At 72.3% G+C, this 56,121-nt stretch carries 52 protein-coding genes (1 of these 52 only partly in view); 19 read left to right on the plus strand and 33 right to left on the minus strand.

Translation table 11 applies throughout. The features are described from left to right. Window positions 1-409: 409 nt before the first annotated feature. From rlmN to EDF40_RS18510, 3 genes are all read right to left on the minus strand, one after another. Window positions 410-1,642, minus strand: coding sequence for a 23S rRNA (adenine(2503)-C(2))-methyltransferase RlmN (rlmN, locus tag EDF40_RS18500; RefSeq protein WP_111086542.1), 1,233 nt, complete (start codon window positions 1,640-1,642; stop codon window positions 410-412). Window positions 1,643-1,732: 90 nt separating this feature from the next. Continuing rightward, window positions 1,733-2,683 carry a C40 family peptidase gene (locus EDF40_RS18505; protein WP_123338378.1) on the minus strand — a complete coding sequence of 317 codons (951 nt, stop codon included), beginning with the start codon at window positions 2,681-2,683 and terminating at the stop codon, window positions 1,733-1,735. A gap of 172 nt (window positions 2,684-2,855) precedes the next feature. Then, the gene (locus EDF40_RS18510; RefSeq protein WP_123338379.1) at window positions 2,856-3,590 is read right to left on the minus strand and encodes a pyridoxamine 5'-phosphate oxidase family protein; all 735 of its coding nucleotides are present in this window, start codon (window positions 3,588-3,590) and stop codon (window positions 2,856-2,858) included. A gap of 34 nt (window positions 3,591-3,624) precedes the next feature. Between EDF40_RS18510 and EDF40_RS18515 the strand changes: the two genes are divergently transcribed. After that, the gene (locus EDF40_RS18515; protein WP_185003241.1) at window positions 3,625-5,100 is read left to right on the plus strand and encodes a PLP-dependent aminotransferase family protein; all 1,476 of its coding nucleotides are present in this window, start codon (window positions 3,625-3,627) and stop codon (window positions 5,098-5,100) included. A gap of 51 nt (window positions 5,101-5,151) precedes the next feature. On the opposite strand, the gene EDF40_RS18520 is transcribed toward EDF40_RS18515, so the two are convergent. The 3 genes from EDF40_RS18520 to EDF40_RS19370 form a co-directional block, all read right to left on the minus strand. Continuing rightward, the gene (locus EDF40_RS18520) at window positions 5,152-5,667 is read right to left on the minus strand and encodes a hypothetical protein (RefSeq protein WP_123338381.1); all 516 of its coding nucleotides are present in this window, start codon (window positions 5,665-5,667) and stop codon (window positions 5,152-5,154) included. 99 nt (window positions 5,668-5,766) lie between these two features. Further along, on the minus strand, window positions 5,767-6,642 hold the full coding sequence (locus EDF40_RS18525; protein ID WP_123338382.1) for an alpha/beta fold hydrolase: 876 nt from the start codon (window positions 6,640-6,642) through the stop codon (window positions 5,767-5,769). A gap of 44 nt (window positions 6,643-6,686) precedes the next feature. After that, window positions 6,687-6,854 carry a hypothetical protein gene (locus EDF40_RS19370; RefSeq protein ID WP_159572230.1) on the minus strand — a complete coding sequence of 56 codons (168 nt, stop codon included), beginning with the start codon at window positions 6,852-6,854 and terminating at the stop codon, window positions 6,687-6,689. Between the two features lie 154 nt (window positions 6,855-7,008). Between EDF40_RS19370 and EDF40_RS18530 the strand changes: the two genes are divergently transcribed. After that, the gene (locus tag EDF40_RS18530) at window positions 7,009-7,359 is read left to right on the plus strand and encodes a GntR family transcriptional regulator (RefSeq protein ID WP_111086536.1); all 351 of its coding nucleotides are present in this window, start codon (window positions 7,009-7,011) and stop codon (window positions 7,357-7,359) included. Beyond that, window positions 7,356-8,312 (plus strand): DUF1648 domain-containing protein, encoded by a 957-nt coding sequence (locus tag EDF40_RS18535; protein ID WP_260212470.1) that lies wholly within the window; start codon window positions 7,356-7,358, stop codon window positions 8,310-8,312. The genes EDF40_RS18530 and EDF40_RS18535 overlap by 4 nt, the downstream gene beginning before the upstream one ends. Window positions 8,313-8,459: 147 nt before the next feature. Here the strand turns inward: EDF40_RS18535 and EDF40_RS18540 are convergent, their stop codons facing one another. Further along, on the minus strand, window positions 8,460-9,221 hold the full coding sequence (locus tag EDF40_RS18540; protein ID WP_123338383.1) for an SDR family NAD(P)-dependent oxidoreductase: 762 nt from the start codon (window positions 9,219-9,221) through the stop codon (window positions 8,460-8,462). A gap of 80 nt (window positions 9,222-9,301) precedes the next feature. On the opposite strand from EDF40_RS18540, the gene EDF40_RS18545 reads away from it, so the two are divergent. Continuing rightward, on the plus strand, window positions 9,302-10,810 hold the full coding sequence (locus tag EDF40_RS18545; RefSeq protein WP_123338384.1) for a hypothetical protein: 1,509 nt from the start codon (window positions 9,302-9,304) through the stop codon (window positions 10,808-10,810). Window positions 10,811-10,880: 70 nt separating this feature from the next. On the opposite strand, the gene EDF40_RS18550 is transcribed toward EDF40_RS18545, so the two are convergent. From EDF40_RS18550 to EDF40_RS18575, 6 genes are read right to left on the minus strand one after another with little or no spacing between them, the layout of a single operon-like run. After that, window positions 10,881-11,798, minus strand: coding sequence for a phosphogluconate dehydrogenase C-terminal domain-containing protein (locus EDF40_RS18550; protein WP_123338385.1), 918 nt, complete (start codon window positions 11,796-11,798; stop codon window positions 10,881-10,883). Then, on the minus strand, window positions 11,795-12,640 hold the full coding sequence (locus EDF40_RS18555; RefSeq protein ID WP_123338386.1) for a sugar phosphate isomerase/epimerase: 846 nt from the start codon (window positions 12,638-12,640) through the stop codon (window positions 11,795-11,797). Before EDF40_RS18555 ends, EDF40_RS18550 begins: the two co-directional genes overlap by 4 nt. After that, window positions 12,637-13,452: a triose-phosphate isomerase family protein gene (locus tag EDF40_RS18560; RefSeq protein WP_123338387.1), complete on the minus strand. Its 816-nt coding sequence runs from the start codon at window positions 13,450-13,452 to the stop codon at window positions 12,637-12,639. The genes EDF40_RS18555 and EDF40_RS18560 overlap by 4 nt, the downstream gene beginning before the upstream one ends. Then, window positions 13,452-13,937 carry a ribose-5-phosphate isomerase gene (locus tag EDF40_RS18565; protein ID WP_123338388.1) on the minus strand — a complete coding sequence of 162 codons (486 nt, stop codon included), beginning with the start codon at window positions 13,935-13,937 and terminating at the stop codon, window positions 13,452-13,454. The genes EDF40_RS18560 and EDF40_RS18565 overlap by 1 nt, the downstream gene beginning before the upstream one ends. Window positions 13,938-13,948: 11 nt before the next feature. Next, the gene (locus tag EDF40_RS18570; protein WP_123338389.1) at window positions 13,949-15,667 is read right to left on the minus strand and encodes a dihydroxyacetone kinase family protein; all 1,719 of its coding nucleotides are present in this window, start codon (window positions 15,665-15,667) and stop codon (window positions 13,949-13,951) included. Continuing rightward, entirely contained in the window at window positions 15,664-17,061 is a 1,398-nt protein-coding gene (locus EDF40_RS18575) for an MFS transporter (protein WP_123338390.1), read from the minus strand. Before EDF40_RS18575 ends, EDF40_RS18570 begins: the two co-directional genes overlap by 4 nt. A 180-nt stretch (window positions 17,062-17,241) precedes the next feature. Between EDF40_RS18575 and EDF40_RS18580 the strand changes: the two genes are divergently transcribed. Beyond that, a complete protein-coding gene (locus tag EDF40_RS18580) occupies window positions 17,242-17,991 on the plus strand; it encodes a FadR/GntR family transcriptional regulator (protein ID WP_123338391.1) in 750 nt (249 codons plus the stop codon). A 205-nt stretch (window positions 17,992-18,196) separates the two neighbouring features. After that, on the plus strand, window positions 18,197-18,850 hold the full coding sequence (locus EDF40_RS18585) for a bifunctional 2-polyprenyl-6-hydroxyphenol methylase/3-demethylubiquinol 3-O-methyltransferase UbiG (protein WP_123338392.1): 654 nt from the start codon (window positions 18,197-18,199) through the stop codon (window positions 18,848-18,850). 51 nt (window positions 18,851-18,901) lie between these two features. On the opposite strand, the gene EDF40_RS18590 is transcribed toward EDF40_RS18585, so the two are convergent. The 4 genes from EDF40_RS18590 to EDF40_RS18605 all read right to left on the minus strand — a co-directional run bounded on the left by EDF40_RS18590 (window position 18,902) and on the right by EDF40_RS18605 (window position 23,908). Next, window positions 18,902-19,807: a sugar phosphate isomerase/epimerase gene (locus tag EDF40_RS18590; protein WP_123338393.1), complete on the minus strand. Its 906-nt coding sequence runs from the start codon at window positions 19,805-19,807 to the stop codon at window positions 18,902-18,904. Continuing rightward, window positions 19,804-21,057, minus strand: coding sequence for a DUF993 family protein (locus EDF40_RS18595; RefSeq protein WP_123338394.1), 1,254 nt, complete (start codon window positions 21,055-21,057; stop codon window positions 19,804-19,806). The genes EDF40_RS18590 and EDF40_RS18595 overlap by 4 nt, the downstream gene beginning before the upstream one ends. After that, window positions 21,054-22,256: a Gfo/Idh/MocA family protein gene (locus EDF40_RS18600; protein WP_260212478.1), complete on the minus strand. Its 1,203-nt coding sequence runs from the start codon at window positions 22,254-22,256 to the stop codon at window positions 21,054-21,056. Before EDF40_RS18600 ends, EDF40_RS18595 begins: the two co-directional genes overlap by 4 nt. A 596-nt stretch (window positions 22,257-22,852) precedes the next feature. Beyond that, a complete protein-coding gene (locus tag EDF40_RS18605; protein ID WP_123338396.1) occupies window positions 22,853-23,908 on the minus strand; it encodes a LacI family DNA-binding transcriptional regulator in 1,056 nt (351 codons plus the stop codon). A 246-nt stretch (window positions 23,909-24,154) separates the two neighbouring features. Here EDF40_RS18605 and EDF40_RS18610 point away from each other — a divergent pair, with 246 nt between their 5' ends. The 6 genes from EDF40_RS18610 to EDF40_RS18635 all read left to right on the plus strand — a co-directional run bounded on the left by EDF40_RS18610 (window position 24,155) and on the right by EDF40_RS18635 (window position 31,605). Then, window positions 24,155-25,435: an ABC transporter substrate-binding protein gene (locus tag EDF40_RS18610; protein WP_260212471.1), complete on the plus strand. Its 1,281-nt coding sequence runs from the start codon at window positions 24,155-24,157 to the stop codon at window positions 25,433-25,435. Between the two features lie 150 nt (window positions 25,436-25,585). Next, entirely contained in the window at window positions 25,586-26,560 is a 975-nt protein-coding gene (locus tag EDF40_RS18615) for a carbohydrate ABC transporter permease (RefSeq protein WP_207895555.1), read from the plus strand. Further along, complete coding sequence (locus tag EDF40_RS18620) at window positions 26,557-27,468, plus strand: carbohydrate ABC transporter permease (protein ID WP_260212473.1); 912 nt, start codon at window positions 26,557-26,559, stop codon at window positions 27,466-27,468. Before EDF40_RS18615 ends, EDF40_RS18620 begins: the two co-directional genes overlap by 4 nt. Further along, window positions 27,468-29,150: a hypothetical protein gene (locus EDF40_RS18625; protein WP_123338398.1), complete on the plus strand. Its 1,683-nt coding sequence runs from the start codon at window positions 27,468-27,470 to the stop codon at window positions 29,148-29,150. The genes EDF40_RS18620 and EDF40_RS18625 overlap by 1 nt, the downstream gene beginning before the upstream one ends. Beyond that, window positions 29,147-31,126, plus strand: coding sequence for a DUF6807 family protein (locus EDF40_RS18630; RefSeq protein ID WP_123338399.1), 1,980 nt, complete (start codon window positions 29,147-29,149; stop codon window positions 31,124-31,126). Before EDF40_RS18625 ends, EDF40_RS18630 begins: the two co-directional genes overlap by 4 nt. Then, window positions 31,123-31,605: a tetratricopeptide repeat protein gene (locus EDF40_RS18635; protein WP_123338400.1), complete on the plus strand. Its 483-nt coding sequence runs from the start codon at window positions 31,123-31,125 to the stop codon at window positions 31,603-31,605. The genes EDF40_RS18630 and EDF40_RS18635 overlap by 4 nt, the downstream gene beginning before the upstream one ends. Before the next feature lie 685 nt (window positions 31,606-32,290). Here EDF40_RS18635 and EDF40_RS18640 read toward each other — a convergent pair. Together EDF40_RS18640 and EDF40_RS18645 are read right to left on the minus strand one after the other, a co-directional pair. Further along, window positions 32,291-33,727, minus strand: a complete 1,437-nt coding sequence (locus tag EDF40_RS18640) for a GAF domain-containing serine/threonine-protein kinase (protein WP_123338401.1) — start codon at window positions 33,725-33,727, stop codon at window positions 32,291-32,293. Window positions 33,728-33,895: 168 nt separating this feature from the next. Continuing rightward, window positions 33,896-34,612: a GntR family transcriptional regulator gene (locus tag EDF40_RS18645; RefSeq protein WP_185003243.1), complete on the minus strand. Its 717-nt coding sequence runs from the start codon at window positions 34,610-34,612 to the stop codon at window positions 33,896-33,898. Between the two features lie 193 nt (window positions 34,613-34,805). Between EDF40_RS18645 and EDF40_RS18650 the strand changes: the two genes are divergently transcribed. The 3 genes from EDF40_RS18650 to EDF40_RS18660 are packed head-to-tail and all read left to right on the plus strand — an operon-like array spanning window position 34,806 to window position 37,710. Then, entirely contained in the window at window positions 34,806-35,537 is a 732-nt protein-coding gene (locus EDF40_RS18650; RefSeq protein ID WP_123338403.1) for an HAD family hydrolase, read from the plus strand. Next, window positions 35,534-36,604: a zinc-binding dehydrogenase gene (locus EDF40_RS18655; protein WP_221180437.1), complete on the plus strand. Its 1,071-nt coding sequence runs from the start codon at window positions 35,534-35,536 to the stop codon at window positions 36,602-36,604. The genes EDF40_RS18650 and EDF40_RS18655 overlap by 4 nt, the downstream gene beginning before the upstream one ends. Continuing rightward, window positions 36,601-37,710, plus strand: a complete 1,110-nt coding sequence (locus EDF40_RS18660; RefSeq protein WP_123338404.1) for an alpha-D-ribose 1-methylphosphonate 5-triphosphate diphosphatase — start codon at window positions 36,601-36,603, stop codon at window positions 37,708-37,710. The genes EDF40_RS18655 and EDF40_RS18660 overlap by 4 nt, the downstream gene beginning before the upstream one ends. Here EDF40_RS18660 and EDF40_RS18665 read toward each other — a convergent pair. The 5 genes from EDF40_RS18665 to EDF40_RS18685 all read right to left on the minus strand — a co-directional run bounded on the left by EDF40_RS18665 (window position 37,686) and on the right by EDF40_RS18685 (window position 43,493). Beyond that, window positions 37,686-38,858, minus strand: a complete 1,173-nt coding sequence (locus EDF40_RS18665) for a TIGR03364 family FAD-dependent oxidoreductase (protein WP_123338405.1) — start codon at window positions 38,856-38,858, stop codon at window positions 37,686-37,688. The genes EDF40_RS18660 and EDF40_RS18665 overlap by 25 nt on opposite strands. After that, window positions 38,855-40,627, minus strand: coding sequence for an ABC transporter permease (locus EDF40_RS18670; RefSeq protein WP_123338406.1), 1,773 nt, complete (start codon window positions 40,625-40,627; stop codon window positions 38,855-38,857). The genes EDF40_RS18665 and EDF40_RS18670 overlap by 4 nt, the downstream gene beginning before the upstream one ends. Beyond that, entirely contained in the window at window positions 40,624-41,451 is an 828-nt protein-coding gene (gene phnC, locus EDF40_RS18675) for a phosphonate ABC transporter ATP-binding protein (RefSeq protein ID WP_123338407.1), read from the minus strand. Before phnC ends, EDF40_RS18670 begins: the two co-directional genes overlap by 4 nt. 43 nt (window positions 41,452-41,494) lie before the next feature. Then, a complete protein-coding gene (locus EDF40_RS18680; RefSeq protein WP_123338408.1) occupies window positions 41,495-42,427 on the minus strand; it encodes a phosphate/phosphite/phosphonate ABC transporter substrate-binding protein in 933 nt (310 codons plus the stop codon). A 190-nt stretch (window positions 42,428-42,617) separates the two neighbouring features. Further along, window positions 42,618-43,493, minus strand: coding sequence for an EamA family transporter (locus EDF40_RS18685; RefSeq protein ID WP_123338409.1), 876 nt, complete (start codon window positions 43,491-43,493; stop codon window positions 42,618-42,620). Between the two features lie 305 nt (window positions 43,494-43,798). Here EDF40_RS18685 and EDF40_RS18690 point away from each other — a divergent pair, with 305 nt between their 5' ends. After that, window positions 43,799-45,319 (plus strand): alkaline phosphatase family protein, encoded by a 1,521-nt coding sequence (locus EDF40_RS18690; RefSeq protein ID WP_221180438.1) that lies wholly within the window; start codon window positions 43,799-43,801, stop codon window positions 45,317-45,319. Between the two features lie 112 nt (window positions 45,320-45,431). Here the strand turns inward: EDF40_RS18690 and EDF40_RS18695 are convergent, their stop codons facing one another. Continuing rightward, complete coding sequence (locus EDF40_RS18695; RefSeq protein ID WP_123338411.1) at window positions 45,432-47,330, minus strand: family 43 glycosylhydrolase; 1,899 nt, start codon at window positions 47,328-47,330, stop codon at window positions 45,432-45,434. Window positions 47,331-47,436: 106 nt separating this feature from the next. Between EDF40_RS18695 and EDF40_RS18700 the strand changes: the two genes are divergently transcribed. Next, window positions 47,437-48,036: a dihydrofolate reductase family protein gene (locus EDF40_RS18700; protein ID WP_123338412.1), complete on the plus strand. Its 600-nt coding sequence runs from the start codon at window positions 47,437-47,439 to the stop codon at window positions 48,034-48,036. On the opposite strand, the gene EDF40_RS18705 is transcribed toward EDF40_RS18700, so the two are convergent. From EDF40_RS18705 to EDF40_RS18715, 3 genes are all read right to left on the minus strand, one after another. Continuing rightward, complete coding sequence (locus EDF40_RS18705) at window positions 48,037-48,516, minus strand: hypothetical protein (RefSeq protein ID WP_123338413.1); 480 nt, start codon at window positions 48,514-48,516, stop codon at window positions 48,037-48,039. Window positions 48,517-48,625: 109 nt separating this feature from the next. Next, the gene (locus tag EDF40_RS18710; RefSeq protein WP_123338414.1) at window positions 48,626-49,486 is read right to left on the minus strand and encodes an ABC transporter permease; all 861 of its coding nucleotides are present in this window, start codon (window positions 49,484-49,486) and stop codon (window positions 48,626-48,628) included. Next, on the minus strand, window positions 49,483-50,415 hold the full coding sequence (locus EDF40_RS18715) for an ABC transporter ATP-binding protein (RefSeq protein ID WP_123338426.1): 933 nt from the start codon (window positions 50,413-50,415) through the stop codon (window positions 49,483-49,485). The genes EDF40_RS18710 and EDF40_RS18715 overlap by 4 nt, the downstream gene beginning before the upstream one ends. A 98-nt stretch (window positions 50,416-50,513) precedes the next feature. Between EDF40_RS18715 and arr the strand changes: the two genes are divergently transcribed. Beyond that, window positions 50,514-50,924, plus strand: coding sequence for an NAD(+)--rifampin ADP-ribosyltransferase (arr, locus tag EDF40_RS18720; protein ID WP_123338415.1), 411 nt, complete (start codon window positions 50,514-50,516; stop codon window positions 50,922-50,924). A gap of 93 nt (window positions 50,925-51,017) precedes the next feature. Here the strand turns inward: arr and EDF40_RS18725 are convergent, their stop codons facing one another. From EDF40_RS18725 to EDF40_RS18735, 3 genes are all read right to left on the minus strand, one after another. After that, window positions 51,018-51,560 carry a cysteine hydrolase family protein gene (locus EDF40_RS18725; RefSeq protein WP_123338416.1) on the minus strand — a complete coding sequence of 181 codons (543 nt, stop codon included), beginning with the start codon at window positions 51,558-51,560 and terminating at the stop codon, window positions 51,018-51,020. A gap of 24 nt (window positions 51,561-51,584) precedes the next feature. Then, on the minus strand, window positions 51,585-52,361 hold the full coding sequence (locus EDF40_RS18730) for a hypothetical protein (RefSeq protein ID WP_260212476.1): 777 nt from the start codon (window positions 52,359-52,361) through the stop codon (window positions 51,585-51,587). A gap of 80 nt (window positions 52,362-52,441) precedes the next feature. Then, window positions 52,442-53,293 (minus strand): SDR family NAD(P)-dependent oxidoreductase, encoded by an 852-nt coding sequence (locus tag EDF40_RS18735; RefSeq protein ID WP_123338417.1) that lies wholly within the window; start codon window positions 53,291-53,293, stop codon window positions 52,442-52,444. A 102-nt stretch (window positions 53,294-53,395) separates the two neighbouring features. On the opposite strand from EDF40_RS18735, the gene EDF40_RS18740 reads away from it, so the two are divergent. Further along, entirely contained in the window at window positions 53,396-54,604 is a 1,209-nt protein-coding gene (locus EDF40_RS18740) for an MFS transporter (RefSeq protein WP_123338418.1), read from the plus strand. Window positions 54,605-54,643: 39 nt separating this feature from the next. On the opposite strand, the gene EDF40_RS18745 is transcribed toward EDF40_RS18740, so the two are convergent. Beyond that, window positions 54,644-55,525, minus strand: a complete 882-nt coding sequence (locus EDF40_RS18745) for a hypothetical protein (protein WP_123338419.1) — start codon at window positions 55,523-55,525, stop codon at window positions 54,644-54,646. A gap of 15 nt (window positions 55,526-55,540) precedes the next feature. Continuing rightward, window positions 55,541-56,121: the 3' portion of an AMP-binding protein gene (locus tag EDF40_RS18750; protein ID WP_123338420.1), read on the minus strand. It continues 1,180 nt past the right edge of the window; only the last 581 of its 1,761 coding nucleotides appear in the window; its start codon lies off the right edge, out of view; its stop codon occupies window positions 55,541-55,543.

The raw sequence follows: 56,121 nt of genomic DNA on the forward strand, positions 1-56,121 counted from the left end.
CAGACCCAACACCCCAAAGGGCATCAGACCGAGTTGATTCTGACTGTTGACTGTCTACTGACAATCTTCAATCCAAAAGGAATTGCATCATGACCCGGTCAGCAAGCCGACCAGGCACGAGGTCAATCAATAAATTGGCATTGACAATGTGCACGCTGTTGAGTTCTCAAGGACCAGACGCACTCCCCCACTCGACACCCGAAGATGCTCCGCCAGAGAGGCTGGTGAATCCGCTGCCCGGGGAAGAACCGTGGCGGACAAGATCCCCAGGTAAACCCAGTGACCGTCTCAGCCGTTCCGTTCTCCGCCGCCGTGGCAACGAGAGGTAACACTACACAGGCTCCGGGGGCCTCGCCAACCGTGGTTCCTCCCGGGCGTGTCGGCCCGGGAGTCCCCGTCGGCGACGGGGCTACTCCGCTGCAGCGAGCTGCCCGCAGGCCCCGTCGATCTCCTTGCCACGGGTGTCGCGCAGCGTCGTCGGGATGCCCGCGGCGTTCAGCCGGCGGACGAACTCGTCCTGCACGTGCACCTCGGACGAGGTCCACACGGAGCCCGGCGTCGGGTTGAGCGGGATCGGGTTGACGTGCACCCAGCCCTTGCCACGCTTGTTGAGCTTCTCGGCGAGCAGGTCCGCGCGCCAGGCGTGGTCGTTCATGTCCTTGATGAGCGCGTACTCGATCGAGACACGACGGCCCGTCTTGACGTAGTAGTTGTGCGCGGCGTCGATCGCCTCGTCGGCCTTCCAGCGCGAGTTCACCGGGATGAGCTCGTCGCGGAGTTCGTCGTCCGGGGCGTGCAGCGACAGCGCGAAGGTCACCGGGATGTTCTCGTCCGCCAGCTTGAGGATCGCGGGGACCAGCCCGACGGTCGAGATCGTGATGCCACGGGCGCTCATGCCGAGGCCGTTCGGCTGCGGCGCGACCATCAACCGCACGGCGTCCATCACCCGCTTGTAGTTGGCGAGCGGCTCCCCCATGCCCATGAACACGATGTTCGTCACGCGCTCGGCGTCGACGCGGTCCTTGCCGCCCTTGCGCGGATCGCCCCCGAGCTCCCCCGCGGCGATGGCTGCGTTGGCCCGGACGATCTGCTCGATGATCTCGGCGGTGGACATGTTGCGGGTCAGCCCCGCCTGGCCGGTGGCGCAGAACGGGCAGTTCATGCCGCAGCCGGCCTGCGACGAGACGCAGAGCGTGATGCGACCCGGGTACCGCATGAGCACCGACTCGACCAGGGCACCGTCGTGCAGCTTCCACAGGAACTTGATCGTGTCGCCGTTGTCCGTCGCCAGCCGCCGGGTCTCGGTCAGCAGGGGCGGCAGCATCCCGGCGACGAGCTGCTCACGCTGGGCGGCCGGCAGGTCGGTCATCTTGTCCGGGTCGGACGTGTAGTGCGTGAAGTAGTGGGTCGCGAGCTGCTTCGCACGGAAGCCCGGCAGCCCGAGTTCCTTGACGCGGGCCTCGCGCTCCTCGGCCGTCAGGTCGGCCAGGTGCACGGGCGGCTTGCCGCGCTTCGGCGACGCGAACTGCAGCAGCGGACGGCCGTCCGTGTCGGTCGCCTGCTTCCAGCCCTCGGTGCGCGGGCGCACCTGCGGACGAGCAGACTGCTGCTGTTCGAACGGGGTACGGGTGTCGGAAGCCATCAGGCCAGGATACGGGAGGCCCGTGACACGTTGGTGCCGGACCCTCCGGTGGCCGGGATGGTCACCATCCACGGCCCCGCCTGCGTCGGGTCAGCTGCCGGCGGGCAGCAGGCGCGCGAAGTGGTGCGCGGCCGAGTACATCGGCACGATGTCGACGACCTCGCCCGGGTGCGGTGCCTGCAGCACGAGTCCCTGGCCGAGGTAGAGCCCGACGTGGTCCTCGTCGTCGTACACGACCATGTCTCCGGGCAGCGCCTCGGACTCGGGGATCGTCGTCGCCGCGGCGTCCTGCGTCGGGACGTAGTGCACGAGCGGGATGCCGACCGCGGCGTACGCGACCATCGTCAGGCCGGAGCAGTCGATGCCCTCGTGGCTCGCGCCGCCCTCGACGTACGGGTCCCCCATGTACTGCAGTGCGGTCTCGACGATCGTGGCGCGGTCGCCGCCGGCGGACAACGCCGCCGACAGGGCCGACTGCGCCTGGGCCGTCGTCACCCCGAAGCGCAGGTCGAGCGTCGGGTACGACACGACCGTGGTCGTGGTGGTCATGCCGTCGGTCGTGACGACGGGGACCTTGACGTCGTGCGCCACGGTGAAGGTCTGCGCGGCCTGCGAGGTCGTCGTGCCCTGCTGCGTCTCGACCGGGGTCGCCGCGTTCGCCGGCACGGCCAGGGTCAGGCTCGAGGTCACGGCGATGGCCGGTGCGAGCAGGATCGCGGCACGCTTGGCGTTCGCGGTGCGGCGGATGTGCCGCGGGTCGACGGCCCGCTCGGCACGCAGGACGGCCTTCCGGCTCAGGACGGCCGCACCGGCGCTCGAAGCGACCGGGAGCGGACGCGGCTGCATCCGGACGGTGCGGGTCGGCTTCGGGTGCTCCACGAACGTGGCCCGGGCAGCGGCGGGACCGAGAGCCGAGCGACGACCACGGGGACGGGACGGCTGCGGCTGCGGCGACGCCGGTGCGGGTTCCACCGCGGTGTGCGGGGTCGCTCGCGAGGGCTGTCGGTCTTCGGCTGCTGCAGGCAGGGCGTGGCGTCCCATGGGTCCTTCCGGGTCGGGACCGCTGGGCGATCCGGAAAGTAACGTATTGGTCACGGGGCGGATCGAGGCTGGGCAGTCCCGGAGTGTTCCTGCGGCTCGTCACAGGAACGGGCGATCCTCGCAGGTCGCTCAGATGCGGCGGATCCGCGCCCAGGGGTCCGCGGACCCGGCCTCAGACGGACGCGACCCGCATGACGGCGGCGATCCGGGCCTCCCGGTCGGACGACAGGCGGTCGAGGCGAGCCGCCAGCGCCACGACGGACGCGTCGACCGGGGCGTCCCCCGAGATGTCCCCCGGTACCGGGACGCCAGCGCGGACCGCGAGCGGCAGCACGCCGGCCCAGACCGCGTGGTCCTCGCCGTCGTCCGCGGCCTCGCCGTTGCCCTGGAACCGGACCTTCACACTCGCGCGGTCGAGGGGCAGCTGCAGGACCTGGGTGGCGCGGACCTCCTTCGGGGTCATCTCGCGGACCTCGTCGCGGCGGCCGGGCATGAGGTGGTCGGAGACCTGCCAGAGCGCCTCGGTGCGGAGCTCGGGCGGCACGACCGTCGCGGCGCCCGCGATCATCGCGCTCCGGTAGTTCGCGGAGCTGTCGAAGGTCGAACGGGCGAACACGAGCCCGTCCAGGTGCGTGACCGTCGCTGCGACCTGCACGCCGGTGGCCCCTGCTTCGAGGAACAGGCCGCCGCCGGTTGAGCCGTGCAGCAGCAGGACCGGGCCGGCGCCGAGGTCGCCGACGCCGCACAGGAAGGGCAGCACGATCGGGTGGCCGCCGCGGACGAACCCGACGTGGGCGAGGTGGGCCTCGGCGAGGATCGCCCGGAGGACGGCGGGGTCGTCGGACTGGCGCTCGCGGATCCGCCGGACGCGCAGGTCGGGGCCGTCGGTGGGGTTCGGGGTGCTCATGCGGGCCACGCTAGGTTCGACAGTGGTCCAGTGCGTGGACCAGATCGAGGTGATCGTGGTGGACCAGTCTGGCAAAACGGCAGGGGTCGTCGAGCGCGTCCGACGGATGGTCCACGACGGCACGCTGCGCGAGGGCGATCCGCTGCCCTCGACCCGTGCGTTGGCCGCCGAGCTCGGCGTCGCACGCGGCACGGTCGTCGCCGCGTACGACCAGCTCGACGGTGAGGGCTGGATCCGGACGCGGCACGGTGCGGTGGCGCGGGTCGTCGCGTCGGCCGGCGCAGGCGGCGTGGGCGTCGGGGACTTGCGTCCGGCGACGGACCCGCGTGCGCCGGCTGCGGCGTCAGCTGAGGCATCAGCGTCAGCCGCCGCCCGGGTCATCGACTGCCGCCCCGGGGTCCCCGCCGTCACCGCGATCGCGCAGCGGGACTGGCGCGCGGCCTGGCGGGCGGCGGCCGACGCCCCACTGCGGAACGCCGTCGCGGACCCCCTCGGCACGGTGGAGCTCCGCGCGCAGGTGGTCGCACAGCTCGGCCTGAGCCGCGGGTTCGCCCCGTCGGTCGACCGGGTGCTGCTGACCGCGGGGACCTCGGAGGCGTTGTCGCTCGTCACCGAGGCGCTCCGCGTGGACCTCGGTCGCGCCCCCGTGTTCGCGGTCGAGGACCCGGGGTACCGGACCGGTCAGCGTGCGGTGCTCAGCGCAGGCGGGACCGTGATCGGCATCCCGCTCGACGACGACGGGATGGACCTCGACGCCCTGACCGCCGCATCGCCGGTCGACGTCGTGCTCGTCACGCCGACGCACCAGTACCCGCTCGGTTCGGTGATGCCGGTGGCGCGACGGCAGCGGCTGCTCGCCTGGGCTGCGGCGACCGGCACGCTCGTGGTCGAGGACGACTACGACTCGGAGTTCCGCCACCGCGGCAGCCCGGTGCCGGCACTTGCGGCACTCGACGCCGAGGGGGTGGTGCTGCACGTCGGCGGGTTCTCGAAGACGCTCGACCCACGGCTGCGCTGCTCCTACGTCGTGCTGCCCGCGACGGCTGGTGTGCTGGTCGGGGCCGGGCCCGTGGCCGGGGTCGCCGACGCGGTGCTCGCTGCCCGTCGTGCCCGCGGCGCGGTCGTCGCCGAGCCCGTGCAGGTCGCGCTCGCGCACCTGCTCCGGACCGGCTCGCTCCGCCGGCACCTCGGCCGGGTCCGGCGCGACTACACGCACCGTCGCGCCCGGATCGCGGCCCGGCTCGACGACGTCGTCGGACTGGAGGCCCGTGCGCTGACCGGCGGACTGCACGCCGTGGTCGTGTGGTCGGGTCCGGCGACCGGGCAGGAGGTCGCGGCGCGGATGGCCGGTGCCGGCGTGCTCGTCGCGACGCTCGAGGAGTACGGGATGGCTCCGGGCAGCACGCCGGCCGGGATCGTGCTGGGGTACGGGGCGGTGACGGTGCCGGAGCTGGACCGTGCGCTGGACGCGCTGATCGGTGCGGTGGAGCGGGCCGCGACCGTTGCGTGACCCTGGTGCCCGTGGTGCCCCGGTGCGCTCTGGCCGCCGGACGAGTCGCGATCAGCCGCCGGACTGAGCGGTCGCGACCACGTTCGAACCGGCCTGCTGGCACGCGGTGTTCAGGGTGCGCCCGACGAGGTCCCACTCCGCACTGTCCTCGAGCGCCGGCCCCGACGTGGGTGCCGGGTGGGCGTCGAGGTACTCGTGCGCGTAGTCGATCGCGTTGTCGAGCCGCTCGTCGCTGCTCGACAGGTGCTCGTACCCGAAGCGCTCCGCCGCGATCAGCGCCTCGTACTGCGCATCGGTCAGGGCACCGCGGGAACGACCGTCCGAGGCGTTCAGGGCGATCGTCGACAGCGCGCTGATCTGCCCGCAGACGGCCGCGGCGCTCCGGTCCTCCTCCATCGGGTCCACCGTGGCGGACGCCGCCGGTGCGTCCACCGCTGCGTCCGCCGATCGAGCACTCGACGAGGTCGGCGTCGGTGTCGACGAGGCGTCGGCGGAGCAGCCGGACAGGGCGAGGGACGCGAGCAGCGCACCGGCGACGACGGGCAGCGCGAGTCGGAGGGAAGCCATACCCGCCATCGTGGCAGCGCCGTGGTCACGCACGGGGCGTCGTGTCGAGATCGAGACCTCGTCGATACCGGATCGTGAGCAGGCGGGGCGAGCCGGTGGTCAGTGCTGCTGCAGGTGTGCGCGAACCTGTGCTTGCACGGCGGCGGCGTCGCGGTGGTCCCAGAGCGCGAAGTGCGTGCCACCCGGCACCGTGACGAGCTCGGCGCCGGGGATCGTCTCGGCAGCGCGGGCGCTGTCGTCGTGTACGACCTCGGTGTCGGCGTCGCCGTGCACCAGGAGCGTCGGGGCCCGGACGGCGCCGAGGTCGAGCGACTCGACGGCCGCGAGCTGGCGCACGTCGTTGTCCCAGCCGGCGCGTCGGGGCCCGGACGCGTTGCCGGTCCGGGCGAGGCCGAGCAGGAACGCCCGCCGCACCGGGTCGGCCAGGACGCCGGCGACGTGTTCCCGCAGGGCCCCACCACGCAGGGTGCTCACGCCGGCCACCGCAGCGCGTGCCGCGGCAGCCGGGGCGATGCGCGCAGCGGCCGACGCCAGACCGGCGCCGAACACCGTGTCGGTCACGAGTCGTTCGGCCGGTCCCGCCGACCCGGGGACCCAGCGACCGGACACCCCGGAGGCGACGGCAAGCGCCCTGGTCCGCTCCGGGTGGCGGACCGCCAGTCGGTACGCGGCCGGTGCGCCACCGGACCAGGCCAGCACACCGACCCGGTCGATGCCGAGGTCGTCGAGGACCCCGGCGAGCTGGTCGGCCTCGTCGTCGATCGTGGAGTGGTCGGCGTCGAGCCAGGTGCCGAGGTAGCCCGGTCGCGAGACCGTGACCACGCGGAAGTCCTCAGACGGCAGGAACGCCCCCATCAACTCGGCGACGTCGATCCCGCCGGGGCTGCCGTGCAGGACCAGTACGGGGACGCCGGCGTCGGAGCCTCGGGTCGAGAACTCGACGCCACGGGTGACCACTCGGGTCGAAGGGGGCATGGGCCGACGATACTGCTGGCCCCCGTGCGGCGTCGGCGGCGGGGTCAGCGGGCCTCGGGGCGCGCGGAGCCGCGGGTGCTCACGAGGTCGGCGAGGGACGGTTCGGCCTCGTCGGTGGGCACGGCCCAACCACGTCGGGCGGCCTTGCGGACGAGACGGTAGGTGGTGACCTGGACGGGCTCCACCCCGTCGGCGGATTCGTAGTTCGTCATCGTGGTTTTCTCCCTGAATCGCGAGTGGTTCGCTGCAGCCGAAAGTACCCGGACGCCGTACCCCCGGACGGGGGCCTGCGTTCCATGGCCAAAGGCCGGAGAGCGCGCCACGAGGACCCTCGACGCGGCGGTATTGTTCGCATACAATGCGAACATGTTGATCACCGTCGACCCGACCGCACGGGCCACGCTCGCCGAACAGGTCGCGTCGCAGATCCGGTACGCGATCGCACGCGGAGACCTCGCGAGCGGGGAACGCCTGCCGTCGGCGCGCGACCTCGCCGCCGCGGTCGACGTCAACATGCACACGGTGCTACGCGCCTACGCACAGCTGCAGGACGACGGACTGATCGAACTGCGGCGGGGTCGCGGAGCAACGGTCTTGCGATCGGGCAACGCGTCGTTCGACCGGCTGCGCACGCTCGTGGACGAGCTGCGCGACCAGGCCGACACGCTCGGGGTGCCGCTCGACGACCTGTTCACGATGATCAAGGGGGCACGATGACGAACCGACCGATGCACGCGAGGACTCGCCTGGCGGTGGTGGCACCCGGGACGGCGGTGTCGCTGGCCCTGGTGGTCGCGGCCCTCGTCGCCGCACCGAGCCTGCCGGACCGCATGGCCGTCCACTTCGGGGCCGACGGCACCGCGGACGGCTGGAGTTCGCCCTGGCCGGTGTTCTGGATCACGCTCGCGGTGACCGCCGGCGCCGTGGCCCTGGCGTTCGCGGCGCTGCGGATGCCCGACCGCCGGACCGCCGCCACCCTGGTGCTCGTCGCCAACCTGTTCGCCGGCAGCCTGGGCACCGCCTGGATCGTGCTCGCCGCGACGAACACCGTCGGCGACGGGACGCTGTCCGGCTGGTGGACCGTGCCGTTCCTGGCCGTCAGCGCGGTCATCGCCGCGGTGCCGGTCGTCGCGCTCGTCCGGTCGGCTCCCCCGGTGCCGGCGCACGACGTCGAACCGCTGCGCATCGGGTCGGACACACGGGTCGCGTGGCGCGCTCGCATCGGCAGTCGCTGGTTCGCGGCGCTCGGGGCCGTCGTGGTCGGACTCGGGATCGGCACGGGGCTCGCGATGGCTCCGGCCGACCTCGGTACGGCCGTCGCCTCCGGAGCGGTGTTGGTCGTCGCTGGGCTCGCCGTACTGGTGCTCGCCCGGGTCGAGCTCACCGTGGACCGGCGTGGGATGCGACTGACCTCGACGTGGACCCGCATCCCGCTCATGCGCGTCCCGCTCGAGCGGATCGAGTCCTGCGGGTTGGAGGACGTCTCGCCCGGACAGTGGGGTGGCTGGGGCTACCGGTTCTCCGGCCGTGGGGTCGCCTACGTGGTGCGGTCGGGGCCGGGCCTCGTGGCACGGCTCCGCGGTGGGCAGGCACGGATGGTGACGGTGCCGGACGCTGCGGGCGGGGCCGCGGCCCTGGGCGCGCTGCTCGCCCACCGCACGCCGGCCTGACGGGGCTGCGCCGGGCCTCCCGGTCGGGGTGCAGGTGCGTCCTGCGAAGGCGACAGATCTCGTCGGCCGCGTGCCGTCACGTCCCTGAAAGCGACAGTGTGCCGCGAACCGTTCGGGGCACATTGTCGCTTTCGCGGAACGCCGCGGTCAGAGGCTCGTCATGCCGCCGTCGACGCGGAACTCGGCGCCCGTCGCGTAGGACGACTCCGCGCTGGCGAGGTAGACCATGATGCCGGTGACGTCGTCGGGGGTTCCGGGGCGACCGAGGGGCGTGCGGGCGACGATCGCGGCCCGCGCTTCGGGGTCGCCGGAGATCGCCGAGACGAGGCCGGTCTCGGTGTAGCCCGGCACGACGGTGTTCACCCGGATGCCGTCCCGCGCGTACGCCATCGCGGTCGCGCGGACGAGCGAGTGGATACCGCCCTTGGTCGACGAGTAGGCCGCGAAGTCCGCACCCTCGCCGTTCAGCCCGGTGGGTGAGCCCGTCGCGATGATCGACCCGCCGCCGCCGGCCGCGAGCATCGCCCGGACGGCGTGCTTCACGGTCAGGAACGTGCCCGTCAGGTTCACCGCGACCGTGCGGTTCCAGGTGTCGAGCGACACGTCCGCGACCGCAGCGTCGTGGCCGAACAGCTGCACGCCGGCGTTCGCGACGACCACGTTCGGCGTCAGGTCGCGCTCCGCGAGGGCGGCGAACCCGGCCGCGACGCTCGTCTCGTCGGCGATGTCCATGGTGAGCGGCAGTGCGAGCGCGCCGGCCGCCGCTGCTGCGGTGCCCGCCGCCGTCGCATCCCGGTCGGCGTAGACCACGCGTGCGCCCTCGGCGACGAACCGGTCCGCGATCGCACGGCCGATGCCGGAGCCCGCCCCCGTGACGAGTGCGGTCCTGTGGTCGAGTCGTGCGGTCATGCGGGAGCTCCGTCCTGGGAGCGTCGTCGCTCCACGGACCCATCATTGCCCAACCGGTTGACCGGTGGTAGTCATGAGCCATGACTGCGGTGTCGATCGGTGCGTGGCGGTTCACGCTGCGCGGTGCCGAGCTCGCCGACCTCGCGTACGACGGCGAACCGGTGCTGCGGGCGATCCGCTTCGTGACGCGTGACCACGACTGGCGCACCGCCGACGACACCGTGCTCGCTCGGACGCTGCCCTCCGGCACGGGCAGCCGCGGGCGCCTGCGCATCGAGGCCAGCGCCCGCTACGACGACACCGAAGTGCTCCGCTACACCCTCGAGGTCACCGTCGACGGCCCCACCCTGCGCGTCGACGCGACCGGCACCACGACGACGCCGTTCCGCCGCAACCGCATCGGCCTGGTCGTGCTGCACCCGCCGACCCTCGCCGGCGTGCCCGTCACCGCGCGCCACCCGTCCGGCACCGCCACCGAGGCGGCGTTCCCGACGTGGATCGCGCCGCACCAGCCGGCCGCCGACTTGTCGGGGCTGGACTGGTCGACGGGTCGGGTCGCGCTGACGCTCGACCTGGCCGGCGACGTGTTCGAGACGGAGGACCAGCGCAACTGGACCGACGCCTCGTTCAAGACCTACTCGACGCCGCTGTCCGAGCCGTTCCCCGTCGCGCTCGACGCGGGTTCCGTGGTCCACCAGTCGCTCACGCTGCGCGCGACGACGGACGATCGACCGGGAGGCACGGCCGCCCCCGCCCCGGACCTCGCGTTCCTGGACGGGCCAGCTCCCACCGCCGCGGTCGCCCCGCCGCCGACACTCCAGCTGCTCGCTGCCTCGGCCCCGACGGCTGCGCGCCCGGCCGACGCGCGCCCGGCCGCGGTGCCGCTCGGCGTGCCCGTCCTGGTCGAACCCGTGCTCGGCCATCCGAACGTCCGGGCGGTGCTGGCGTCAGCTCGGCGCGATGCGGGTGGTGCGCCGCTCGACGTCCGGTTCGTCACCGACGACCCGGGTCGGCTGCGTGCCGGGATCGACGACGTGCTCGACTCGGGCGCGGTCGTGCGGATCGGCGCGTTCGACCCGTCCTCGCACGTGACGACCCCGGCGCTGCAGCAGGCCCTGCGCGACGCCGCGGCTGCTGTGGGCGACCTCGAGGTCGTCGCGGGCACGCGCGCGCACTTCACGGAGCTGAACCGGACCGTCGGCCTGTTCCGCGACTGGGACGGGCCCTTGACCTTCAGCGTGACGCCGCAGATGCACGACCGGTCGCCCGAACAGGTGACCGAGTCGATCCGGATGCAGCGCTGGGTGGTGATGAGCGCCTCCAGGCTGGCCGCCGGCAGGGCGCTCCATGTCGGACCGGTGACGCTGCGGCCACGGTTCAACGCGGTGGCGACGTCCGCGCGCCCCGTCGTGACCGACGCGACGGTCGAGGCCGGGTACGGGCCGCAGTTCGTGGCGGACGCGACGGATCCGGCGCAGCACTCGGCGGCGGCGCGGGCGTGGTTCGCGGCGTCGGTGGAGGCGCTGACGGTGCCCGGGGTCGCCTCGATCACCCTCGCCGAGGCCTGGGGGCCGCGTGGCGGGCCGTGAGTACCGGCAAAGCGACAGATTCCCGCTGATGGTCGGCGGGAATCTGTCGCTTCGGCGGATCAGACGAACATCAGCGGCGGACGGCGTCGATCTTGAGCATCTTGGCGATGACCGAGTCGAGCTCGCTGTCGTCGAAGACCTGCTTCCAGTCCTCCTTGATGAGCTTCTCGCGGCCGTAGCCCATGGCGATGTGGCAGGCGTCCGAGAACGGGTTCGAGCCGCGCAGGCCGTTGGTCAGCGCGATCCAGGTGTGGCCGTAGAGCATGGCGCGGGCGGCCTCGCGGGGCACGCCGACACCGGTGACGGTCTCCTCGAGGGCGTCGTTGAGGAAGTCGCCGATCATGCAGGCGATCGTCTCGACCAGGGTCGGCTCGAGCACGGCCAGCTGCTTCACGGTGACCCAGTGCACCTGGATGACGGGCGCGTACATGGTGGTGATGACAGCCTCGGCGATGGCCTTGGCGCGGTCGCCCTCGTCACCGAGCGACTCGGACGCGTCGAAGGCCGCGATGACCTCCTGCGGGGCGGCGATGCCCCCGAAGGTGTCGTCCCACTCGGCCTTGGTGGTGCGCTCGAGGAACACCGACGGGTGGCACGGGTGCGCCACGGCGTAGTGGATGTCCTCGCGCTTGGCGAGCAGTCCGGCGTAGGCGGCGGCCGGGTCGAGCGTCAGGATGCTGGCACCCGACTTCATGACCGGGACGAGCTGTTCCGAGATGGTGCCGAGCAGGACGTCCGGCACGGCGAGGATGACCACGTCGGCGACCTTGGCGGCTTCGACGCTGTCGGTGAGTGATCGGCCGAGGGCCTGGATGCGCTCCTGGCCGGCGGGCGAGGCCTCGCTGTAGAGCGTCGTGTACTCGCTCTTCGCGAAGTTGTTCGAGACGCGGGTGCCCATCTTGCCGCCGGCACCGATCACGGCGACGGTGACGTCGGCCGTGCCGGATCCGGCAGCGACGGTGTGGGGGGTGGTGACGGTGTCGGTCATGATTCCTTGCTCCTGATGTGCTCGATGGTGTGTTCGGTCCACGCCGCCTCGATGCGGGTGGTGGTCTGTGCGGGCGTCTCGCCCGGTCGTGGTTCGGCGCCCGCGTGCTCGTCCTGCCAGGGCAGCCAGAACTCGATGACGCGGTTGATCCCCCGGGTGTCGGGGTCGATCGCGGCGCGGACGGCGTCGTGGTCGATGACCCCGGTGCCCATCGGGACGCCGGTGTACTGGAACCCGACCCACCCCGGTGACCGGGTGAACCCGGAGTCCTTGACGTGCCAGTTGACGACGTGCGGGGCGGTCAGCGCGACGACGTCGGCGGGGTGTTCGAGCCGTGCGACGGTGTTCGCCGGGTCCAGGCAGATGCCGAGGTGGTCGGAGCCGATCGCCTGCACGACCGCGACGAGGTCGGCGGTGGCGACGACCTCGTAGGTCTCGAGGGCGAGCGTCACCCCGGCCGCTTCGTAGGCGGGCAGCGCCTGACGCAGACGGCGTTCGGTCTCGGCGGCGTCCGGCTGGTCATCGCCGCTCGTCCACATCGACCGGACGAGCGTCGCACCGAGCACCTGCGCGATGTGCAGGTACCGAGCGAGGTGCGCCGGGTCGGTACCGCGGGTGCCGACCTCGAGTGTGAGCCCGAGGTCGTCGGCCAGCGTCCGGATCGCGGCCAGCCGGTCGTCCGACGCGGTGTCGAGCGGCAGGTGGTCGCAGATCTGGAACAGGTCGACGCCGTCGTGGGCCGCGGCGTCGCGCAGGGCGTCGTCCAGGGACAGCGGTGCCGGCACGCGGCCGGACATCCGCCAGGAGTAGGCGTAGGTGGAGAGGCCGAGCAGGGAGGTCATGCCGGTGCTCCGTTCTGCGTCGCGGCCAGCGCCTCGGCTTCGTCGAGGATCGTGCGGATTGCCTCGGGGTCGTGGGCGAAGCGGCCGAGGAACAGGCCACCGATGCCGCCCTGTCCCCGGGTGAGCAGGCCCGGCCCGGCGCTGCCGCCGTAGATGACGACCGAACCGGCGAGCTCCGGACGGGTCGCCAGGTGCTGCTCGATGCCCGCGAGCACCGCGACGATGTGCTCGTCGGGCGCCGGCTCCGGTGCGCCGATGGCCCAGACCGGCTCGTAGGCGGCGATGACCGGTCCGGCGAGCCCGTCGGCGACGGCCGTCGCGACGAAGCGGTCGAGCTGCGCGGTGACCTCGGCGACGGCAGCGGACGGGTCGCCGTCGGCCGCGCGGTCGGTCTCACCGATGCAGATGAGGGGACGCAGGCCGTTGCGGAAGGCGGCGTGCACCTTGCCGGCGATGTCCTGGTCGGTCTCGTGGAACAGGGAGCGACGCTCGGCGTGCGCGATCTCGACCAGGTCGACCCCGACCTCGCGGAGTTCACGGCCGGACACCTCACCCGTGAAGGCACCCTCGTCGGCCCATGCCAGGTCCTGCGCGCCGAGGAGCACCGGGGTGCGCTCGAGCACGGCGTGCACCGGCACGAGCGAGGGGAACGTCGGGATGACGAAGAGCTCGACGGCGCCGGACTGCACCGCCGGGTGGGTCCGGGCGATGTCGGCCACGGCGGCCGCCCACTCGAGCGTCCGGGCGTGCCCGAAGTACATCTTGAGCGACACCCCGATCGTGATCGGGGCCGCCGCCGTGGTCGCCGGCATCAGGCGTCGGTCCCGACCGGGGCCGAGCCGTCGTAGGCACAGATCGCGGCGACCTTCGACGCGCTGGCGGATGAAGCGTCGAACGTGTAGCCGAGCCACTCGCGAGCCATCCGGCGGGCGACCTCGACGCCGACGACCCGCTGGCCCATGCAGAGCACCTGGGCGTCGTTCGACAGGACCGAACGCTCGACGCTGAACGAGTCGTGCGCCGTGACGGCCCGGATGCCCGGGACCTTGTTCGCCGCGATCGCCACACCGAGTCCGGTGCCGCAGATCAGGATCGCGCGGTCGGCCTCGCCGTTCGCGACGAGTCGCGCTGCGTCGACGGCCACGTGCGGGTACGCGGTGTGCCCGTCCGCGTCGACGCCCACGTCGGTGACGCTGACCACCCGCGGGTCCTTCGCGAGGTCGGCCTTGATGATCTCCTTGTAGTCGAACCCGGCGTCGTCCGAGCCGACGACGATGCGGAACTGCTGCTCGGTCATGGGGGGCTTCCTTACTTCTCGGCCAGCGTCGCGAGGACCGCGGCGGTGATCAGGGCGAACGAGATCGCGCCGGCGTCGGGGGTGCCGACCGCGTCCTCGCCGTGGGTTCGGGCGCGGCCCATCTTCGGCAGCAGGTCGGCGGTCGCGTCGGCGGCGGCCGTCGCCGCGGCGGACGCGGCGGACCAGGCGCGGACCAGGTCGTCGCCGGCCGCGACGCGGTCGGTGAGGACCTGGTCGAACGGGACGATCGCGTCGACCATGGTCTTGTCGCCGGGGACGGCGCCGAACGCGAGGACCGCCTCGGTGGCGGCGTGCACCGCGCTCTGGACCGTGGCGGCGGTCGGACGTGACGCGTCGCCGAGGACGCGACCCAATGCCTCCAGGGCGGCTCCCCAGATCGCACCGGACGTGCCACCGGCCTTGTCGGACCAGGCGTCTCCGGCGATCGCCAGGACGCTGCCGGCGCCGGCGCCGCGCGTCACCGCGTCCGAAGCGGCGCGGTCCGCGGCGGTGGAGCCGCGCTGCATCCCGATGCCGTGGTCGCCGTCGCCGGCGACGGCGTCGATGCGACCGAGCTCGTCGGCGTGGTCGTCGATGGTGGTGCGGATGACCGTGATCGCCTCGGCGACCCGGGCTGCGGACGCCTGCGACGCCTCGGTGCCGGGTGTGACCGGTGCCTGCTCGTCCGCGGCGAGGGCCTCGGGTGCGACCGGCTGCTGCGGGACGGCACCGCCCTTGCGGTACGCGGGGCTGTCGGCTGGGGCGGCCCAGAGCTGCTCGAGTTCGTCGTCGAGCCAGAAGAGCGTCAGCGAGACGCCGGCCATGTCGAAGCTCGTGACGAGTTCGCCGACCTCGGGTTCGACGACGACGGCGCCGGCCGCCGCCAGCCCGCGTTGCACGGCGCCGAAGACGACGAAGAGTTCCTCGTACTTGACGCTGCCCAGGCCGTTGAGGATCGGGACGACGCGTGCCCCGTCGACGATGACACCGGATGGCAGCTCGGTGAGCAGCTTGTCGACGAGCAGGTCGGCCAGGCCGGACGCGGTGGGGACGTCGGCCTCGGCGATGCCGCGTTCACCGTGGATGCCCATGCCGATGGCCATCCGACCCTCGGGGACGGTGAAGAGTGGTTCGTCCGCGCCGGGGAGCGAGCAGCCGGAGAAGGCGACGCCGAAGCTCCGGGTGCGGTCGTTGGCGCGGGTCGCGATCGCGGTGACCGTGTCGAGGTCGTCCCCGCGTTCCGCGGCGGCACCGGCGACCTTGAAGACGCACAGGTCACCGGCGATGCCACGACGCTTGTGGGCTTCGGCGCTCGGGGCGGAGGCGACGTCGTCGGTCACCCGCACGGTGCGGACGTCGATCCCGCTGTCGGCCAGTGCCCGCGCCGCAGCGTCGAAGTTGAGCACGTCGCCGGCGTAGTTGCCGTAGCTCAGCAGCACCCCGCCGCCGTGCTCGGACGCCTTCGCGACCGCCGTGACCTGCTGGGCGCTCGGGCTGGCGAAGAGGTTCCCCATCGCCGCACCGGCTGCCAGTCCGTGCCCGACGAGTCCGCCGAAGGCCGGGTAGTGGCCGGAGCCACCGCCGACGACGAGCGCGACGGTGCCCTCGGGGCTGGTGGTCGAGCGGGCGACGCCGCCGTGGACCTTGCGGACCCGGGACTGGTTCGCGGCCACGAAGCCGTCGACCATCTCGTCGGCGAAGTCGGCCGGGTCGTTGAACAGGCGGGTCATGCGTGGCTCTCCTGGGTCGTGGTCGTCGTGGCCTGCGCCGCAGCGTCGGCGTCCCGTCGTTCGTTCCGCTTGGTGTTCCGAGCGAGCACGAACATCAGCACGCTCGACAGCACCATGAAGAAGCCGACGATGAACATCGGGACCTGGTACCCGCCGGTCCACCCGCTGACGACGCCCGTGATGTACGGGGCGGCGAACCCGCCGAGGTTGCCGATCGTGTTGATGAGGGCGACTCCCGCGGCAGCGGCGGCACCGGTCAGGAACTGCGTCGGCACGGTCCAGAAGTTCGGCAGCGCCGCGAAGATCGCGCAGGCGGTGACCGCGATGACGGCGATCGTGGCGGCCGGGCTGTTCATGTAGAGCGCGACCGGGATGCTCAGGCCGCCGACGAGCGCGGGGACGGCGATGTGCCAGACCCGGACGCCACGGCGGAAGGCGTCACGCGACCAGAAGTACAGGACGACCGCGGCGGGGACGTACGGGATCGCCGTGATCATGCCCTTCTGGAACAGGTCGAACGTGGTGCCGAACTGCTCCTGGAAGCCGTCGATGATGGTCGGCAGGAAGAAGCTCAGTGCGTAGAGGCCGTAGATGAAGCCGAAGTAGACCGCAGCGAGCATCCAGACGCGGCCGGAACCGAAGGCTGCACGGAGACCGCCCTTGGCGTGCCCGTCTCCCCCGCCCTTGGCCTTGTTCTCGGCGGCGAGGGCACCCTCGAGCCAGACCTTCTCGTCCTCGTCGAGCCACTTCGCCTGCGACGGCTTGTCCTTGAGCACGAAGAGGCACAGGACGCCGACGATGATCGCCGGGATCGAGACGCACAGGAACATGAAGCGCCAGCCGGCCAGGCCGCCGAGCATGCCCTCGTGGGTCATCAGCCAGCCGGCGAGCGGGGAGCCAATGACGCTCGTCAGGGGCTGGGCCAGGTAGAACAGCGCGAGCATCTTGCCGCGGTGCCGGGCGGGCACCCACGTCGACAGGAACAGGATCGCGCCGGGGAAGAAGCCGGCCTCGGCGATGCCGAGCAGGAAGCGCAGCCCGACGAGCTGCGGGTAGTTCTGCACCCACGTGAAGAGCAGCGAGACGATGCCCCACGTGATCATGATGCGCGCGAGCCAGATGCGCGCGCCGAACTTGTGGAGCGCCAGGTTGGAGGGCACCTCGAGCACGAGGTAGCCGATGAAGAACACGCCGGAGGCGAACCCGAACTGGGCGGCGGTCAGACCGAGGTCCGCCTCCATGCCGTTCGGGGCCGCGAAGGAGATCGCGGTGCGGTCGAGGAAGTTGATGAAGAACATCAGTGCCACGAACGGCACGATGCGGATCGCGATCTTGCGGATGGCCGTCTTCTCGACGACCGAGGTGGGGATGCCTCGCGTGGCGGGGATGTCCACGATGACTCCTGCTCGGTGGGGGTGGTACGACTCCGACCCGTGCTGCTGCGCCCGGACGGAGCGGGCGCATCGGTGCGCCTGGTCTAGTGTGCGGATACGAATCCGACTTGTCAACCGGTTGACCAAACCATCCCGAGTGCCTCGAAGCCCAACCGGTTGACCGAACGGTACGCTCACTGCATGCCCGCGTTCAGCCCGGACGACCCCCTCAACATCCGACTCGAACTCGAGTCCGTACCCGCGGGGTCGCCCGCCTCCGAGGTCGCCCGACAGCTCGTGTCCCTGCTCACCGCGGGCGAGCTGGCGCCCGGTTCGCGGCTGCCGTCCGAGCGGATCCTGGCCGAACGGCTCGGGGTCGGCCGCTCCGCCGTGCGCGAGGCCCTGGCGGCCCTCGAGATCCTGGGGATCGTGCAGATCCGGCCCGGCTCGGGCACGTACCTGCAGGGCGGCACCTCGGACCTGCTGCCGACGACGCTGTCGTGGGGACTCATGCTCGCCTCGAACCGCACCCGCGAGCTGCTCGAGGTCCGGTCGTCGCTCGAGCGCACGGTCGCGATCCTCGCCGCGCAGCGCGCCACGCCCGAGCAGGTCGCGGAGCTCGGCGAGTACCTCGTCCGGCAGGAGGCCACGCTCGACGACCCGGAGGCCTTCATCGACGCCGACGTCCGCTTCCACGTCCTGCTCGCCCGGGCCGCGGGGAACGACGTGCTCGGCGACCTGCTGCAGAGCCTGCGCTCGATGCTCAGCGTGTGGGTCGGTCGCCGCGTGCACACCCGCCAGGCCACCGAGGCGGCCTACGACGAACACCGCGCGATCTACGAGGCGCTCCGGGCCGGCGACGTGCCCGCCGTGCAGCGGGCGATGGACGAGCACATGGCCACGGCGAGCGCCCGCATCGAGAACGCGGAGCCCATCCCTCCCGCCGAGTAGCGCCCGGCGGGGGCGCGGGGGCGCGGGGCGCGCGGGGCGTGCGCTTCGTGAGCAGAAATGGTCGGGTCCGTGACGGCGACCCGACATCTTCTGCTCACCATCGGGCGGCCGGGAGGCGCGGTGCGGGTCCGGCTCGCACCGTGCGATGTTGCTGGGGCGGCAACAGGGCTTGGGTCGGGCCCGGCGGGTGCGCTGGAGTGGGCAGATGCATGCACACGAGACCACCACCGACGGCGTCCGCTCTGCGCGCGACTGGTGGGAGCAGCGGTACGCCGAGCGGGACGGGATCTGGTCCGGCCGGGTGAACGCGGTGCTGGCCGACGTCGCCGGGGTGCTGCCGGTGGGGCGCGCGCTCGACCTCGGCTGCGGTGAGGGCGGGGACGTCGTCTGGCTCGCCGAGCAGGGTCGGGACGCGCTGGGGGTCGACCTGTCGGTGACGGCGATCGAGCGCGGTTCGCGGGCGTCCGTGTCGGCCGGGGTCGAGGAACGGACCGCGTTCGTCGCCGCCGACCTCGCCACGTGGGAGACGGCTGCGCGCTTCGACCTGGTGACGGCGTCGTTCCTGCAGTCGTGGCCGGTGGAGATCCCCCGCGCGGAGATCCTGCACCGGGCGACCGGGTTCGTCGCGGTCGGCGGGTACCTGCTCGTGACCGCGCACGCTGCCCCTCCGCACGACGACCTGCCGGCAGAGATGCGGGAGTACCGGTTCCCGACGCCCGACGAGGACCTGACGGCCCTGCAGCTCGACGGCTCGTGGGACGTCGTCGCCGCCGAACTCCGGCCGCGCACCGCGACGACTCCCGACGGCGATCCGCACGAGGTCCTCGACAGCGTGGTGCTGGTCCGCCGGGCGCGCTGACGACGGCTGCAGCGCGGGGCGGTGCAGCGCCGGACGGTCAGCGCCGGACGGTCAGCGCGGGAGCCGCACCGCGGTGTCGAACGCCTGCACGACACGCGCCACCACCTGGGCGGGCGGGGTGTCCCAGATCGCCTGGTTGAAGAGCTCGACCTCGACGTCACCGGCGTAGCCGGCAGCGACCACCGCGTCCGTCACCGGCCCGAAGTCGACGTGGCCGTCCCCCGGGTAGCCGCGGGACAGCAGCGGGTCCGCCGCGATCGGGGTGGTCCAGTCGCACACCTGGTACGACGCGATCCGCCCGGCAGCCCCGGCGCGCGCGATCGACGCCGCGAGCGCCGGGTCCCACCACACGTGGAACGTGTCGACCACGACCCCCACGGCAGCGGCCGGGAACGGCGCCGCCAGGTCGATCGCCTGCGCGAGCGTCGACACCACGGCACGGTCGGCGGCGTACATCGGGTGCAGCGGCTCGACGGCGAGCTGGACACCGGCGTCGAGGGCGTGCGGCACCAGGTCGGCGAGCGCATCGGCCACCCGGCCCCGGGCGTCGACCAGGTCGCGCGACCCCTCGGGCAGTCCCCCGGCGACGAGCACGAGCACGGGCGCCGAACCGGGTGCTCCGGCCGCGGCGAGGGCGGCTGCCTCGTCGATCGCGCGGCGGTTGTCGTCGAGCGCCCGCTGCCGCGCGGTGCCTGGCGGGAGCGTGAAGAAGCCTCCGCGGCAGTGTGACGACACCCGGAGCCCGGAGTCCGCGACCATCCGGACGGCCTCGGCGAGACCGACCTCGGCCACGGGCTCCCGCCAGGTGCCGATGGCTCCGACGCCGGCCCCCGCCACGGTGTCGAGCGCCTGCCGGAGCGGCGCGTACTTGATCGTCGCCTGGTTGACCGACAGCCGCGGATGCGGCGCAGCGCCGGCGGACCGGACCGGCGTGACGGCGTCCGCCGCGGTCGTCACGCGACCACCTCGGCGACGGTGCGGTCGACGGTGGGGGATCCGGGCCTCCCGGTCGGCCGTGTCTCCACGCCGGCCACCGTGAGCAGCGCGTGCCAGCGCGAGGCGGCGAGGTCCGGGTGTTCGAGGGCGCCGCAGGCGTTCGCGAGCCGGATGGTCTCGGACAGGTGCGGCAGGGAGCGGCCGGCGTGCTGGCCGCCGACCATCTGGAAGGCGGGCTGGTGGCCGTTCAGCCAGGCGAGGAACGCGATGCCGGTCTTGTAGTGCCAGGTGGGGGCGCTGAAGACGTGGCGGGAGAGCGCCTCGGTGGGGGCGAGGAGGGCGCGGTAGGCGGTCTCGTCGGGCAGGGCCTGGACGGCGGCGGAGGCGATGGGGGCGACGGCGGCGAAGGCGCCGAGGAGGGCGTCGGAGTGAGCTCGGCCGTCACCTGCTACGAGGTCCACGTAGTGGAAGTCGTCGCCGGTGAACATCCGGGCGGTCGCGGGCAACTGGGAGCGGAGGGCGACCTCGGCGCGGGCGTTCAGCAGGCTCATCTTGATGCCGGAGACCTTCGGCCCGGCGTCGCGCATGATGTCGAGCACGGTGTCGGGGCCTTGCTGCCCGCCGAAGTAGCCGGCGAGGGCTGGGTCGAAGGCCTCCCCCAGCCAGTGCAGGACGACGGGGGCGCTCGCCCGCTCGATGACCCGGCCGTAGACGCGGCGGTAGGTGCTGGCGGCGGCGTTGCTGCTGGGGCTGTCGCTGTCTGCGCGCTGCGCGAGTCGGGCCAGGTGGCGGCTCGCCATGAGGACGACGCCGGCGCCGGCGTCCTCGGCGTGGTGGAGCTGGGCGACGTAGGCGTCGACGACCTGCTGCTCGGTGGGCAGGTCGTCCCCGTCGTCCGGCAGGTCGTCGGTGTTCACGCCGACGACGATGCGGCCGCCGACGGAGTGCGCCTCGCGGGCACTGCGGGTGATGAGTTCGCGCGTCGCGGACGGGTCGAGGCCCATGTTCCGCTGCGCGGTGTCCATCGCGTCGGCGACGCCGAGTCCCCACGACCACAGGTGGTGGCGGAACGCGAGGGTGGCGTCCCAGTCGAGGTCGGCCGGGGCGCCGGGGGTGTTGTCGGCGGCGGCGCGCGGGACGACGTGGGCGGCCGCGTAGACGAGGCGCTCGGTCAGGGGCGCGGTCGGCTTGGCGGCGGCCGTGACTGCCGGCGGGTTCAGGGTCGTCCGGCTGGTCGTGCCGTCGGCGGCGAGGAGGGTGAGGTCGGTCATGCGCGTGCGCCGACCGTTTCGGTGTGCTGGGCGACCTCCGGCGTCTCGACCTGGAGGCGCGGCTCGGCCCCCGTGGGCAGGTGCAGCTCCGGCAGGTCCACGCGTCGACCCTCGGTGCTGGACCGCAGGCCGGCCTCCGCCAGCGCCACGCCGCGGGCACCGGAGAGCAGGTCGTAGGGGTGCGGGCGGCCGGCGACGAGGTCCTGCAGGAAGTCCTCCCACTGGGCGCGGAACCCGTTGCCGAACACCTCGTTGTCGGGGACCTCGAGCCACTGCGCCTTGTAGTCGCGGTCGTCCTTCAGGTCAGGGTTCCACACCGGCTTCGGCGTCGCCGTCCGGGGCTGGATGCGGCAGCCGAACAGCCCCGCGACGGCGCTGCCGTCAGTGCCGTCGACCTGGAACTCGACGAGCTCGTCACGGTCGACCCGGACCGCCCAGCTCGAGTTGATCTGCGCCGTGATGCCGCCGGCCAGGTCGAAGACGCCGTAGGCGGCGTCGTCCGCGGTCGCCGGGTACTCGTGGCCCTGCTCGTCGGTGCGCTGCTCGATGTGGGTGACGGCGCGGGCGTACACGGACTCGACGCGGCCGAACAGCTGCTCGAGCACGTAGTTCCAGTGCGGGAACATGTCGACGACGATCCCGCCGCCGTCCTGCTGCCGGTAGTTCCAGCTCGGGCGCTGTGCGGTCTGCCAGTCCCCCTCGAACACCCAGTAGCCGAACTCGCCGCGGACGCTGAGGACCTTCCCGAAGAAGCCGGAGTCGATCAGGCGGCGGAGCTTCCGGAGGCCCGGCAGGTAGAGCTTGTCGTGCACGACGCCGTTCGGCACCCCGGCCTCGGCGGCCAGGCGGGCGAGCTCGAGCGCTTCCGAGGAGGTCTCGGCGGTCGGCTTCTCGGTGTAGACCGCCTTGCCGGTAGCGATCGCCTTGCGCAGGGCGTCGGCACGGGCGCTCGTGACGGCGAAGTCGGCGAAGACGTCCCAGCGCGGGTCGGCGAGGGCGGCGTCGAGGTCGGTCGTCCAGTGCTCGAGGCCGTGGCGGGTGGCGATCTCCTCGAGCTTGGCGGCGTTGCGGCCGACCAGGATCGGTTCGAGCTGCACGCGGGAGCCGTCCGGCAGCCGGAGTCCGCCGTCCTCGCGGATGGCCAGGATCGACCGGACGAGGTGCTGGCGGTAGCCCATGCGTCCGGTGACGCCGTTCATGATGATGCCGATGGTGCGCGTGGTGGTCAACGCGTGCTCCCTTGCTCGCTGTGGCCTGCTCTCCGCGTGGTGGAAAGCGCTTGCCCGGAACCGTACACCACGGTCGGCGCGCTGCAGTAGTACCCGAACACGAACGCACACGCGCGGCCGGGGTCCGGCGGCGGGTGCGGCTGCGGCGGCCCGCGCCCGAGGTTCCGAAATCTTGGAGTCTCGGGGCTCTGAGCGGCACGCTGCGGAACCTCGGCGTCGAACCCGCGGCGTGTTGTGGAACCTCGACGTCCGGGCGTCGGCGTGTCGTGCGACGCTCCCCACCCGCCGGTGGCCGATGGGGACCGCCCGGGACGCTCCCGACCGCGCCCGACGAGATTGCGAGATTTCGGAACCTCGGCGCGCCAGGCGGCGTTCTGCGGAACCTCGGCGCCGAACCCGCGGCATGTTGTGGAACCTCGACGTCCGACCGACGGCGTGTCACGCGCCCTTGAGCCCGACCGACCGGCCGCCGGCGCCGCACTCAGTGAGCAGAAAAGGTCGAGTGGCGGCGCCGGACCCGACCTTTTCTGCTCACCAAACCCGAGCGCCCGCCCGCCCGCGCCGCGCTACCGCGCCGTGCTCGCGCGCAGCACGACCTCGCCGTCGATGGCCCCGTCGGCCTCGAGCCCCAGGGCCCGCCGCACCGCCCGCTCCCCGATCTCCTCGAGCGGGAGCCGCACCGTGCTGAGCGCCGGCACGACGTCGGCGAGCATCTGCACGTCGTCGAACCCCGCGACGCCGACGTCCACCCCGGGGACGAGCCCACGCTCCCGGATCGCCGCGACCGCCCCCACCGCCATCAGGTCGGTGACCGCGAACACGCACCGCGGCAACGCCCACGCGCCCCCGGCCGCCCGGTCGAGCAGGGTCACCATCGCCTGGTACCCGCCGTCGCGCGTGAACGCCGACGGCACCACCGCGTCGTCCGGCACCCGGATGCCGTGCGCGGCGAGTCCGGCGACGAAGCCCTCGACCCGCGCGTGCGCCGTGGCAAGGTCCGGGTCGCCGGACAGGACGGCGAAGGAGTCGTGGCCCTGCTCGACGAGCGCTCCTGCCAGGGCCGCGGCACCACTGAGGTTCCGGATGACGACCCCGTGCACGCCGGGAACCCCGGCCGCGGCACCGTCGAGGTCGGACACGAGGGCGGACACCCCGGCACCGGCGGCGACGAGTGCGCCGACGGCAGCTGCGGAGTCCGACGCTCCCGACGTCTGCCCGACACCGAGCCGACGGCTCACGGCGAGCACCACGGCCCGCGGCCGGAGTCCGGCGACGACGCCGAGCACCGCGGCCTCGCGCGCAGGGTCCCCGCCGGTCGAGGTGATCGTCACCACGAGCCCGGCGTCGTCGGCAGCCCGGATCGCCCCCGCGGCGATCGCGGCAAAGTAGGGGTCGGCGATGTCGCCGACGACGAGCGCCAGGGTCGTGGTGGTCCCGCGAGCGACGGCCTGCGCCTGCACGTTGGCGGTGTACCGGAGCTCGTGGGCGGCGGCCTGCACCCGGTCCACCGACTCCGGTCGGACCTTCCGCGTGCTGCCGTTGAGCGCCCGCGAGGCGGTCGCGAGCGACACGCCTGCGAGCTCGGCCACGTCGGCCAGGGTGACGGTGCCTCGCTCGGGCATGTCGTGCCTCCAGTCCGGTCCGCGCCGTGCGCGGTCTGTGGCGAGGATAGCGATTTCCCGGGAGGCCCGACCAGCGTCCGCGCCGTCGGCGCGGCCTTCCGAGACGGCTGGTCACATTGTCAGAACATCGCGCAGGAAAGCGCTTGCCATGAGCGCTCACGTCGTGTAGACCTGGGGTCCTCGGCCGAGACACCCCGAACGCTCGCCCACGGCAGACGCCAGTGGTCCCGAACGAAAGCAGTGACGATGAAGTCATCCAAGAGAATGCTCGCGCTCGCCGGCGGCATCGCAGCACTGGCCCTGTTGAGCGGCTGTGCCTCCGGCAGCTCCGGCGACGGCGGCAAGGTCGATCAGCTGACCTTCTGGCTCTCCACCTCCACCGCGCAGGAGAAGGGCTACCAGGACCTCGCCACCGCGTACGAGAAGAAGACCGGCGTCACGGTCAAGATCGTGAACCTGCCCTACGACGGACTGCAGACCAAGCTCCGCGAGTCCGCCCAGGCGAACTCGCTGCCCGACGTGGTGCGCGCCGCCGGCATCGACCCGCTCTGGACCGGCAAGACCGTCGACCTGGCCTCGATCGTCGACGACGACGCCAACAAGATCGACCAGGACATCATCGCGAAGGACGACGACGGCAAGGTCACCTCGATCCCGTCCGACGTCACCGCCGCCGGCCTGTTCGTGAACAAGTCGCTGTTCGAGAAGGCCGGCATCGACTACCCGACCGACCCCGCGAAGGCGTGGACCTGGGACGAGTTCCTGAAGGCCGCCGACCAGGTGAAGGCGAAGACCGGCGCGAAGTACGACATGGTGTTCGATTCGTCGCCGTCGCGTCTGCGCGCCTACATGTTCACCAAGGGCACGGACTTCATGCAGCAGGAGAAGGACGGCTCCTTCCCCACCGACGCGAAGACGGTCGACGCACTGCAGGACTTCGCCGACATGAACGACGACTCGGTCATGCCGAAGTCGGTGTGGACGAGCAGCCAGGACCCGAACGCCCTGTTCAAGAGCGGCCAGGTCGTCGCGTACTTCTCCGGTGTCTGGCAGTCGTCGGACTTCGCGTCGAACATCACCGACTTCGACTGGGCGAGCGCCGCCACCCCGGCCGACCCGACCCACGCCACCGAGATCAACTACGGCGGGAACATCGTCGGCTTCGAGAACTCGGACGCCCGCGGTGCCGCCGCGAAGAAGTTCATCGACTACATGTACGACCCGACGAACTACGCGAAGCTCGTGACGACGAACGGCTTCCTGCCGGTCGAGACCGGTCTGGACATCCAGTACCCGTTCGAGTCGCAGGCGGCGAAGGACTCCTTCGCGCTGTACCAGAAGGAGATCGACGCAGCCGACCCGATCTCGAGCTCCTACGCCAAGGAGAGCGCGAAGTGGGCGGTCGAGGGCAAGGAACTCGGCACCGATCCCACCACCGCCGAGGTCGGCAAGCTCATCAACGGGCAGCAGTCGGCGAAGAAGACCCTCGAGACGATCACGAAGTACTACGAGGAGCACGTCGGCTGACGGAACGGGGCCGGGCGCACGCGTCCGGCCCCGTCCGGTCCGGCGTCCCGCGCCCCGCGCCCCGCGCCCCGTCCGGCGCTCCGCGTCCCGTCCGGCGCTCCCGTCCCGCGCCCCGCGCCTTGTCCGCTCCCCCCGACGAAGAGGATCATCGTGAGCATCCCCACCGCAGCCGGTGACGTGCAGACCGCCGTCCCCACCCCGGTGCCGCCCCGTCGGCCCGGAGCCGCGAAGACGACGAAGCGCCGCCGCTCCGGCGTCAGCAAGCCCGTCCTCGCCCCGATCCTGTTCGTGAGCGTCAACGCCGTCCTGTTCGTCGTGTTCTTCGTGTGGCCCGCCGTCATCGGCCTCGGCTACTCGTTCACCGACTACAACGGCGTCGTCGACCCGAAGTTCATCGGCCTGGCGAACTACTTCGAGCTGTTCGCCGACGACACCTTCTACGCAGCCCTCGGGCGCACCTTCCTCTACGCGATCGTCGCCGTCCCGCTCGGCTTCGTCCTCGCACTGTCGATGGCGCTGATGCTGACGAGTCCGGCGGCGAAGGGCCGGAGCGTCGCACGCATCGTGTTCTTCGTGCCGTGGCTCATCTCCCCGATCGTCACCGGTGTGATCTGGCGGTGGATGTTCGGCGAGAACTTCGGCCTGGCGAACTTCGTCATCGAGTCCCTCGGTGGCAAGGCCGTGCCGTGGCAGTCGAACGCCGACCTGTCGCTGCTCGTGGTGGTGTTCGCCACCGCGTGGGCCGGAGCCGCCTTCAACATGCTGCTGTTCGTCGCCGCGATCCGGAACGTGCCGCAGTCCTACTACGAGGCAGCGTCCCTCGACGGGGCCGGCGCCTGGCACCAGTTCCGGTACATCACGTTGCCGAGCATCGCGCCGACGTCGTTCATCGTGATCCTGCTGTCGTCGCTCGGGGCGTTCAAGGAGTTCGCCACCATCCAGGCGCTCAACGGCGGCGGACCCGGCACCGACAACAACCTGCTCGTGCAGTACATCTACACGAACGGGTTCCAGAACGCCCACATCGGCTACGCGAGCGCGGCGTCGATGGTCCTCATGCTCATCCTCATGGCCATCGCGCTCATCCAGTTGGCCGTGAACCGTCGGACGGAGGCCCGTCGATGACCGCCACCCTGCCCAGCGCCCCCGGCGCACCCGCAACCGACAACACGACCAAGAGCAAGAGCACGACCAAGACCAAGCGCCTCGACGGCCCGCCCCGTCCGAAGGCCATCGCCGCCACGGCCCTGCTCTGGGTCTTCATCATCGCCTTCGGCTTCCCGGTCCTCTGGTTCGTGCTGAGCGCCTTCAAGCCCGGCGGCGAGCTGTTCTCGTACCCGCTGACCCTGCTGCCGAAGAACTGGTCGGTCAGCGGCTTCACCGAGGCGTGGGCGAGCTACGACTTCGCCCGGTACTTCGGCAACACCGTCATCGTCGCGCTGGTCACCACCGTGCTCACCGTCCTGGCGAGCGCCGCCACCGGGTACGCCCTGGCGAAGTACGACAACAAGTGGCTCAAGGTCTTCTTCGTCTGCATCCTGGCGACGACGATGCTGCCGACCGAGGTCATCCTCGCGCCGACCTTCATCGTCATCCGCGACCTCGGCATGTACGACTCGTTGGCCGGCATCATCGTGCCGTCGGTCATCACCGCGACCGGCATCTTCATGTTCCGGCAGTTCTTCATCACGGTGCCCGACGACCTGGTCGAGGCCGCGCGCATCGACGGTGCGAGCGAGTTCGGGATCTTCTGGCGGATCATGCTGCCGATCTCCCGGCCGATCATGCTGACGCTCGCGATCTTCTCGTTCCAGTGGCGGTGGAACGACTACATCTGGCCGCTGCTGGTGCTCAACGACCCGCACCAGTTTACGATCCAGATCGCGCTGCAGAGCATCGTCGGGGCAGAGAACGTCAACTGGACCGTCCTGCTCGGCGCCTCGGTGATCTCGATCATCCCGCTCGTGCTCATCTACCTGGTGTTCCAGAAGTACGTGAACGGCGCGGACCTCAACGCGGGACTCAAGGACTGATGGGATTCCTCGACGCGGTCGGCCCGGCAGCGGACGCCGCCGTCGCGCGCCTCCGGCTCACCGACGACGATCCGGCTGCGCTGCAGCACCGGGAACTGATGGCGCGTGCCCTCACCCTGGTCGGGGCGTGGGTCCGGAACGAGCGGACGGGAGGCCCCGATCGCCTTCCCGACGACGACCTCGCCACCGCGCACGGCTGGGTCCGGCACCTCGCGGCCCGGCAGTCCCCCGGCGGCACGTTCGTCGGCGGCGACAACGTGCTCTCCCCGCCGGACTCGGCGTTCACCGTGAACGACGTCTGCGACGCCCTCGAGCTGCTCGCGCCGTACCGGGCGTCGGTCCCGGCGGCCGCGGTGCTGGCCGACGACCTCGACCGGATCGTGCACCGTGCGACGCCGGCGCTGCTGACGGGTGGCGTGCACACGCCGAACCACCGGTGGGAGGTCTCGGCCGCGCTCGCCCGGGTCCACCGACTGCACCCGGCACCGGAGCTGGTCGCGCGGATCGACCAGTGGCTCGCCGAGCGTGCTGACATCGACGCCGACGGGCTGTGGTCCGAGCGCAGCCCGAACTACGCGGCGGCCGTCTCGTGCCCGTCGTTCCTCGTCCTCGCCTCGGTGCTCGACCGGCCGGAGCTGCTCGACCCCGTGCGCCGGTCCCTCGACGCCACCCTCGCGCTGCTGCTGCCCGACGACACCGTCGAGACCGTCCAGTCGCGCCGCCAGGACCAGTCGCAGGCGTTCGGCATCGGCGCGTTCGCTCCCCTGCTCTGGCACCTGGCCGTGCTCGACGACCGCGCCGACCTCGCCGCCGTCGCTGCCCGGGCCGCCGACGCCGAGACGTGGCAGCCCGGTGCGGTCGCCGCCCGCGCGATGACGGATCCACTGCTCGCCCGTCCGTTGCCCGTCGGCGCGCCGCTCGAACCGGCCGTGCACACCTTTGCCGACGCCCGGCTCGTGCACGTCCGAGAACAGGACCGTAGCGTCGTCCTGTTCGCCGGGTCGGACGTGCCGTCGCAGGGCCACGTCCGATCGGGCCTGGCGAACAGCCCCACGTTCCTGCGGGTGTTCGCGGGCTCGGTCGCGCTGACCGACGTCCGGCTGTCGCGGGAGTTCTTCGGGCTCGGACCGTTCCGTCCGACGTCGCTGGAGTCCCTCGGCGACGGGCGGTACCGACTCACCGAGACCGTGTCCGCCGGCTACCACCAGCCCCTGCCCGCCGCGGCTCGACGGACCGACGGCGCCTACGCGCTCGGGGACGAAGGTCGCTTCTCGGCGTCGATGTCCTTCGGTGCGCGTGCGGCGGACACCGTTTCCCTCACCACGACGGTCGACGTCACCGTCACGCCGGACGCCGTCTCGCTCGACGTGACGACCGAGGGCGCCGACGTGCCGTGGTCGCTCCAGCTGACGTTCCGCGGCGGGGGTACGTTCACGGGTGTGAGCACCGACGCCGCGACCGGGGAGACCGTCCTCGCCGGTGGGACCGGCACCTACCGTGTCGGCGACGACGCCGTGTCCTTCGGGGTCGGCAACGGCAGCGGCCCGACCCAGCCGGCGTTCTACGCGCCCGGACAGGACTACGCGTTCCTCGGCGGCACCGACCGACCGGACGGCGAGCACGTCCACGTGACAGGGCGCTCCCCCGGCACGACGCGCATCACGATCGGCACCGCTCGATGACCCTCCCCGGCGTGGTGCTCGTCGGTGCGCGTGGTTACGGTCTGCACCACCGCGCGAACATCGACCGGCTCGTCGCCGCGGGGGTCTGCACGCTGACCGCCGTCGTCGACCCGACGCTCGACACCACCACCGACGCCGGTGTGGTCGTCGTGGCCGACGTCCTGGCGGCTCGCGACCACGGCCCGGTCGACGTCGTGGTCATCGCCGCCCCGATCGCCGCCCACCTGCCGTTGGCGGCCACCGCCCTCGAAGCCGGTGCCGACGTCCTGCTCGAGAAACCCCCGGTGACCACCCGCGACGCGCTCGACACCCTGCTCGACGCCGAGCGGCGCACCGGCCGGGTCGTCCAGGTCGGGTTCCAGAGCCTCGGGTCCGACGCGCTGCCGGCGTTCCGTGACGGGTCGCTCGTCGGTCCGGTCCGCTCCGCCGCCGCCGTCGGCACGTGGACGCGGAACCAGGCGTACTGGGACCGCTCCGCGTGGGCCGGCCGACGCCGGGTCGACGGGGTCGACGTCCTCGACGGGGTCGTGACGAACCCGCTCGCCCACGCTGTCGCGACGGCCCTGGCGCTCGTCGGCTGCCGTCGGGCGTCCGACGTCAGGCGCGTCGAGGTCGAGCTGTTCCGGGCGAACGACACCGAGGGCGACGACACCTCGGCCGTCCGGGTCACGACCAGCGCCGGGCTCGAAGCCACCGCGGCCCTGACCCTCTGCGCTCCGTCCGAGGTCCTGCCGACCGTTCGGGTCCGCGGCGCCGCCGGGAGCGCCGTGCTGCACTACACGGCCGACGAGGTCACCGTCGGCGACACCACCCAGACGCTCGGCCGGACGGATCTGCTCGAGAACCTGCTCGCCCACCGGTCCCGCGGCGACGAACTGCTCGTCCCCCTCGTCTCCACGGGTGCGTTCGTCGAGGTGCTCGAGGCCGTCCGTGCCGCCGAGCCCGTCCGCATCGACCACCCCTGGGTGACGTGGGAGGGCGAGGGGCCCGCCCGTCGTCCGCTCGTCGCCGACGTCGAGGAGATCGTCGACCGCGCCGCCGACGCACGAGCGCTGTTCTCCGAGGTGGGTGCGCCCTGGGCCAGCACCGCCCGCGACGAGGTGCTGCAGGTCCTGCGCGTCGACGGGGCCCCCGTGGCCACGGAGCGCGACGGTGCTGCCACCATCGCGACCTCGTCGCCGCGTCCGTACCTGCACCCGGTGCGGACCCTCGGCGGCACTGTCCTGAGCGCCCACCACCCGGCCGACCACGACTGGCACTGCGGCGTCGGGGTCGCGATCCCGGACGTCGACGGCGTGAACTGCTGGGGCGGCCGCACCTACGTGCACGGTCCGGGCTACGTGTGGCGCGACGACCACGGCCGCGTCGATGTCGTGCGTGCCGAGCAGCACCCAGCCCCGCACGGCGGCGGCACGGTCCAGGAACTCGTCTGGCGCGGCCCCGACCACACGGTCGTCCTGCACGAGGACCGCACCCTCGCCTGGCGCGCCGTCGGCTCCGGGTGGGAACTGACCTGGTCGTCCTCGTTCCGAACCCCCGGCGACGCCGTCGTGCACCTCGGCGGTCCGGGCAGCAACGGCCGGGTCGGCGCCGGGTACGGCGGGTTCTTCTGGCGCTTCGCCGACTGCACCGACGTGGTCGTCCGGACCGCTGACGCGCAGGGCGAGGCGGCGGTGCACGGCTCGGTCGCGCCCTGGGTGGAGTGGTCCGCGGTGTTCGAGGGAGCGCCGGCCACGATCCGACTCGAAGCGCTCGACCACCGCGATCCCTGGTTCGTCCGGGCCACCGAGTACCCGGCGATCGGTTCGGCCCTCGCCTGGCGTGCGCCGGCGCTCGTGCACCCCGGTGTCCCGCTCGTCCGGTCCTTCCGCGCGACAGTCACCGACGGTGCGACGGTCGCCGACGATGCGACGGTCAACGACGGAGCGACGATCGCCGACGGTGCGACGCCGGGCGGCAATACGCTGGACCGATGAGCACTGCAGACTGGGAAGCCCGCGTCGCCGCACTCTGGGCCGACGACACGATCGACGACCAGCAGCGCATCGACCGCATGCGCGAACTCGCCGACGCCGCGCCGCACCCGGCCCTCGGCGCGTTCGAGCTCGGCGGCGCGAACGACTCCGGCGGCCACGAGGCCGAGGCCGACGTCCACTACGCAGCCGCCACCGCCGCGGGACTCGCCGACGTCGATCCCGCACGTGCGGCGCAGATGGTCGTGCAGCACGCCTCGACCCTACGGAACCTCGACCGCGTCGACGAGGCCATCGCGATGCTCCGCGACGCCCCGGAACACCCGTCCACCGGAGCCGCGCCGAAGGTGTTCCTCGCGCTCGCCCTGCACAGTGCCGGCCGTCACGACGAGGCGCTCCGCGTCGCGATCGAGGCCGTCGAACCGACGCTCCCCCGCTACCACCGGTCGGTCCGCGCCTACGCGGCTGCCCTCACCGAGTGAGTTGCACGAGCCGGGCGGTGGTGACGACCCGGCTCGCGGGGACGCGGACGTCCCTCCCCGTCCGGTCGCGACACCCGAATCGCGGCGGGACGAGCTGCGGGGCAGGACAGGAAGGAAGCGTCGACGCTCGACTGAGGCCCAGAGAGGCGCTCCCTCCCCACGGGTCGATCGTGCTTCGACCACTTGCGGATTCGGGTTCCGTTACCTCGCACAGCATGCGCCTGCGTGGCCTGAACCGATAGGGGCAGTGCCCGATCAGCCGGGATCGGCATCGCGCCCCGCCGACCTCGTCCCCGCTCCCACCGGCACCCGCTCCCGCCGCCCGGACCTGCGAGCGGGCGAAACATCCGGGTCTGCTCGGCCACACACGGCGGCATTTCGCCCGCTCGCGCGAGCGGGCACTCGTATTCCAGCGGATGCATGCGAGTTGCGGCATGTGCCCGCGAGCGGACGAAATGCCCGGGTCGCGGGGCGCGCAACCCCGGTATTTCGCCCGCTCGGCATCCAGAGCGCGCCGACCGGGCGAGCGAGCAGGCCAGCGGGAGGCAGCGGGAGGCCCGCGGGAGGCGCGCGGGCGGGCAGGCAGCCGCCCGCGGGCGGGACCGACGCACGAGACGCGACCGCGGGAGGACGGGAGGCGCGGGGCGGGCCCACACCGGGCCTCCCGTCCGCCAGCGGCGACCGTCTAGGGCCGCGCGCCCTCCTGCTGCCCCGTCACCTGAGCGACCGGCAGGGAGTCGCTCGTCGTGCGGAGCGACTCCTGCCGGATCTCGAGCTGTGTGACGGCGAGCGCGGCCAGGTCGTGCAGGTTGGCGAGGTCGGCCTCGGTCGCCTGCCGCGGCTTCGTGTCGAGCACCGCGAGGGTCCCGATCGGGACGCCGTCGTGGCGCACGAGCGGCACGCTCACGTAGAACCGGATGCCGAGCGCGCCGGTGACGAGCGGGCTGTGCTGCATGTCGGGGTGGATCGAGCCGTCCGGGATGACGACGGGGACCGCGACGGGCGCGAAGCCGTTGCCGAAGTTGATGTTGCGCGCTGCTTCGTCGACGCCCTCGGCGATGTACGACTGCGACCAGGCGCGGTCCTCGTCGAGCACCTCGACCAGGGCGATGGGCGCGTCGAACAGGCGGGCGGCCATCGCGGTGGTGCGGTGCAGGGCCTCGTCGGGCAGGGTGTCGAGCGTCGCCGGGCGGGCCGTGTCGGCGTCGGCTCGCGGCGCACCGGCAGCGGCGGTCGGAGCCGCCGCCGTGGTGTCCACGACGTGGTCGGTGCCGGCTGTCTCGGTCATGACGACGTCGCGGAGCATCGTGACCAGCTCGGCGCCGGCGGGGCGCGCAGCCGGGTCCTGCGCGGTCATCGCCCGCAGCAGCTGCTTCCAGTGCTCGGGCAGTGGCTCGGGCACGACCGGGTCGCGGGACAGCCGGGCGACCGCGGACTCGACGAGCGAACCGGGGAACTCCCGGCGGCGGGTGAAGCACTGCAGCAGCACGAGGCCGAGCGAGTAGACGTCGCTCGGGCTCCCGACGTCGCCGCCGCGGGCCTGCTCGGGGCTCAGGTAGGCAGCCGTGCCGGTGGTGACGCCGTCGGCAGTCATGCGTTCGACGCCCGCGGCGAGCGCGATGCCGAAGTCGGTGAGCCGCGCGCGGGCACGGTCGGAGTCGTGGCCGTAGTCGACGAGCAGGATGTTCGACGGCTTGATGTCGCGGTGCACGACACTGTGGCTGTGGATGTAGTGCAGCGCCTCGGCCATGTCGTAACCGATCTCGGCGATGTGGCGGGAGGCGAGCGGGCCGACGGCGAGGCGTTCCTCGAGGTCCTGGCCGACGACCAACGCCATCACGAGGTACCGCTGGTGGGTGCCGTCGTGGCCGGTGACGACGCCGGTGTCGAGCAGGCTGACGAGGTTGTGGTGCTCGAGCGAGGCGAGCACGCCGAGTTCGGCCTCTTGCCGGGCGATGTCGACGGTGCCGGCGTGGAACACCTTGACCGCGACGGGGCGGTGCAGGCTCTCGTCGATGCCGCGGTACACGACGGACATGCCACCCTGGCCGATGGCGTGTTCGAGTCGGTAGCGCCCGTCGAGCAGTGGGGCCGCGGACTGGGGGTCCTCGGTCGGACTCATCGAACCTCGTTCTCGGTGCGGGCAGGCGTCGGTGCATCCTCCCATCCCGACGGGGATCGTGGGGGCCCGCGGCGTTCTCCGGCTGAAGGGCGCCGCGGCACGGCGGCGCCGTGCGGCGGCACGGCGCGCGCGCCGGCACGGCGCGCGCGACGCAGAGACGCCGACGCGTCAGCCCGTCGGCCCGCTCTCGAACAGCACCCGCATGGCGTCGGCCCGGATCCAGCGCTCGCTCACCAGGAGCGGCCGCCCGGTGACGGCGTCGACGGTGCAGCTCTCGATGAACCACCCGAGGGTGACCTCGTCCAGGTCCAGGTGCCGGGCGACCTCGTCGGTGACCACGTCCGCACCGGCGCGCACCCACCGGCGGACGGGCTCGGCGCCGGCGGCCTCGCGCAGCACGTCGTAGAGCGAGTTCCGCACGCGCAGCGCCTGCCCGAGTTCGGGGACGACCGAGCGGGGCACCCACTCGACGCCCCACGCGGCAGGCAGTCCGTCGACGAGCGAGCGCCGGGTCAGCCGGTGGCACGGCGCCCCGGGTTCGAGCCCGAGGTGCGGCGCGACGGATGCGGGCACCGGTGCGAGGGCGCAGGACAGCGTGACACTCGAGGGCTCTCCGCCGGCGTCGCGCACGGTGCGGCTCCACGACGGCGCGGCGTCGGAGCCGATCCGGTAGTCGATGCGCCGTGCGACGAAGCTGCCGACACCCTTGACCCGGCGGATCCGGTTGCGGCGCTGCAGGTGCTGCAGGGCAGCGCGGGCGGCCGACCGGCTGACGCCGAAGCGTGCGGCGAGTTCGGCCTCGCTGGCGACCCGAGTGCCGACGACGGTGTCGGCGAGCTCGGCTTCGAGCTCCGCCGCGATCTCGAGGTAACGCGTTTCCGGCACGCTGCGGACTGTAACCGAGGTGGCGGGCCCGTCGCACACCTGTCCGGACAGGAGCGCTGCAGGCTCCCGGCGCTGTTCATCTGCCGGACACCTGCGGACCGGATGGTGGTCATCGGTTCCTCGGACGCTGTGGGCAGCCCCGCTCTGGCGGGAGACAGCCCGCACCCGCGGGTGACCGGACCACAGGAGCCCCATGATCTCGCTCGTCTGCCTCGACATGGCAGGGACCACCGTGCACGACGGCGGTGTCGTCGTCGATGCCTTCCGCACCGCCCTCACCGACGTCGGCCTCGAGCCCGGCACGGCCGCGCACGACCACGCCGTGCAGTACGCGCTCGACACCATGGGGCAGTCGAAGATCGCCGTGTTCACGGCCCTGTTCGACGGTGACACGGTGCGTGCCGAAGCGGCGAACGCCGCCTTCGAGCGCGCCTACGCGGCGACGGTGGGACGCGGCGTCCGGCCCGTCGACGGTGCGGTGGACGTCCTGGAGGCCCTGCGCGCGTCCGGCACGAAGGTCGCGTTGACGACGGGGTTCAGCCCAGTGACCCGCGACGCCGTCCTCGACGCGCTCGGCTGGCAGGACCGGGTCGACCTCGCGCTGTCGCCGGCCGACGCCGGTCGTGGCCGTCCGTTCCCGGACATGGTCCTGACCGCCGTGCTGCGCACGCAGACCGACGACGTGCGCCAGGTCGCCGTCGTCGGTGACACCGTGGCCGACCTGCTGACGGGCAGCCGTGCCGGGGCGTCGGTCGTCGCCGGTGTCCGGACCGGGACCCACCAGGACGCCGACTTCGCCACCGTGCCGCACACGCACGTGCTCGACTCCGTCGTCGACCTGCCCGCAGTGCTCGCCGGACTCGACGCAGCCGCGCTCGGGACCGACGAGCCGCGCGCCGACGAGTTCAGCGCCGTGGCGCGGTGACCGACGTCGACGCCCGGTACGCGCTCTGGCACGGCATCGGGCACCCGGTCACGGTCGAGGAGCATGCCGGGGCCCTGCCGATGCCCGACGGGTCCGTCCTGGTCGCGATCGAGGCGGCGACGGTGTGCGGCAGCGATCTGCACACGGCGCTCGGGCACCGAGCCGGACCAGCGCCGAGCGTCCTCGGGCACGAGCAGGTCGGCCACGTCGTCGCGATCGCCCCGGGGTCGGTGCCGACCACCGTCGCCGGCGTCCCCGTCGCCCTCGGTGACCGGGTCGTCTGGTCGGTCGCGGCGTCGTGCGGCGCGTGCGACCGGTGCCGTGCCGGGCTGCCGCAGAAGTGCCGGTCCCTGCGGAAGTACGGTCACGAGGCATCGACCGCCGACTGGCTCCTCAACGGCGGGTTCGCGACGCACTGCGTCCTGCTGCCCGGCACCGCGATCGCGGTCGTGCCCGAGCACCTGCCGGCCGTGGTCGCCGCCCCGGCCGCGTGCGCCACGGCCACCGTCGCCGCGGCACTGGACGCGGTGGACCGCCCGCTCGCCGGAGCTCGGGTCCTCGTGACGGGTGCGGGCATGCTCGGGGTCACGGCGGTCGCGATGGCCGTCGCCGCCGGGGCCACCGTCGTCGTCTCGGACCCCAACGCCCGGCGACGTGCCCTGGCCGTGTGCTTCGGCGCGGATGCTGCGGTGTCGCCGGGCGAGCCGGTGGGTGCCGTCGACGTCGCGATCGAGCTGTCCGGCTACCCGGACGCCGTCGAGACCGCGGTGGACGCCCTGGACGTCGGCGGCACGGCCGTCCTCGTCGGCGCGGTGTCGTCGAGCCGTCCGGTGTCGCTCGACCCCGAGCGCATCGTGCGGGGGCTGCTCCGGATCGTCGGCGTGCACAACTACGCGCCCCGGCACCTCGCCACCGCGGTGGAGTTCCTGGCGTCGACCGACCTGCCGTTCGCCGACCTCGTCGAACCCGCCGTCGGACTCGAGGGTGTCGACCACGCCGTGGTGACCCCGCCGTCGGCCGGGTACCTGCGCCGCGCGGTCGTGCCGTCCAGCATGCTGGTCGGATGACGACGTACCGCGCCGCCCGTGTCCACCTCGGCGCGGGCACCGACGACACCGTCCTGCACGTGCGGGACGGTGTCGTCGTCGCATCGCAGTCCGACGACGACGTGGTCGACCTCGGCGACGTCGAGCTGCTGCCCGGGTTCGTCGACGTGCACGCCGACTCCCTCGCCCGGTTCGAGCAGCCACGCCCCGGCGTCGGCGTCCCGCTGCCGCATGCCCTCGATGCCTTCGCCGCCGATGCGCTGCTCGCCGGCGTGACCACGGCGTTCCTGTGCTGCTCGATCGAGCCCGACACCGTGCCGACCCGGAGCGCGGAGCACGCGGCCGCCGTGCTCGACGCCCTCGCGACCACGCCGCTGCCGATCGACGTCCGCGTGCACCTGCGCGTCGACGTGACGGACGACGGCACCGTGGACGCGCTCGAGCGGCTCGTCGCCGGTGCCCCGGCGCGCATCGGACTCGTCTCGTACATGGACCACACGCCGGGCCGCGGGCAGTACCCGGACGAGGCGGGGTGGCGTCGCGCCTACCGGGCGCTGGACCGACTCGGCGACGACGAACTCGACGCACGCCTCGACCGGTTCCGCCGCGGAGACGCCGGGGTCCCGGGCCGCCGCGAGCGCATCGCCGCGGTCGCTCGCGCAGCCGGTGTCGTGCTCGCCGCGCACGACGACGACTCGGCCGAGGCCGTGCGGACCGCGGCGCGCCTGGGGTCCGGCATCTCGGAGTTCCCGGTGACGTCGGACGCCGCGGAGACGGCCACCTCGGCAGGGCTCGGCGTCGTGGTCGGTGCGCCGAACCTGTGGCGCGGCGGCTCGCACGGGTCCGGACCCTCGGCCCGGTCGGCACTCGTCGCCGGGCACGCCGACGTCGTCACGTCCGACTACCACCTCGGCTCGCTGCTCCCCGGGTTGCGTGCCGCTGCGGCAGCCGGGGTCGCGCTCTTCGACGACCTCGTCCGCACCGTCACCGCAGCACCGGCCCGGCACACCGGTCTCGACGACCGCGGCTCCCTGACACCCGGACACCGTGCGGACGTCGTGGCGATCCGCGGCGAGCGCGTCGTCGGGGTGTGGGTCGCCGGTCAGCGGGTGCTGGCGCGCACCTGATCCGCGTGCTGCCCGGGTACGGCGTCGAGGACCGACGGCGCCAGGCCGAGTCCGGTGGTAATGCCGATGCCCGTGGTCACCGTGACGACGTCGACGCCCGGCAGTGGGTGCTCGACGAGGAACTCCTGCCGGGGTGAGGACGCGTAGACGCCCTGCCAGCGGTCGAGCACGCGGAGCGGCGCACCGAACAGCCGCTCGGTCTCGGCGACGAGCAGCCGGAAGCCGTCCTCGTCCTGGAACGGCGGAGCGTCCACGTCGCGCTCGTGGGTGTCCCCGACGATGACGCTGCCGTCGGGCGGCGACGTGTACATCTGGTTGAGGTCCCAGCGGATGCCGTCGGGCAGCGACGCCGCCAGTGCGGACCGGAGTGCCTCGGCACTCGGCATCGCCGCGAACCCGGAGTACCGGAGCAGCGACCACCCGGTGAGCAGCGGCGTCGCGAGCGGGAAGGCCAGCGGGATCGCCGCGCGGAGCATGTGCAGCCGGCACCGGACGACCCCGGCCGCCTCGGCGAGGGCCGGGAACAGCTGGTCGACGTCGTGGTTCGTGCAGACGACGATGCGGTCGGCCTCGATGGTGCCGCGCGCCGTGCGGACCGCACCGGTCTCGATCCCGAGCGCAGCGGTGCGCCAGTGGAACCGGACCCCCTGGGTGGCGAGCCAGGCGGCGATGGCGGGTGCGGCCTCCCGGGGGTCGACCTGCAGGTCCTGCGCGAGGTGCGCTCCCCCGCTGGCCGTGGCGGGGTCGACCGGCACGGCGGCCGCGATCGCGGACCCGTCGAGCAGACGGACGTCCGCGCCCGTGGCGCGGTACTCCTCGAGCACCGCGAGCTCTTCCGGACGGCGCGCGACGACGTGCGCACCGCGTTCCCGAGCCGTGAACCCGGCGAGCGGAGCCAGCGTGAGCCACCGGTGGCGGGCCTCCTGGGCGTACCCGGCGGCCTCGCCCGTCTGCGGGGTGATGCAGGCGTGCCCGAAGTTGCGGACGCTCGCACCGACGACGCCGGCGGCGCGGTCGACGACGGCGACGCGTGCGCCGCGGAGCATCGCCTCGTAGGCGACGCCGAGGCCGACGATGCCGGCGCCGACGACGAGGACGTCGACCCGCTCGGTGCCGGCCGTCGTGACTGTCGTCGTCGTCGCGTTCATCGGAAGACCCTCCGCATCCACATGGCGATGCCCTCGACCACGAGCACCGTGACCAGGATCATCAGGACGATCCCGGTGACGGACGCGTAGTTCGAGCCCTGCGCGGCGTTGAGCAGGTAGTAGCCGATCCCACCACCACCGACGATGCCGAGGATGGTCGCCGCGCGGATGTTCGTGTCGACGAGGTAGAACGTGTGGCCGATCATCGCCCGGATTCCCTGCGGCACCGCGGCGCCGGCGTACCGCTGGAACCGGGTCGCACCGGTGGCGGTGAGGGCGCGTTCCGGGCCGGGCTGGACCTCTTCCAGCGAGTCGGCGACGAGCTTGCCGAGCAGGCCGATGCCGCCGAACGCGAGCGCGAGCGTGCCGGCCTGGGCGCCGAGGCCGGTGATGACGATGAGCACCACGGCCAGGATCGTCTCCGGGATGCCGCGCACGACGACGAGCAGGAACCGTGCGCCGGTCCGGACACCGCGGGTGGGCGCGACGTTGCGGGCCGCGAACGAGCCGATGACCATCGAGAAGACGAGCGCGAGCAGGGTGGCGGCGAGCGCGATGGCGACGGTGTCGAACATCGCGGAGAACATCACGCCGGCACCGTAGCTGCCGAACGACGGCGGCCAGAACTGGGCGGCGACCGGCGGGATCTTGCCCCACACGGTGGCGAGGTCGCCCCAGGCGATGTCGCACACCAGGACGCTGCCGATGACGACCAGGACCGCGACCCAGGACCACACGGTGGTGCGGACGCGCGCGGCGGTCCACGGGCGGCGGAGGGCGTCGTCGGGGGTGGCGAAGCGTGGGGCGGCGGTGGCGCGGGGTTCGGCCGTGGCGCTGTTGCGCTGGCGCCGCTCGTCGCCGGCCTGCCGGCGGCGCATGCCCGCACGGATGGCGCTCGCACCGATCCCCCGGCCGGACGGCGCGACGCCGAGCATGGCGGCCCGGACCGAGCTCGACACGATCTCCATGAGCACGCACAGCGCGAAGATGACGATCGCGTACCCGATGCCGAGCGAGTAGTCGAGGGACTTGAACGCGAACGACATCTCGCGGCCCAGCCCGACGATGCCGACGTACCCGAGGATCACCGACCCCCGCAGGTTGATGTCGTTGCGGTGCAGGATCGTCGCGACCCACGACGGCAGCACCTGCGGCAGCACGCCGGCCGTGAACTGCTGCAGGCGGTTGCCCCCGGTGGCGCGGATCGCGGTGCGGGGCCCTTCGTCGATCTGCTCGATGGCGTCGGCGAAGAGCTTCGAGATCATGCCGATCGAGTGGATGCCGATGGCGAGGATGCCGGGCAGCGGGCCGATCGTGAACATCAGCACGAACACCATCGCGAGGACGACGTCGGGGATCGCGCGGGTCAGGACGCTCACGAACCGCGCGGCGGCGATCCACCCGCGGCCCGGGCTGGTGTTGCCCGCGGCGAGGTAGGCGACGGGGACGCTCAGCACCGCGGCGAGCAGGGTGCCGAGCAGCGCGAGCCCCACGGTCAGGGCAGTCTGCTGCAGCAGCGTCGCGGCGTCCGGGAACCGGACGGTGCCGACGCGCTGGAAGAAGTGCTCCGCGTTCGACCACGACGCGATCATGTTCGGCAGCGAGATGTCGATCCGGGCCAGGGCGACGCACGCCAGCACGGCCAGGGCGACGAGCGTCAGGCCGGCGGCGACGCGCTCGGGCGAGACGCGCCGGCGCGGTGCTGCGGCGACGGCCTGCTCGGGCGAGCGGTGGGTGCGGACGACGGGCCGCTCGGTGACGGCGGTCATGCCGGTAGCCCGCTCGTGGCGTCCACGGTGTCGTGCAGCGCCTCGACGGCCGCGAACTCGTCGGTCGACGTCGCGACCTGGCCGTAGATCTCCATGACCTGCGCCTTGCCGAGCCCCTCGGTGCGGGTGTCGAGGACGACCTCGCCGTGCCGGAGTCCGATGATCCGGTCGGCCCAGGACAGCGCGAGGTCGACCTGGTGCAGGCTGCACAGGACCGTCAGGCCCCGCTCAGCGGCGATCTCGCGGATGAGCGCCATCGCCTGACCGCTCGACTCCGGGTCGAGCGACGCGACGGGCTCGTCGGCGAGCAGGACCGACGGGTCCTGCATGAGCGCCCGGGCGATCGCGACGCGCTGCTGTTGTCCGCCCGACAGCGTGTCCGCGCGCTGGTAGGCCCGGTCGAGCAACCCGACGCGGTCGAGGTGCGCGAGCGCACGGTGCCGCAGCCGGCGGGGGTAGGACCACAGGCCGAGCCGCGGGCCGCGCAGGGTGGCGAGGGCTCCGGTCAGGACGTTCTCGAGCACCGTCAGCGCGGGCACGAGCTCGAACTGCTGGAACACGAACCCGACCTGACGACGCAGCTCGCGGAGCCTCCGGCCGGACAGGTCGTGCACGGTCGTGCCGCCGACCCGGACGGTGCCGGAGGTGGGCAGCTCGAGGGCGTCCACGTGCCGGAGCAGCGTGGACTTGCCGGACCCGGACAGCCCGAGGAGGACGACGACCTCGCCCGGTCGGACGGTCAGGGACACGTCCCGGAGCGCGGTCGTGTCACCGAAGCGCTTCGTGAGTGCGGTGATCTCCACCGCGGGGTCGTCGTGCGTCATGCGTGCTGCTCCTCGCGCTGTCCGGGCTCCGGGGGTGCCGGGGTCAGGCCTGGCAGGTGGTCGACTTCGTGGTCTTGCAGATGTCGCGGATCAGGTCGTAGTACCCGTCGTCGACCGGCTTCGTGCCGTAGAACACGCTGCGGAAGCCGTCGCTGTCGGCACTCGTCACGCCGGCGGCGATGATGTCGTCGATCGTGACGTCGGCGAGCGCCTTCGTCAGGGTGTCCTTCTCGGCCTGCGGCAGGGTGTCGGAGACGACGATCGGGGCGCCGGGCACCATGGTCTTCGCGATGACCGTGACGTCCTTGTTCTTCTCGACCTCACTGTCCTCGGCGAAGCCGGCCTCGCACTCGGTGCCGGCCGCGACCTTCTGGACGCTGACGTCGTGCTTGCCGGCGAAGACGGGGGTGACGTCCTTGGTCGGGTCGATGTCGGCCTTCAGCAGGTTGTAGCTCGGGAACAGGTAGCCCGAGGTCGAGGACGGGTCGACGAAGCAGACCTTCTTGCCCTTGAACCCGTCGAGCGAGGTGATGTCACTGCCCTTCGGCACGATCGCCTCGGAGTAGTAGCCGGGCTTCTGCCCCTCGGCCGTGATGATCGACGACACGGGCGTGATCTTCGCGCCGTTGTTCTTCGCCGTCACGTAGGTGAAGCCGGAGAACGACGCGACGTCGATCTTGCCGGCGACCGACGCCTCGATGAGCGCGGCGTAGTCGGTCGACTCGTGGTACTCGACCTTCTTGCCGGACTCCTTCGCGATGTAGTCCATCAGCGGCTGGTAGTTGGTCTCGGTGTCCACCGAGTCGGGTACGACGCCGAACACGATCGTGTTCTCGTCCGCGGCGTACTTCGTCGCGGTCGACGTCTCGTCGCTGCCGGCGGCGGCCGTGGAGCCTGCCGAGCAGGAGCTGAGCGTCGCGGCGAGCACGAGGGCGCCGGCCAGGGCGGCCAGCGGCTTGAGGGCGGTGATGGGCATGATGACCTTTCGGGCGGCGGGGCGAGGATCCGCAGCGGGGCGGGGTCCGCCGTCCGCTCGGGACGCCGCAACTGTGGCATCCGACAGGTTGCGCGCCGTGCCCAACCGGTGCACCGAGGGTGACCGGCAGGTGAACACGACAGGCACCTGTCCGGACAGGTCTCCCCTGCCGGCGCGGGGCGGTCCGCCCTCAGACCGCCAGCAGTGCGATCCCGGCGAGCACGACGACCGACGCCGCGATCCGCATCCCTGCGCGCCCCTCGCGCAGCACCACGACGCCGAACACGCTCACGAGCACCACGCTGACCTCGCGCATCGGGGCCACGAGCGCGACCGGTGCGATCGTGATCGCGACGAGCACCAGGATGTACGACAGCGGCGAGAGCACCCCGAACGCCAGCACCCGGCCCCAGTGCGCACGGAGGACCGGCAGGACCTCGCGCCGACGCGGGCCGAGGGCTGCGCCGAACAGCACGATCTCGACCGCCGTGCAGCCCACCATGAAGGCGACCGGTGCGACACCGCCGCGCACCAGGTGCGCGTCCCAGATCGTGTACGCGGCGATCGCCACACCGGTGAGCAGCCCGGCGACGATGCCGGGGTCGAGCCGACGGCGCGGGAGGGCGCGGGGTGCGGTCGCCGTCCCGCGGTCCGCGAGCCCGACCGCCACGACCCCGACGAGGACCAGCAGGCCGCCCGCCAACGCCCACCACGACGGTCGCTCCCCGAGCAGGGTGATCGCGAGGACGACGCTGATCGTCGGGCCCGTCCCCCGTGCGGTCGCGTACACCGTGGACAGCTGCCCGACCCGGTACCCGCGCTGCAGCACGAGCATGTACGCGACGTGCAGCAGCCCGGACACGACGATGCCGACCAGGAAGCCGGACAGGCTCCCCGTGCCGAGCCCGCCGGTGAACGGCACCACGCCGATCCACACGACGACGCTCGACACGGCACCGAGCCACAGGAACGGCAACCCGATGCGACTCACGCCGTGGGCGATGACGTTCCAGGCGGCGTGCGCGACGGCGGCGGAGAGGACGAGGAGGACGGCGAACGGAGTCACGGGCAGGACCTTCTGCTCGACGCGCGGCGCGACGAGCGAGGTCCTCCAGGCTTTTGTCCGTTCAGATGACGGTCCGCGTTCGGTGGCGGGCCGTGGCGCCGCTCGGACCAGTCGGACGTGAGTCCCGGAACCCTAGGCGCTGTCGACAGGACCGTAGCACGGGGGGCGAACGACGATCCAGCCTGTCCGGACAGGTGCATCTGCGGTTCACCACGCGTTCGTCCCCACGCTCCCGGGTCGCACGCCCCAGGCCACGCTGCGCCGATGGGCTGGCCACTCCACCGACCTCGAGAAGGGCCTCGACCGTGCGCATCCCCAGGACCATCCCCATCGCCGCGACCGCGATCGCACTGGCGGCGAGCGGCCTCGCCACCGGCATCGCCGCAGCACCCGCCGCCACCGCAGCGACCCCGGCCGCAGCCGCCGCTGCCAGCAGCGAACACGTCGTCGTCATCGGCATCGACGGCGCCCTGTTCGACCGCATCGCCGCGGCGGACGCCCCCAACCTCGACGCGATGATCGCGTCCGGGTACTCGTCGAAGACCTGGCTGTACGCCGCCCCGATGGCGCAGACGCTGTCCGGCCCCGGCTGGGCGACGAACCTGACCGGCGTCTGGCCGGACAAGCACAAGGTGCTCAGCAACACGTGGGGCACCACGAGCGACATCACGAAGTACCCCGACTTCCTGACCCGGCTCGAACGTGCGAACAGCGCCCTCACCACGTACGCCGACGCCAGCTGGAACCCGATCGTCGACGGTTCGGTCGGCACGCCGCTCGTCGGCACGGTGGACGAGCGGTACGCCGCCACGAGCGACGCCGACGCGGCTGCCGACGCCGTGTCGACGCTGCGGTCGACCGGCCCGAACGCCTCGTTCGTGCACTTCGACGACGTCGACCACGCCGGCCACTCGTACGGTGCCGCGTCGCAGCAGTACCTCGACGCCATCAGCGAGGTCGACGGGTACGTCGGGCAGCTGCGGGCTGCGGTGCAGGCGCGCACCACGTACTCGTCGGAGCAGTGGTCGTTCATCGTGACCGCCGACCACGGGCACACCGACGCCGGCGGCCACGGCGGCAGCACCCCGGCCGAGCGCTCGGCGTTCATCATCAAGACCGGCCCCGGCATCACGAAGCAGACCCCGGCGATCCGCCCGAAGAACGTCGACATCGCCGCCGACGTCCTCGCCACCTTCGGCGTCGCCCGCCCCGCCGAGCTCGACGGCCGTCCGCTCGCGACCGCGTCGACCGACCCGTTCGACACGATGGTCGGCGCCCTGAAGCCCCGCGTCGACGAGACCGGGATCCCGGCTTCGACGCTCGGCTGGACGAAGAGCATGCCGACCGGCTGGAGCGTCGACAACACCGGCATGGGCACCGGTGGCGTCACCGAGTGGGCCGGCTGGACCCTGACCGACGACGACTTCTGGACGCAGTCGCAGCGCGACCAGACCCGCGAGGCCAACGTCCGCGAACGCGGTGTCTTCGCCGTCGCCGACTCCGACGAGTGGGCCGACAAGACCCACACGGGCACGTTCTCGAGCCGCATCACCTCGCAGCCGTACTCGGTCGCGGGCAAGACCAGCGCGACCGTGTCGTTCGGCAACCACTACCGCCAGGAGGGCGCGCAGCAGGCCACCGTCCTCGTCTCCTTCGACGGTGGCGCGTTCCGGCAGGTCGCGTCGTACACGACCGACCAGATCGCGCAGGTCGCGTCGGTCCCCGTCACGGTGCCGTCCGGTGCGAAGCAGGTCCGCGTCCAGTGGGCGCTCACCAACGCCGACAACGACTGGTACTGGGCGATCGACGAGCCGCAGGTGCGCTGAACGCGACCACGGAGCGGACGGAAGGCACGGTGCCAGCTGGCACCGTGCCTCCCGTCCTCCTCCGGTCGCCCACTCGAGCCGCGCCCGCGTTGCGCACGCGACCACGCGTCCGTCACCGCCGGTGCGTCGCCACCGTGCTCACCCGCAGGTCCTCGAACGTGCTCGTGAACCCGGCACCGCCGAGCGAGATGAGCCCGATCCTCGGGGCGCTCCCGAGGTCCGCCGTCCAGGTCCCGCCCCGGACGAAGTGCCGCCCGTCGACGCTCGTCCAGGCGGTGTACCGGTGCTCCCCGCCGACGACCCGGTGCACGATCCGGAGCGTGGTGGTGTCCCCGACCGGTCCGACGACCGTGTTGCCGTAGCTCGGCGCCCCGGCCGGTTGCCCGGACACCTGCTTGCCGAACTCCGTCTGCCGGGTGTTGAAGATCGAGTTCGACGTCAGCCGGACGTAGTCGCCGTCGTCGCCCCACACGATCAGTCCGCCCTGCACGTAGTTCACGCCGTCGCCGGTGGCGGGGGTGTCCACCGCGACGGTCGTCTGCAGCACGTAGTCGCCCTGCGGCGCCGGTTCGGACAGGACCGAGGCGAGTGGCGTCGCCGGCGGATGGATGTCGGCGTCCTGCGTCTGCCAGCGGAACGTGCCGCCGCCGACGGTCCAGGTCGAGCGGTCGGGTTCACGGGTCCAGCGGAGCGCCGTGGGGAGCGTGGTCCCGTCGAACGAGGTCGACAACGCGCGGATGGTCCGTCCGGGAACGTCGACCGGTGCGGTGGTCGCCCGGTAGGTCGCGCGCTGCCCCGGCTGTGCGACCGGCCCCGGCTGCACCGTGTCGGACGGTCCCGCCCCGCCCCGCACGACGGGCCAGCCGTGCCGCCAGTCGAGCGGGTCGATGAGCGCCGGCCGCTTCGTGTACGTCGGCTGCCCGGCGTAGTACGGGTCGCCGCGGTCGACCGCGTGGTAGATGATCCAGTCCTGGCCGGCGAGGTCGGTGACCACGGTGTTGTGCCCGGTGCCGACCCAGCGGTTGCCGTTCTGCGCGAGCAGGGGTGTCCCACCGACCCGGGTGCTCGTGATCGCCACCCCGTCCTGGTCGGTGAAGGGTCCGAGGGGGCTGCGCGACCGGGCGACGAAGACGCCGTAGCCGGTCAGGGCGCCGTTGCAGCAGTTCGTGGCGGAGCCCATGAAGTACCACCAGCCGTCGTGGCGCGTCAGGTAGGCGCCCTCGTACCGGTTGTCGATCGCGATCTGCCGCTCGCTCGCGGGGTCGGAGCGGAGACCGTCGGCGCTGAGCGTGCGGACGTTGACGCCGCCGAAGTAGCTGCCGAAGTACAGGTAGGTGGTGCCCTTGTCGGTGATGACCTCGGGGTCGAACGCCCAGCGCGCCCCGGTGCCGTTCGCGGCGGTCTGCGGTGCCACGACCGGGCCGCCGGAGTCCTTCCACGGACCGGTCGGGCTCGAGCTCGTCGCGACGCCGATCGCGGACCCCCCGCCGGTCGGTGCCGATGCCGAGGGTGTGTCCGACGCGGCGTAGTACAGGTACCAGGTGCCCGCGCGACCGCGGTCGCCCGCCCGGTACACGACGTCCGGCGCCCAGATCCCGTTGGCGGACCCCACCCAGGCCGGTCGCGTCGGGAACGCGTCGTTCACGTACGTCCAGTGCGTCAGGTCGGTCGACCGGTAGGTCGGCACACCGTGCTGCACGAGCGACCCGTCGGCGTTCTGCTCCGTCGCCGTCAACGCGTCGGTCGTGCAGTACAGGTACCAGTTGCGGTCGCGCCCGACGCCGCGGATCGCGGTCGGGTCGGCGCAGCTCGCCGCCGTCTCGCCGTCGGGCAGGCTGAGCGCGACCGGGTTCCGGTGGGTCGGCGCGGCCGCGCCGCGTCCGGAGCCGCTGTGTCCGGTGGTCCGGTCCGCCACGGGCGTGGACGCTGCGGCGGCGCCGACCGGGAGGCCCGTGGCCGCGACCGCCGTGAGCGTCGCGACGGCGAGGATGGTTGCGACTGTTCGGCGCACGGGGTCCTGCTCTCATCGTCGAGGAAGGGCTGCGTGCGCGAGCGTACGCTCGCGGGCAGCGGACCGGGCTGGTCCCGCCCGGTTCCGCGCGACGAAGGAGTCAGCGATGCCCGCGAGGTTCGTGTACTGGATGAACGTGTCGATCGACGGTTTCGTCGAGCGCGACGAGGGTGAACTCGGCGACGTCGAGGGACCCGAGTGGATGCGGATCGACGAGCCGCTGCACCGCGAGTTCAACGCCCGCGCCGCCGCGATGACCCTGTCCGTCGAGGGACGGGTCGTCCGCGACATGATGGACCCGTTCTGGCCGGACGCCCGCACCGACGAGTCGATGCCGGCGTTCATGCGCGAGTACGGCGAGGTCTGGACCGACCAGCCGAAGGTCCTGGTCTCGCGCACCCGGACCAGCGCCGACCACAACACCCGGGTCATCGGGGGTGACGACGCCATCGCGCAGCTCGCCGTCCTGCGCGAGGAGTCCGAGGGCGACATCGGCGTCGGCGGCCCGAACCTCGCGACGCAGTTGCTCGACGCGGGGCTGCTCGACGAGCTGTTGCTCTACACGCACCCCGCGGTGCTCGGCGCCGGTCGGCCGCTCTTCGACGCGCCGGCGACGGGCGTGCGACCGCCGGTGCTGCTGGACCTGCTCGAGCAGCGGGAGTACCACAACGGGGTCACGCTGCACCGCTACCAGGTGCTGTGGTAGTCACTCCCCCGAGGGCCCCGGACCGAAGATGACGAGTCGCCAGGCGCTCGGCCGGTCGCTGTCGAAGTCGTTGAACGCGACGCTGTCGACGTCCTTGCTCGACGACAGTTCGATCTGGTGCGGGCTGTCGCGGCAGTCCATCGGATCGAGTTCGATGCTCTGCGATCCGCGCGCCGACACCGTCCGCACGACGCCGCGCATCTGCCCCTTGCCGTAGCACGAGAACTCGAGGTGGTCGATCGTCCGGGAGTCCGGGAACTGCACGCGGACGCCGGGCTCGACGTGGGCCGGGTCCTCGTCTCCGGGGCTCGTGTCGGCGCTCAGCACCCCGAGGACCGCATCCTCGGTCTCGGTCCTCGCCTCCTGCTGCGTCTTCCACTTGCCGAGGGCCTGTTCGTCGACGGGCGGCGCCGATGAACAGCCGGCGAGCAGGGCCACGACGGCGAGCGCCGGCAGGACCAGGGCGGGGAGGTGTCGCACGCCGTGAGCCTAGCGAGGCCAGGGGCCAGTCGATGCAGGCGCAACGAACGACGTCCCACCCGTCGATCGACAGGTGGGACGTCGCAGAACGCGTGCGCGCTCGCTCGGGTCAGACGTCGCGTCGACGAGCGACCGTCAGCGCGAGTGCACCCACGACGAGCACCTCGGCCGCCAGGACACCGAAGCCGCCCCAGCCGTTCAGGACGATGTCGTCCTGGCTGGCTTCCTGTCCGTCGTAGGAGTACGCGAAGAGCTGACTGCCGGCCTGGTCGGGCAGGAACTTCATGATGTTGACCGGCCACTCGAGGTTCATCAGCCCCGCCATCAGCGACAGGACCACCGGCAGGACCAGCAGGATGCCGAGCGTGATCGCGATGCCGCCAGCGCTCGACCTGACCAGCAGCCCGATCCCGTAGGCGAGCAGGGCGAGCAACGTCAGGTAGACGGACGACCCGAGGATGGGCAGGAACACCGCCGGGTTGCCGATCTCCGGCTCCACACCGTTGCCGGCCAGCAGCGGCAGCGAGATGAGCACACCGATCCAGGTCGCGACGGCACTGACCACGAACGTCGTGACCGCCAGGACCACGGCCTTCGCGAGGATCACACCGGTGCGCCGGGGGTCGGCCGTGAACGTCGAGCGGACCTGACCGGTGCCGTACTCGCCGGTGATGATGAGCACGCCGAGCACGCCCACGACGAGCGACGAGAGCAGGACGCCCACGGTGTTGACGTTCACGAGGGTGCCGTTGGCGATGTCCGTCGGCATCTGGTCGCCGCCGCTGTTGGTGTTCGCACCGACGAGTGCGGCCATGCCGATCGTCACGAGCACCAGGATCGCGTAGCACCAGAACGTGGACCGGATGCTGCGCAGCTTGATCCATTCGCTCCGCACCAGGTGCGGGAACGACAGGCGGGTCGCACCGTGCATGCGGGTCGACGACGTGGTGGGCGAGGTGGTGGCGCTCATCGGGTGCCCTCCGATCGGTACTCGACGTCGTCGCGGGTGAGGGCCATGTAGGCCTCCTCCAGGCTCGCGCCGGTCGGGGTGAGTTCGTGCAGTGCGACGCCGGCCTGGGCGGCGATGTTGCCGACCGTCGGTGCGTCGGGACCGACGACCAGGAAGGTGCCGTCCTCGCGCGGCGTGACGGTCGCGTTCGGGCCGATGGCCTGGAACAACTGCTCGGGCGACGGCGTCCGGACGATGACCCGGCTGCCACCGCCAGCGGCACCCGGTGCGACTCCCCCACCGGCGACGAACTCGGCGATCGGGGCGTCGGCGAGGACCTTGCCGCGGCCGAGCACGACCACGCGGTCGGCGGTCTGCGCCATCTCGCTCATCAGGTGGCTGGACAGGAACACGGTGCGGCCGTCGGCGGCCATCCGGCGGGCGAGTTGCCTGACCCACAGCACGCCGTCGGGGTCGAGACCGTTGACGGGCTCGTCGAGGATCAGGGTCTTCGGGTCGCCGAGCAGTGCGGCAGCGATTCCCAGGCGCTGCCCCATGCCGAGCGAGAACCCGCCGACGCGCTTCTTCGCCACGGACTCGAGGCCGGTCATGTCGATGACCTCGTGCACGCGGGCCTTCGGGATGCCGTGGGTCGCCGCGAGCGAGAGCAGGTGGTTGTAGGCGCTGCGGCCCGAGTGGACCGCCTTCGCCTCGAGCAGGGCACCGACCTGTCGGAGCGGGTCGCGGAACGTCGTGTACGGCTGGCCGTTCACCGTCGCGCTCCCCGCGGTGGGCCGGTCGAGGCCCATGATCATGCGCATCGTGGTGGACTTCCCGGCGCCGTTCGGCCCCAGGAAGCCGGTCACACTGCCGGGTCGGACGACGAACGAGACGTCGTCCACGGCGGTCTTCGGACCGTACTGTTTGGTGAGGTGGCTGACTTCGATCACGGCGGCCACGCTATTGCAGCGGTGTCCGGCGGCGCGTCCGTCGGAAGGGGGATGTGTCAGGTGCGCGGGGGCGGACCCGCACGGCGTAGCCTGACGCCGTGGAGCAGGCACAGGACGACGGACCGTTCTTCCACGGCACGAAGGCCGACCTCGTGCCGGGCGACCTGCTCACCGCGGGCTTCCGGTCGAACTACCGCCCCGAGGTGGTCATGAACCACGTCTCCTTCACGGCGGTCTCCGACGGCGCCGGGCTCGCGGCCGAGCTCGCCGCCGGTGACGCCGAACCGCGGGTCTACGAGGTCGCGCCGACCGGTCCGTACGAGGACGACCCCAACGTCACCGACAAGAAGTTCCCCGGCAACCCGACCCGGTCCTACCGCAGCACCGAACCGGCGCGGATCGTCCGCGAGGTCACCGACTGGCCCCGACTCACGCCCGACGCGCTGCGCCTCTGGCGCGAGCGCCTGGCCGCACTGCGCGCGGACGAGCGCGACGAGATCATCAACTGAGCCGGCTGGCGGACGGGAGGCGCGGGGCGGGGCCGCCACGGGCCTCCCGTCCGCTCTGCCCCATCTCAGGGCCCCGAACGCGCCCTGCGGACGTCAGCGACTGAGCGCGTCGCTCGTCGTGACGGTCGCGAAGCTGCCGTCGAGCGCCGCCATGAAGGCGGCGTGGACGCTCGCACCCGGGACGGTGACGCCCCCGAGCGCCAGGTCCGGCGCGGCGCACGCGTCGGCGACGACGGTCGCGGTGAAGCCGAGCTCGTGCGCGGCCCGGGTCGTCGAGTCGATGCACATGCTGCTCATCATCCCGACGATGGTGACCTCGTCGACTCCGGCGTCGGTCAGCAGTTCCTGGAGTCCGGTGCCGATGAAGCTGTTCGGTGCGTGCTTCTCGAGGACCGGCTCGCCGTCGACGGGCGCGACCGACGGGTGGAAGCCGAGGCCCGGCGTGCCCGGCACGAAGAACGTGGCGTCGGGGTCGGTGGACACGTGGAAGACGTGCACCACGAGGTCGCCGGCGGCGCGGAAGGAGTCGAGCACGGTTCGGGCTGCGGCGGCAGCGGCCTCGGGTTCGACGAGGGGGAAGGCCCCGCCCGGGAAGTAGTCCAGCTGGATGTCGACGAGGAGCAGCGCGCGGGTCATCGGTTCAGTATGGCGGGCGGCGCGTCACGGTTTCGCGCCGTTGCCGAACGAACCGTGCAGGGTCGTGTCCGCGAAGGCCGTCGTGTCGATCACGGCGCGGACGCGGTCGAGGACGCCCTGGTCCTCCGAGTCCACGCCGATGACGAGCGAGCCGTAGTCGACGCGCATCGTGTACGGGATCGAGGCCTCGAGCCCGGTCACGTGCGGGGTCGCGGCGAGGGTCGCCAGTCCCTGCGCCACCGCAGTGGACGTCGACGTCGGGATCTGCTGGTCGAACGTGCCGTCGTAGTGGACGGTGCTGGCGATGTGCCCCTCGTCCGCCGGCACGGTCAGCGTCAGGGAGGCGCCGGTCCACGCCAGTTCGGTGGCCATCGTCGTCGGGACGGCTCCAGCCTGAGCCGGGGTCGCGTCGGGGTCCATCGCGACCGTGAACCGCGACGCGAAGTGGTTCGACGTGACCCACCGGGTGGAGCAGGTCGGGTCCGCGGCGGAACTGGGAGTGTTCGTGGTCGTCTGGGTCGCCTCGGCGACGGCCGGGAGCGCACGGACCTGCCGGAGGGCGGTGCGCACCTGGCTCGCAACGGCGGGGTCGAGTGTCGGCGCCGGGGTCGGGTCCGGTGTCGCATTCGCTGCGTCCGGCGCCGGAGCCTCCGCGCTCGGGCAAACCGCCGTCTCGGTGCCGCTCGATCCGCCAGACGACCCCAGTGCGTTCCGGGCCAGGCCCTCCGCGGCCGAGCACGCCGTGAGCGGCACGGTGCAGGCGAGGGCGACGAGGAGTCCGATGACGAGACGAGAGCGCACCGACCCAGTCTCGCTGCCGCGGGCTACACGCCGGAGCCGGATCGGCGCGCTGGGTCCCGGGTGCTACCCGGTCGCCCGCCTCAGCTCGATTGGTCGTCCAGGTCGAGCGATGAGGTCAGTTCCGGGAACGCCCGTGCCTGTTCGACGAGCTGCTGCGCCTTCCGCACGACCCCCTCGACGCTGTCGGCACCGGCGACGAGGCGCAGCGGCGGTGCGGACATCTCGGTCAGGGCCAGGAGCGTGCGGGCGAGCTTCGCCGGATCGCCGCTCTGCTTGCCCTCCATGCCGCGGAAGAACTCCTTGGTCTGGTCCGACGAAGACCGGTAGTCGTCGAGGTGGACGTCGCCCCAGAAGGTGGAGCTGCCCTCCGCGAGCAGATCCGTCCGGAAGAAGCCGGGCTCGACGACCGTGGTGTGGATGCCGAACGGCAGGACCTCGTCGTGCAGCGCTTCCATCCACCCCTCGAGCGCGAACTTCGACGCGGCGTACGCGCTCCCACCGGCACCGGCGACGATGCCGGCGGTCGAGCTGATGCTGATGACCCGACCGGAGCCCTGCGCCCGCATGACGGGGAGCACCGCGCGGGTGACGTTCATCGCACCGAAGAAGTTCGTCTCCATCTGCGCGCGGAACTGCTCCGAGGAGACCTCTTCGAAGAACCCGCCTTGGAAGCTTCCGGCGTTGTTCACCAGGACGTCGATGCGGCCGAACCGTTCGATCGCTGCGTCGACCGCGCTCCGGACGGTGCGCTCGTCCGTGACGTCCAGGGCGACGGCGAGCAGCTCGTCGTGCTGGCCGACCGCTGCGACGACGCGTTCCGGATCCCGCCCGGTCGCGACGACGTGGTGTCCGGCGTCCAGGGCGGCGCGCGCGAACTCGGTGCCCATGCCGCGGCTGGTCCCGGTGATGAAGAAGGTCTGGGGTTCGGTCATGCCCCCAGCGAAGACCACTTCCGCGGAACGAGTGAGGCTCTGCCGAAACGGGGTCGAGCAGAACCTCCCTTCCGACGCTCGAGCCGCCCTAGCGTCAGGGACATGGACCCCCTCGTGACCACGACCCCGTCGGCTCCGTCGACCACTCCGGTTGCCGACGACCGGCTGCCGTGGTTCCCGCTCGCACTGCTCGCGGCGATCGGGTTCGTGCTCGTCGCCATGGAGACCATGCCCGCGGGCCTCCTGCCGGTCATCGCGGACGGCATGGGGACGTCCGAGGGCACGGTCGGACTGTTCGTCAGCGCCTACGCGATCGGCACCGTCATCGCCACGGTGCCGGCGATCGCACTCACGCGGAGCCTGCGCCGCAAGCCCCTGATCATGACGGCGATCGCCGTGCTGATCATCGCGAACACCCTCACCGCGTTCACCCCGAACGTGACCATCGCGCTCGTCACGCGGTTCGTCGCCGGCGCGGCTTCCGGGATCATCTGGGGCATGTTCGCCACCTACGCGCGGCGCATCAGTCCCGCCCGGTTCGCGGGCGTCTCGCTCGCCATCGTCTCCACGGGCGCCCCCGTCGGCTTCGCGCTCGGCACACCGCTCGGGTCGTTCATCGGCACCGCCCTGGACTGGCGCTGGTCGTTCATCGGCCTCAGCCTGATCGGGGTCGTCATCCTCGCGTTGATCGCCGTGTTCGTGCCGGACGCACCCGGCCAGACCGGCACTGCGAAGCTCTCCGTGGTCAAGGTGTTCCGCATCCGTGGGATCGCGATCATCCTCGCCGTCATCGCCACGTGGATGGTCGCGCACAACACGATCTACACCTACATCTCCCCGTACCTGCGGGTGACCGGCACCGACCTCAGCGCCGGGCTCGTCCTCCTCGTCTACGGCATCGCGGCGATCCTCGGCGTCGTGGTCACGGGAGCACTGCTCGATCGGCATCCCCGCCCCCTGCTCCACCTGAGCGTCGGACTGTTCGTCGTCACCGGCGTCGTCCTGCTCGTCGGTCACGCATCGCCGGTCGCCGTCCTGGTCGCCGCCGTCCTGTGGGGAGTCAGCTTCGGTGGTGCCTCGACGCAGCTGCAGGCGGCGCTCACCACGGCCGGTGGGGAGGACGCCGACGTCGCCAGCGCGTTCCTGCCCGTCGCGTTCAACATCGCGATCTTCGTCGCCGGGGTCTTCGGAGCCGCGCTGTTGACCGTGTTCGACGGACTGGTCCTGGCCGTGGTGATGATCGTGTTCGGGGCGGTCGCGGCGCTGCTCACGCTGGTCGGCCGACGATCGGCGTTCCCCGCTCGGCTCTAGTCGACAGGCGGCGGACGAGGCCGCCGACACCGCCACGGTTCAACCGTTGACCAGGTCGCCGTCCCACGTCAGGTCGCTGTCCTCGTCGACCGGGAAGGCCTCGAACCGGTCGTCGGCCAGGACCGCGTCGACCAGGGCACGTGACCCGGCGACGATCGTCGAGTCCCAGTCGATCTCCGACGCGAGCACCCAGGAGTGGTCTTCCGGCCAGAGCATCTGCGGGGTGTGGCGCAGGTCCGCGACCGTCCCGATCCGGGCACGGTCCAGCCATGTCGGGTCGGCGAGCTGCGGCAGGGTCATCGAGAGGAGGAAGCACTCGCGGTGCGGCCAGTCGAAGCGTTCGACCGCGAGGGCAGCACGGATCGCCGCCTGTTCTCCGTCGTGCACTGCTCGCTGCTCGACGACGTACCGCTGCATCGCCTCGATCTCCTCCGCAGTCGCCTGATCGGCGCCCTGCCAACCGACGGCGAGCGTCGAACCGCCGGTCAGATCACCCCACCCGCCCCAGACCGCTGCGACCAGGTCGTCCGGCGTCGACGTGGCCTCGGCCAAGTGCGCGGTGAGCGCAGCGAGCAGGATCGGCTCGAACCAGCCTTCCTCGGGCGGGTGGACGCGCCATCCGTCCTCGAACACCAGGTCGGACTCGTCGGTCCGGCCGGTCAGGCTCCGCCACTGGACGAGCGGGTGCGCGATGCCGCCCGTTCGCGATGCGACGTCGGACCACCGCCACCGGGCGGACTCGAGGACGGGGTGGTCTTCCCGGTCGTCCACGATCGAACGGTCCTCGCGGTCCGCCGACACCGGGTGGAGGATGCGCGCGGAGGCCTCGAACCCGGTTCCGACCGTCCCGCCCACGGTGCCGAACGCCCCCGCGCGGGCGAGCAGCCAGGCGCCGCGGGACACATCGGGGATCAGTTCCACGTGCCGCGCCGCGTGTCAGCTGCCGGTGGACGGTCGCTGCGGACGGGACGCGCGCAGTCCCGGGAACTGCTCGTCGCGCCACTCGCCGTCGACGGGCACCCCGCTCGCGGCCGCACGCTCTTCGCGCTCCCGCAGCTCCACGCGCCGGATCTTGCCCGAGATGGTCTTCGGCAGCTCCGCGAACTCGACCCGACGCACGCGTGCGTAGGCCGGGAGCGCGGTCCGCGCGTACGCGAGCACCTGTTCGGCGGTGTCCGCCGTCGCCTCGAACCCTGCGGCGAGCGTCACGTACGCCTTGACGACGTTGAGCCGGGCGTCATCCGGGGCGGGTACGACGGCGCTCTCGGCCACGGCGGGGTGCTGCAGCAGGGCACTCTCGACCTCGAACGGTGACACCTTGTAGTCGGACGACTTGAACACGTCGTCGGTCCGGCCGATGAAGGTCAGTTCCCCGTCGGCGTCCCGGACCGCGATGTCGCCGGTGTGGAAGAAGCCGTCGCGCATCGATGCCGCGGTGCGGTCGGGGTCGCCGAGGTACTCGGCCATCAGGTTGACCGGTCGCTCGTCGAGGTCGAGGCAGACCTCGCCCTCGTCGC

Source organism: Curtobacterium sp. PhB170 (assembly GCF_003752345.1).
Classification (GTDB): Bacteria; Actinomycetota; Actinomycetes; order Actinomycetales; family Microbacteriaceae; genus Curtobacterium.

Excerpts from the sequence above, each read along its gene's own strand:
- rlmN (WP_111086542.1), bottom strand. The coding sequence starts at position 1,642 with ATGGCTTCCGACACCCGTACCCCGTTCGAACAGCAGCAGTCTGCTCGT.
- EDF40_RS18560 (WP_123338387.1), bottom strand. The coding sequence starts at position 13,452 with ATGCCGGCGACCACGGCGGCGGCCCCGATCACGATCGGGGTGTCGCTC.
- EDF40_RS18595 (WP_123338394.1), bottom strand. The coding sequence starts at position 21,057 with ATGACCGACCTCACCCTCCTCGCCGCCGACGGCACGACCAGCCGGACG.
- EDF40_RS18530 (WP_111086536.1), top strand. The coding sequence starts at position 7,009 with ATGTTGATCACCGTCGACCCGACCGCACGGGCCACGCTCGCCGAACAG.
- EDF40_RS18520 (WP_123338381.1), bottom strand. The coding sequence starts at position 5,667 with ATGGCTTCCCTCCGACTCGCGCTGCCCGTCGTCGCCGGTGCGCTGCTC.
- EDF40_RS18610 (WP_260212471.1), top strand. The coding sequence starts at position 24,155 with ATGAAGTCATCCAAGAGAATGCTCGCGCTCGCCGGCGGCATCGCAGCA.
- EDF40_RS18620 (WP_260212473.1), top strand. The coding sequence starts at position 26,557 with ATGACCGCCACCCTGCCCAGCGCCCCCGGCGCACCCGCAACCGACAAC.
- EDF40_RS18640 (WP_123338401.1), bottom strand. The coding sequence starts at position 33,727 with ATGAGTCCGACCGAGGACCCCCAGTCCGCGGCCCCACTGCTCGACGGG.
- EDF40_RS18625 (WP_123338398.1), top strand. The coding sequence starts at position 27,468 with ATGGGATTCCTCGACGCGGTCGGCCCGGCAGCGGACGCCGCCGTCGCG.
- EDF40_RS18565 (WP_123338388.1), bottom strand. The coding sequence starts at position 13,937 with ATGACCGAGCAGCAGTTCCGCATCGTCGTCGGCTCGGACGACGCCGGG.
- EDF40_RS19370 (WP_159572230.1), bottom strand. The coding sequence starts at position 6,854 with ATGACGAACTACGAATCCGCCGACGGGGTGGAGCCCGTCCAGGTCACC.
- EDF40_RS18660 (WP_123338404.1), top strand. The coding sequence starts at position 36,601 with ATGACGACGTACCGCGCCGCCCGTGTCCACCTCGGCGCGGGCACCGAC.
- EDF40_RS18680 (WP_123338408.1), bottom strand. The coding sequence starts at position 42,427 with ATGCCCATCACCGCCCTCAAGCCGCTGGCCGCCCTGGCCGGCGCCCTC.
- EDF40_RS18570 (WP_123338389.1), bottom strand. The coding sequence starts at position 15,667 with ATGACCCGCCTGTTCAACGACCCGGCCGACTTCGCCGACGAGATGGTC.
- EDF40_RS18735 (WP_123338417.1), bottom strand. The coding sequence starts at position 53,293 with ATGACCGAACCCCAGACCTTCTTCATCACCGGGACCAGCCGCGGCATG.
- EDF40_RS18665 (WP_123338405.1), bottom strand. The coding sequence starts at position 38,858 with ATGAACGCGACGACGACGACAGTCACGACGGCCGGCACCGAGCGGGTC.
- EDF40_RS18550 (WP_123338385.1), bottom strand. The coding sequence starts at position 11,798 with ATGACCGACACCGTCACCACCCCCCACACCGTCGCTGCCGGATCCGGC.
- EDF40_RS18710 (WP_123338414.1), bottom strand. The coding sequence starts at position 49,486 with ATGAGCGCCACCACCTCGCCCACCACGTCGTCGACCCGCATGCACGGT.
- EDF40_RS18540 (WP_123338383.1), bottom strand. The coding sequence starts at position 9,221 with ATGACCGCACGACTCGACCACAGGACCGCACTCGTCACGGGGGCGGGC.
- EDF40_RS18635 (WP_123338400.1), top strand. The coding sequence starts at position 31,123 with ATGAGCACTGCAGACTGGGAAGCCCGCGTCGCCGCACTCTGGGCCGAC.
- EDF40_RS18545 (WP_123338384.1), top strand. The coding sequence starts at position 9,302 with ATGACTGCGGTGTCGATCGGTGCGTGGCGGTTCACGCTGCGCGGTGCC.
- EDF40_RS18585 (WP_123338392.1), top strand. The coding sequence starts at position 18,197 with ATGCATGCACACGAGACCACCACCGACGGCGTCCGCTCTGCGCGCGAC.
- phnC (WP_123338407.1), bottom strand. The coding sequence starts at position 41,451 with ATGACGCACGACGACCCCGCGGTGGAGATCACCGCACTCACGAAGCGC.
- EDF40_RS18505 (WP_123338378.1), bottom strand. The coding sequence starts at position 2,683 with ATGGGACGCCACGCCCTGCCTGCAGCAGCCGAAGACCGACAGCCCTCG.
- EDF40_RS18650 (WP_123338403.1), top strand. The coding sequence starts at position 34,806 with ATGATCTCGCTCGTCTGCCTCGACATGGCAGGGACCACCGTGCACGAC.
- EDF40_RS18605 (WP_123338396.1), bottom strand. The coding sequence starts at position 23,908 with ATGCCCGAGCGAGGCACCGTCACCCTGGCCGACGTGGCCGAGCTCGCA.
- EDF40_RS18510 (WP_123338379.1), bottom strand. The coding sequence starts at position 3,590 with ATGAGCACCCCGAACCCCACCGACGGCCCCGACCTGCGCGTCCGGCGG.
- EDF40_RS18580 (WP_123338391.1), top strand. The coding sequence starts at position 17,242 with ATGCCCGCGTTCAGCCCGGACGACCCCCTCAACATCCGACTCGAACTC.
- EDF40_RS18725 (WP_123338416.1), bottom strand. The coding sequence starts at position 51,560 with ATGACCCGCGCGCTGCTCCTCGTCGACATCCAGCTGGACTACTTCCCG.
- EDF40_RS18630 (WP_123338399.1), top strand. The coding sequence starts at position 29,147 with ATGACCCTCCCCGGCGTGGTGCTCGTCGGTGCGCGTGGTTACGGTCTG.
- EDF40_RS18670 (WP_123338406.1), bottom strand. The coding sequence starts at position 40,627 with ATGACCGCCGTCACCGAGCGGCCCGTCGTCCGCACCCACCGCTCGCCC.
- EDF40_RS18555 (WP_123338386.1), bottom strand. The coding sequence starts at position 12,640 with ATGACCTCCCTGCTCGGCCTCTCCACCTACGCCTACTCCTGGCGGATG.
- EDF40_RS18700 (WP_123338412.1), top strand. The coding sequence starts at position 47,437 with ATGCCCGCGAGGTTCGTGTACTGGATGAACGTGTCGATCGACGGTTTC.
- EDF40_RS18600 (WP_260212478.1), bottom strand. The coding sequence starts at position 22,256 with ATGAACGGCGTCACCGGACGCATGGGCTACCGCCAGCACCTCGTCCGG.
- EDF40_RS18535 (WP_260212470.1), top strand. The coding sequence starts at position 7,356 with ATGACGAACCGACCGATGCACGCGAGGACTCGCCTGGCGGTGGTGGCA.
- EDF40_RS18740 (WP_123338418.1), top strand. The coding sequence starts at position 53,396 with ATGGACCCCCTCGTGACCACGACCCCGTCGGCTCCGTCGACCACTCCG.
- EDF40_RS18525 (WP_123338382.1), bottom strand. The coding sequence starts at position 6,642 with ATGCCCCCTTCGACCCGAGTGGTCACCCGTGGCGTCGAGTTCTCGACC.